Origin of the sequence: Vibrio comitans, assembly GCA_024346835.1 — a bacterium.
GTDB lineage: Bacteria > Pseudomonadota > Gammaproteobacteria > Enterobacterales > Vibrionaceae > Vibrio > Vibrio comitans.
The window spans coordinates 1787815-1845055 of sequence record AP024866.1 but is presented as its reverse complement, the minus strand read 5'-3'; the positions used below and the strand labels follow the sequence as shown (position 1 = coordinate 1845055).

56 protein-coding genes, 2 pseudogenes, 1 riboswitch and 1 other annotated feature (1 of these 60 cut by a window edge) are annotated in these 57241 nt (G+C 44.1%); of the genes and pseudogenes, 36 read left to right on the top strand and 22 right to left on the bottom strand.

Annotation, left to right across the window (positions count from 1 at the left end; genetic code table 11):
* Window positions 1–260: 260 nt before the first annotated feature.
* On the bottom strand, window positions 261–683 hold the full coding sequence (locus tag OCU46_RS08455; RefSeq protein ID WP_141268365.1) for an H-NS family histone-like protein: 423 nt from the start codon (window positions 681–683) through the stop codon (window positions 261–263).
* A 458-nt stretch (window positions 684–1141) separates the two neighbouring features.
* Window positions 1142–1326, top strand: a riboswitch (Lysine riboswitch).
* A 90-nt stretch (window positions 1327–1416) separates the two neighbouring features.
* Between OCU46_RS08455 and OCU46_RS08450 the strand changes: the two genes are divergently transcribed.
* The 9 genes from OCU46_RS08450 (at window position 1417) to hisIE (ending at window position 10609) form a co-directional block, all read left to right on the top strand.
* The gene (locus OCU46_RS08450; protein WP_141268363.1) at window positions 1417–3012 is read left to right on the top strand and encodes a Na+/H+ antiporter NhaC family protein; all 1596 of its coding nucleotides are present in this window, start codon (window positions 1417–1419) and stop codon (window positions 3010–3012) included.
* A 219-nt stretch (window positions 3013–3231) separates the two neighbouring features.
* Window positions 3232–3359: a sequence feature (His leader region), on the top strand.
* A 45-nt stretch (window positions 3360–3404) separates the two neighbouring features.
* Entirely contained in the window at window positions 3405–4301 is an 897-nt protein-coding gene (gene hisG, locus OCU46_RS08445) for an ATP phosphoribosyltransferase (RefSeq protein WP_141268361.1), read from the top strand.
* A gap of 3 nt (window positions 4302–4304) precedes the next feature.
* The gene (gene hisD, locus OCU46_RS08440; RefSeq protein ID WP_141268359.1) at window positions 4305–5600 is read left to right on the top strand and encodes a histidinol dehydrogenase; all 1296 of its coding nucleotides are present in this window, start codon (window positions 4305–4307) and stop codon (window positions 5598–5600) included.
* Between the two features lie 12 nt (window positions 5601–5612).
* Window positions 5613–6665 carry a histidinol-phosphate transaminase gene (gene hisC, locus OCU46_RS08435; protein ID WP_141268357.1) on the top strand — a complete coding sequence of 351 codons (1053 nt, stop codon included), beginning with the start codon at window positions 5613–5615 and terminating at the stop codon, window positions 6663–6665.
* A 27-nt stretch (window positions 6666–6692) separates the two neighbouring features.
* Window positions 6693–7766 carry a bifunctional histidinol-phosphatase/imidazoleglycerol-phosphate dehydratase HisB gene (gene hisB / locus OCU46_RS08430; protein ID WP_141268356.1) on the top strand — a complete coding sequence of 358 codons (1074 nt, stop codon included), beginning with the start codon at window positions 6693–6695 and terminating at the stop codon, window positions 7764–7766.
* 3 nt (window positions 7767–7769) lie between these two features.
* On the top strand, window positions 7770–8396 hold the full coding sequence (hisH, locus tag OCU46_RS08425; RefSeq protein ID WP_141268355.1) for an imidazole glycerol phosphate synthase subunit HisH: 627 nt from the start codon (window positions 7770–7772) through the stop codon (window positions 8394–8396).
* Window positions 8397–8428: 32 nt separating this feature from the next.
* The gene (gene hisA / locus OCU46_RS08420) at window positions 8429–9166 is read left to right on the top strand and encodes a 1-(5-phosphoribosyl)-5-[(5-phosphoribosylamino)methylideneamino]imidazole-4-carboxamide isomerase (RefSeq protein WP_065209741.1); all 738 of its coding nucleotides are present in this window, start codon (window positions 8429–8431) and stop codon (window positions 9164–9166) included.
* Between the two features lie 37 nt (window positions 9167–9203).
* Window positions 9204–9977 carry an imidazole glycerol phosphate synthase subunit HisF gene (gene hisF, locus OCU46_RS08415; protein WP_141268354.1) on the top strand — a complete coding sequence of 258 codons (774 nt, stop codon included), beginning with the start codon at window positions 9204–9206 and terminating at the stop codon, window positions 9975–9977.
* Window positions 9974–10609 (top strand): bifunctional phosphoribosyl-AMP cyclohydrolase/phosphoribosyl-ATP diphosphatase HisIE, encoded by a 636-nt coding sequence (gene hisIE, locus OCU46_RS08410; RefSeq protein ID WP_141268353.1) that lies wholly within the window; start codon window positions 9974–9976, stop codon window positions 10607–10609. Before hisF ends, hisIE begins: the two co-directional genes overlap by 4 nt.
* Window positions 10610–10655: 46 nt before the next feature.
* Here hisIE and OCU46_RS08405 read toward each other — a convergent pair whose 3' ends face one another.
* The 4 genes from OCU46_RS08405 to OCU46_RS08390 form a co-directional block, all read right to left on the bottom strand.
* Window positions 10656–11150, bottom strand: a complete 495-nt coding sequence (locus OCU46_RS08405) for a YchJ family protein (RefSeq protein WP_141268352.1) — start codon at window positions 11148–11150, stop codon at window positions 10656–10658.
* 52 nt (window positions 11151–11202) lie between these two features.
* Entirely contained in the window at window positions 11203–11973 is a 771-nt protein-coding gene (locus OCU46_RS08400) for an EAL and HDOD domain-containing protein (protein WP_244311325.1), read from the bottom strand.
* A 107-nt stretch (window positions 11974–12080) separates the two neighbouring features.
* Window positions 12081–12800, bottom strand: a complete 720-nt coding sequence (lpxH, locus tag OCU46_RS08395) for a UDP-2,3-diacylglucosamine diphosphatase (RefSeq protein WP_141268351.1) — start codon at window positions 12798–12800, stop codon at window positions 12081–12083.
* A gap of 63 nt (window positions 12801–12863) precedes the next feature.
* Entirely contained in the window at window positions 12864–13358 is a 495-nt protein-coding gene (locus OCU46_RS08390) for a peptidylprolyl isomerase (RefSeq protein WP_141268350.1), read from the bottom strand.
* A gap of 156 nt (window positions 13359–13514) precedes the next feature.
* Between OCU46_RS08390 and cysS the strand changes: the two genes are divergently transcribed.
* Window positions 13515–14894, top strand: coding sequence for a cysteine--tRNA ligase (gene cysS, locus OCU46_RS08385; protein ID WP_141268349.1), 1380 nt, complete (start codon window positions 13515–13517; stop codon window positions 14892–14894).
* A gap of 96 nt (window positions 14895–14990) precedes the next feature.
* On the top strand, window positions 14991–15569 hold the full coding sequence (locus OCU46_RS08380) for a thymidine kinase (protein WP_141268348.1): 579 nt from the start codon (window positions 14991–14993) through the stop codon (window positions 15567–15569).
* Window positions 15570–15677: 108 nt separating this feature from the next.
* On the opposite strand, the gene OCU46_RS08375 is transcribed toward OCU46_RS08380, so the two are convergent.
* The 4 genes from OCU46_RS08375 to cmoB all read right to left on the bottom strand — a co-directional run bounded on the left by OCU46_RS08375 (window position 15678) and on the right by cmoB (window position 20102).
* Window positions 15678–16655 carry an alpha-L-glutamate ligase-like protein gene (locus tag OCU46_RS08375; protein ID WP_141268347.1) on the bottom strand — a complete coding sequence of 326 codons (978 nt, stop codon included), beginning with the start codon at window positions 16653–16655 and terminating at the stop codon, window positions 15678–15680.
* A gap of 4 nt (window positions 16656–16659) precedes the next feature.
* On the bottom strand, window positions 16660–18165 hold the full coding sequence (locus OCU46_RS08370; RefSeq protein WP_141268346.1) for an inactive transglutaminase family protein: 1506 nt from the start codon (window positions 18163–18165) through the stop codon (window positions 16660–16662).
* Window positions 18166–18197: 32 nt separating this feature from the next.
* On the bottom strand, window positions 18198–18950 hold the full coding sequence (locus OCU46_RS08365) for an ATP-dependent zinc protease family protein (RefSeq protein ID WP_141268345.1): 753 nt from the start codon (window positions 18948–18950) through the stop codon (window positions 18198–18200).
* 177 nt (window positions 18951–19127) lie between these two features.
* The gene (gene cmoB / locus OCU46_RS08360) at window positions 19128–20102 is read right to left on the bottom strand and encodes a tRNA 5-methoxyuridine(34)/uridine 5-oxyacetic acid(34) synthase CmoB (RefSeq protein WP_141268344.1); all 975 of its coding nucleotides are present in this window, start codon (window positions 20100–20102) and stop codon (window positions 19128–19130) included.
* A gap of 337 nt (window positions 20103–20439) precedes the next feature.
* On the opposite strand from cmoB, the gene OCU46_RS08355 reads away from it, so the two are divergent.
* The gene (locus OCU46_RS08355) at window positions 20440–21345 is read left to right on the top strand and encodes a manganese-dependent inorganic pyrophosphatase (RefSeq protein WP_141268343.1); all 906 of its coding nucleotides are present in this window, start codon (window positions 20440–20442) and stop codon (window positions 21343–21345) included.
* 76 nt (window positions 21346–21421) lie between these two features.
* Here OCU46_RS08355 and OCU46_RS08350 read toward each other — a convergent pair whose 3' ends face one another.
* The 6 genes from OCU46_RS08350 to pspF form a co-directional block, all read right to left on the bottom strand.
* Window positions 21422–22210 (bottom strand): peptide ABC transporter ATP-binding protein, encoded by a 789-nt coding sequence (locus OCU46_RS08350; RefSeq protein WP_141268342.1) that lies wholly within the window; start codon window positions 22208–22210, stop codon window positions 21422–21424.
* Window positions 22207–23208, bottom strand: coding sequence for a peptide ABC transporter ATP-binding protein (locus tag OCU46_RS08345; protein WP_141268341.1), 1002 nt, complete (start codon window positions 23206–23208; stop codon window positions 22207–22209). Before OCU46_RS08345 ends, OCU46_RS08350 begins: the two co-directional genes overlap by 4 nt.
* The gene (locus OCU46_RS08340; protein ID WP_141268340.1) at window positions 23208–24095 is read right to left on the bottom strand and encodes an ABC transporter permease subunit; all 888 of its coding nucleotides are present in this window, start codon (window positions 24093–24095) and stop codon (window positions 23208–23210) included. Before OCU46_RS08340 ends, OCU46_RS08345 begins: the two co-directional genes overlap by 1 nt.
* Window positions 24082–25044, bottom strand: a complete 963-nt coding sequence (locus tag OCU46_RS08335) for an ABC transporter permease (protein ID WP_141268339.1) — start codon at window positions 25042–25044, stop codon at window positions 24082–24084. Before OCU46_RS08335 ends, OCU46_RS08340 begins: the two co-directional genes overlap by 14 nt.
* Complete coding sequence (locus OCU46_RS08330; RefSeq protein WP_141268338.1) at window positions 25044–26675, bottom strand: ABC transporter substrate-binding protein; 1632 nt, start codon at window positions 26673–26675, stop codon at window positions 25044–25046. The genes OCU46_RS08335 and OCU46_RS08330 overlap by 1 nt, the downstream gene beginning before the upstream one ends.
* Window positions 26676–26764: 89 nt before the next feature.
* Window positions 26765–27754, bottom strand: a complete 990-nt coding sequence (gene pspF / locus OCU46_RS08325) for a phage shock protein operon transcriptional activator (RefSeq protein ID WP_141268337.1) — start codon at window positions 27752–27754, stop codon at window positions 26765–26767.
* Window positions 27755–28029: 275 nt separating this feature from the next.
* Here pspF and pspA point away from each other — a divergent pair, with 275 nt between their 5' ends.
* From pspA to pspC, 3 genes are read left to right on the top strand one after another with little or no spacing between them, the layout of a single operon-like run.
* Window positions 28030–28695, top strand: coding sequence for a phage shock protein PspA (gene pspA, locus OCU46_RS08320; protein WP_141268336.1), 666 nt, complete (start codon window positions 28030–28032; stop codon window positions 28693–28695).
* Between the two features lie 9 nt (window positions 28696–28704).
* Window positions 28705–28935: an envelope stress response membrane protein PspB gene (gene pspB / locus OCU46_RS08315; RefSeq protein ID WP_141268335.1), complete on the top strand. Its 231-nt coding sequence runs from the start codon at window positions 28705–28707 to the stop codon at window positions 28933–28935.
* Window positions 28932–29315: an envelope stress response membrane protein PspC gene (gene pspC, locus OCU46_RS08310; protein WP_141268334.1), complete on the top strand. Its 384-nt coding sequence runs from the start codon at window positions 28932–28934 to the stop codon at window positions 29313–29315. Before pspB ends, pspC begins: the two co-directional genes overlap by 4 nt.
* Window positions 29316–29383: 68 nt before the next feature.
* Here the strand turns inward: pspC and OCU46_RS08305 are convergent, their stop codons facing one another.
* Window positions 29384–30049 (bottom strand): hypothetical protein, encoded by a 666-nt coding sequence (locus OCU46_RS08305; protein ID WP_141268333.1) that lies wholly within the window; start codon window positions 30047–30049, stop codon window positions 29384–29386.
* A gap of 411 nt (window positions 30050–30460) precedes the next feature.
* Here OCU46_RS08305 and OCU46_RS08300 point away from each other — a divergent pair, with 411 nt between their 5' ends.
* The 7 genes from OCU46_RS08300 to OCU46_RS08270 all read left to right on the top strand — a co-directional run bounded on the left by OCU46_RS08300 (window position 30461) and on the right by OCU46_RS08270 (window position 40401).
* Entirely contained in the window at window positions 30461–31954 is a 1494-nt protein-coding gene (locus OCU46_RS08300) for a peptide MFS transporter (RefSeq protein ID WP_141268332.1), read from the top strand.
* Between the two features lie 186 nt (window positions 31955–32140).
* The gene (locus OCU46_RS08295) at window positions 32141–32839 is read left to right on the top strand and encodes a VC0807 family protein (protein ID WP_141268331.1); all 699 of its coding nucleotides are present in this window, start codon (window positions 32141–32143) and stop codon (window positions 32837–32839) included.
* 225 nt (window positions 32840–33064) lie between these two features.
* Entirely contained in the window at window positions 33065–34099 is a 1035-nt protein-coding gene (locus tag OCU46_RS08290; RefSeq protein ID WP_141268330.1) for an efflux RND transporter periplasmic adaptor subunit, read from the top strand.
* Complete coding sequence (locus tag OCU46_RS08285; protein WP_141268329.1) at window positions 34096–35190, top strand: efflux RND transporter periplasmic adaptor subunit; 1095 nt, start codon at window positions 34096–34098, stop codon at window positions 35188–35190. Before OCU46_RS08290 ends, OCU46_RS08285 begins: the two co-directional genes overlap by 4 nt.
* Window positions 35187–38291: an efflux RND transporter permease subunit gene (locus OCU46_RS08280; protein WP_141268328.1), complete on the top strand. Its 3105-nt coding sequence runs from the start codon at window positions 35187–35189 to the stop codon at window positions 38289–38291. Before OCU46_RS08285 ends, OCU46_RS08280 begins: the two co-directional genes overlap by 4 nt.
* A 261-nt stretch (window positions 38292–38552) precedes the next feature.
* Entirely contained in the window at window positions 38553–39707 is a 1155-nt protein-coding gene (traF, locus tag OCU46_RS08275) for a conjugal transfer protein TraF (protein ID WP_141268327.1), read from the top strand.
* Window positions 39708–39840: 133 nt separating this feature from the next.
* Complete coding sequence (locus OCU46_RS08270) at window positions 39841–40401, top strand: DNA-3-methyladenine glycosylase I (protein WP_141268326.1); 561 nt, start codon at window positions 39841–39843, stop codon at window positions 40399–40401.
* 251 nt (window positions 40402–40652) lie between these two features.
* Here OCU46_RS08270 and OCU46_RS08265 read toward each other — a convergent pair whose 3' ends face one another.
* Window positions 40653–41951 (bottom strand): hypothetical protein, encoded by a 1299-nt coding sequence (locus OCU46_RS08265; RefSeq protein WP_141268325.1) that lies wholly within the window; start codon window positions 41949–41951, stop codon window positions 40653–40655.
* 384 nt (window positions 41952–42335) lie between these two features.
* Between OCU46_RS08265 and OCU46_RS08260 the strand changes: the two genes are divergently transcribed.
* The 5 genes from OCU46_RS08260 (at window position 42336) to OCU46_RS08240 (ending at window position 45370) form a co-directional block, all read left to right on the top strand.
* Window positions 42336–42560 (top strand): hypothetical protein, encoded by a 225-nt coding sequence (locus OCU46_RS08260; RefSeq protein ID WP_141268324.1) that lies wholly within the window; start codon window positions 42336–42338, stop codon window positions 42558–42560.
* 280 nt (window positions 42561–42840) lie between these two features.
* Entirely contained in the window at window positions 42841–43149 is a 309-nt protein-coding gene (locus OCU46_RS08255; protein WP_141268323.1) for a hypothetical protein, read from the top strand.
* A gap of 42 nt (window positions 43150–43191) precedes the next feature.
* Window positions 43192–43464: a hypothetical protein gene (locus tag OCU46_RS08250; protein ID WP_141268322.1), complete on the top strand. Its 273-nt coding sequence runs from the start codon at window positions 43192–43194 to the stop codon at window positions 43462–43464.
* A 20-nt stretch (window positions 43465–43484) separates the two neighbouring features.
* The gene (locus OCU46_RS08245; RefSeq protein ID WP_141268321.1) at window positions 43485–43694 is read left to right on the top strand and encodes a hypothetical protein; all 210 of its coding nucleotides are present in this window, start codon (window positions 43485–43487) and stop codon (window positions 43692–43694) included.
* 656 nt (window positions 43695–44350) lie between these two features.
* Complete coding sequence (locus OCU46_RS08240) at window positions 44351–45370, top strand: hypothetical protein (RefSeq protein ID WP_141268320.1); 1020 nt, start codon at window positions 44351–44353, stop codon at window positions 45368–45370.
* A 351-nt stretch (window positions 45371–45721) separates the two neighbouring features.
* Here OCU46_RS08240 and OCU46_RS08235 read toward each other — a convergent pair.
* Window positions 45722–45910 (bottom strand): annotated as a pseudogene (locus OCU46_RS08235) (hypothetical protein); the annotation flags it as partial.
* A gap of 27 nt (window positions 45911–45937) precedes the next feature.
* Between OCU46_RS08235 and OCU46_RS08230 the strand changes: the two are divergent.
* Window positions 45938–46819 carry an RNA-guided endonuclease InsQ/TnpB family protein gene (locus OCU46_RS08230; protein ID WP_244311324.1) on the top strand — a complete coding sequence of 294 codons (882 nt, stop codon included), beginning with the start codon at window positions 45938–45940 and terminating at the stop codon, window positions 46817–46819.
* Between the two features lie 108 nt (window positions 46820–46927).
* Here OCU46_RS08230 and OCU46_RS08225 read toward each other — a convergent pair whose 3' ends face one another.
* Window positions 46928–48319, bottom strand: coding sequence for a hypothetical protein (locus OCU46_RS08225; RefSeq protein ID WP_141268319.1), 1392 nt, complete (start codon window positions 48317–48319; stop codon window positions 46928–46930).
* Window positions 48320–48469: 150 nt separating this feature from the next.
* Between OCU46_RS08225 and OCU46_RS08220 the strand changes: the two are divergent.
* Window positions 48470–48961: pseudogene (locus OCU46_RS08220) on the top strand (HD domain-containing protein); the annotation flags it as partial.
* Window positions 48962–49296: 335 nt separating this feature from the next.
* On the opposite strand, the gene norR reads toward OCU46_RS08220, so the two are convergent.
* The gene (gene norR / locus OCU46_RS08215) at window positions 49297–50847 is read right to left on the bottom strand and encodes a nitric oxide reductase transcriptional regulator NorR (protein ID WP_141268318.1); all 1551 of its coding nucleotides are present in this window, start codon (window positions 50845–50847) and stop codon (window positions 49297–49299) included.
* 203 nt (window positions 50848–51050) lie between these two features.
* Between norR and OCU46_RS08210 the strand changes: the two genes are divergently transcribed.
* From OCU46_RS08210 to OCU46_RS08195, 4 genes are all read left to right on the top strand, one after another.
* Window positions 51051–51821 (top strand): ferredoxin--NADP reductase, encoded by a 771-nt coding sequence (locus OCU46_RS08210; RefSeq protein WP_141268317.1) that lies wholly within the window; start codon window positions 51051–51053, stop codon window positions 51819–51821.
* A 277-nt stretch (window positions 51822–52098) separates the two neighbouring features.
* The gene (norV, locus tag OCU46_RS08205; protein WP_141268316.1) at window positions 52099–53574 is read left to right on the top strand and encodes an anaerobic nitric oxide reductase flavorubredoxin; all 1476 of its coding nucleotides are present in this window, start codon (window positions 52099–52101) and stop codon (window positions 53572–53574) included.
* Window positions 53574–54713: an NADH:flavorubredoxin reductase NorW gene (norW, locus tag OCU46_RS08200; protein WP_141268315.1), complete on the top strand. Its 1140-nt coding sequence runs from the start codon at window positions 53574–53576 to the stop codon at window positions 54711–54713. The genes norV and norW overlap by 1 nt, the downstream gene beginning before the upstream one ends.
* Window positions 54714–54902: 189 nt before the next feature.
* The gene (locus tag OCU46_RS08195) at window positions 54903–55514 is read left to right on the top strand and encodes a hypothetical protein (RefSeq protein WP_141268314.1); all 612 of its coding nucleotides are present in this window, start codon (window positions 54903–54905) and stop codon (window positions 55512–55514) included.
* 119 nt (window positions 55515–55633) lie between these two features.
* On the opposite strand, the gene OCU46_RS08190 is transcribed toward OCU46_RS08195, so the two are convergent.
* Both OCU46_RS08190 and OCU46_RS08185 read right to left on the bottom strand, forming a co-directional pair.
* Window positions 55634–55873, bottom strand: coding sequence for an RNA recognition motif domain-containing protein (locus tag OCU46_RS08190; RefSeq protein WP_141268313.1), 240 nt, complete (start codon window positions 55871–55873; stop codon window positions 55634–55636).
* Window positions 55874–55935: 62 nt separating this feature from the next.
* Window positions 55936–56433: a hypothetical protein gene (locus OCU46_RS08185; RefSeq protein WP_141268312.1), complete on the bottom strand. Its 498-nt coding sequence runs from the start codon at window positions 56431–56433 to the stop codon at window positions 55936–55938.
* 145 nt (window positions 56434–56578) lie between these two features.
* Here OCU46_RS08185 and OCU46_RS08180 point away from each other — a divergent pair, with 145 nt between their 5' ends.
* The 3 genes from OCU46_RS08180 to OCU46_RS08170 form a co-directional block, all read left to right on the top strand.
* Complete coding sequence (locus OCU46_RS08180; protein ID WP_102322598.1) at window positions 56579–56797, top strand: VF530 family protein; 219 nt, start codon at window positions 56579–56581, stop codon at window positions 56795–56797.
* A gap of 68 nt (window positions 56798–56865) precedes the next feature.
* Complete coding sequence (locus tag OCU46_RS08175; RefSeq protein ID WP_141268311.1) at window positions 56866–57081, top strand: TIGR02450 family Trp-rich protein; 216 nt, start codon at window positions 56866–56868, stop codon at window positions 57079–57081.
* Window positions 57082–57127: 46 nt separating this feature from the next.
* On the top strand, window positions 57128–57241 hold the beginning of the coding sequence (locus OCU46_RS08170; RefSeq protein WP_141268310.1) for a ribosome recycling factor family protein. It continues 291 nt past the right edge of the window; 114 of the gene's 405 nt are visible here — the first part of the coding sequence; the start codon lies at window positions 57128–57130; its stop codon lies off the right edge, out of view.

The window sequence follows — 57241 nt, the reverse complement described above, 5'->3', positions numbered from 1 at the left end:
TTTTACATAAAGCTGACAATTAGTTCTGTTTTTGATTTGAAAAGCCTAGCGTTAAAATTACCGAACAGTAGAGAGTAGAACAAAAGCTTACAAAGGTGTTGGTATTGTAGTCGATATAGGTTCGCCCAATAACGTTATTTTGGTTCTTTATCTATTGTTAATTTCGGTATCTAAATTTGCATATGCTGGTTAACTAGCGGCATAAAAAAAGCCCCCAAGTTGGGAGCTTAATTCAATCTAATGCAAATCTAGTATTTAAATTATGCCTTGATTAGGAAAGAGTCTAGAGACTTACCTTCATCAAGTTGCTTTTGGATTGCAGAAGGCGTACGGCCTTGGCCTGTCCACGTTTTAGTTGCGCCGCTTTCGTTTACGTATTCGTATTTAGCAGGACGTGGAGCACGTTTAGATTTTGCTTTACCCGTTTTAGCAGAAGAATCACCAGCAACTGCTGCTACTAGATCTTCAATATCAATGCCTTCTTTAAGAAGCTGCTGAGCATATTCCGCAAGTTTCTTTTCTTTTTCTTCACGTGCTGCGCGTTCTTCAGCTTCGTTTTCACGACGCTCTTCTACAACAGTCGTTAATTTATCTAAAGCTTCTTCTAGTTGTTCTAGAGTTAGTTCACGAGAGAAAGCGCGAAGACTACGGATATTAAGAAGTGTTTTAGTGATTTCAGACATTTTATGATCCCATCAGATTTATACAGCAAACAATTGTTGCTCAAGTAAGGTGCACAGTTGTGCCACAGAATATGTCAATTATATAAGAGCTTTTCTAATAGTTAAATATAAAATAAATAAAATTCCAAAAATAATAAGAAACAAAAGAATTGAAAATAAAAGGAACTTTTATAATCTCGTAAATTATTCGCTTTAATTCAAAACAGAGTTACCTAACTTAAACATCACCTTAGAGTATTCAATCAATTCAATGCGCGGTAATACCTGTCTTGCTAACTAACTGATCTTCATAGCTAAATCTTGAAGAACAAGACTCTTAAAATAGGTGATTAATACTTGGATACTGTTTCTGAATCAAGTGCTGCCACTTTATGTTGCAATTTCGATTTATCTCAGTAGAATGCGTCGCTCCTAGATCATCTAGTAGCATATTACATTTTGTAAGTTGCCTAACTAGGGGATGAGGTAGAGGCGCAGATACTATCAGTAGCTAACAATAGAGTGATGTCGTTGTAATTGTTAGTGAAAGGAGTAACTGCCGAAATGAGTAATCCAATCAAGATTGCTTGTTGGGGTTATTTCCGAAAGGAATAACACTGCCATAGTCTATTGTGTTGTTAAACTATGGAGCGCTACTGTGGGGTAACCTGTCGCCAGATGGGTTGCTTATTCAACATCATGTCGAATACCTATCTACAGTAGATCTCTTACCAAATTTGGTATTAAGAAGATCATGAATTTAATGGATTTTGCTACATCGCCTGTTTCTTTATTGCCCCCTTTATTGGCTTTAGGGCTGGCTATTATTACTCGTCGCGTACTACTTTCTTTAGGTACCGGTATCGTCCTTGGCGGTTTCCTTTTAGCTGATTACTCCGTAACTGGAGCAGCAGGTTACATTTTTGACACCGTATATGGCGTATTTATCGAAGACGGCAGCATCAACTCATGGAACATGAGTATTGTTGGATTTCTATTGCTGCTAGGCATGATGACAGCATTGCTGACGTTGTCTGGTGGTACTCGCGCTTTTGCTGAGTGGGCTCAGGCTCGCGTAAAAAGCAAACGTGGCTCTAAGCTTCTTGCAGCTTTCTTGGGCGTGTTCATCTTTATTGATGATTACTTTAACAGTCTTGCTGTTGGTGCGGTTGCTCGTCCTGTGACAGATCGCTTCTACGTTTCAAGAGCTAAGCTTGCTTACATTCTTGATTCTACTGCCGCACCTATGTGTGTGTTAATGCCAGCATCAAGCTGGGGTGCATACATAATGACGATCATTGGTGGCATTCTTGTTAGCCACAACATGACCGAATATTCTGCGCTTGGAGCTTACGTTCGTCTTATCCCAATGAACTTCTATGCGGTATTTGCACTGCTTATGGTATTCGCTGTAGCCTGGTTTAAGATCGATGTGGGCGCGATGCGTCGTCATGAGATTGAAGCCTCTCAAGGTCGCGGTTTCGAAAAGGATGAAGAAGCTGAAGGTTCACACCTAATTGATGAAGAACTGGATATTGAGCAAAGCTCTCGCGGTTCAGTAACAGACCTAACCCTTCCTATCGTTACTTTGATTGCTGCGACAGTAGCGGCAATGATGTACACCGGTGGTTTGGCTTTGGCTGAAGATGGTATTGCGTTCAATGTGCTAGGTGCGTTTGAGAACACCGATGTGGGTACTTCTCTAATCTATGGTGGTCTAGTGGGCATCGTAGTTGCACTTGCAACGGTATTACGCCAAGGCTTGCCTGTAGTTGATATCAGCCGTGCATTGTGGATTGGTGCTAAATCTATGTTTGGTGCAATTCTAATCCTAGTATTTGCATGGTCTATTGGTAGCGTAATTGGTGATATGAAGACGGGTTCTTACCTATCATCGATGGCACAGCAAGCAAATATCAATGCAGGTTGGTTGCCAGTAATCCTATTCTTGCTAGCGGGTGTGATGGCATTCTCTACCGGTACTTCTTGGGGTACCTTCGGAATCATGCTTCCAATCGCGGGTGATATGGCTGGAGCGACGGATCTTGCTTTAATGCTTCCGATGTTGGGTGCTGTACTTGCAGGTTCAGTATTTGGTGACCACTGTTCACCTATCTCGGATACCACCATCCTGTCATCAACGGGTGCACGTTGTAATCATATCGACCACGTTGCAACTCAGTTGCCGTATGCGATTTCTGTAGCGCTTATCTCTTGTGTGGGCTTTATCACACTAGGTATGACAACCTCGGTAGCAATATCGTTTGCTGCATCAAGTGTGGCGTTTGTGGTGGTATGTTTTGTGCTTTCCACCCTGTCTCGCTCGAAGATGGCTTGCCAAAAGGCATAGCGTCTCGATTGCTAACTTAAATAGATGATTAAAAAGGAAGCGTTGCTTCCTTTTTTTGTAAAGAGCATTTTACGTTTCCGTCGCACCCTAAGTAAATTTGACCCGAAAACGTATTTTTCATAACTAAACGGTTGCAAAGTTTGATCTGCTTAGTTAGTGTGTTTGTAAGCCAATTGAATAAGCCTTTAAGAACATGCGCCGACAAGATATGAACCTACATCATCATCACCATCACCCACACTAGTCTTTCGGGCGAGTTGCGCGTATCCGGGAGACAATGCTCTCGGAGGTTGAATCAAGAATTCAGATTTAAACCCTTGGGAGCCTAGCCCCAAGGGTTTTTTCATTTTATACGATTAACAAATTTAGAATATCAGCACAGGGAATCTGCAATGCAAACACAACGTCTAAGAATTGCTATTCAAAAGAAAGGTCGACTTAGCAAAGAATGTCAGGAATTACTCAAGAAGAGTGGCGTTAAATTCAACATTATGGGAGAGCGTCTAGTCGCTCATTCGTTAAACACACCAATCGACCTTCTATTGGTACGTGATGACGATATCCCTGGCCTTATCATGGATGGTGTGGTTGATTTAGGTTTCATTGGTGAGAATGAATTAGAAGAGGTTCGTCTTGATCGCAAAGCACAAGGCCAACCAAGCACGTTCAAAACACTACGTCGTCTAGACTTTGGTGGCTGTCGTTTATCTATCGCAGTCGACAAAGAGATGGAATATGCGGGCCCTCAAGATCTTGCAGGCAAACGCATTGCAACAAGCTACCCACACTTGCTTAAGGCGTACATGGACACGCAAGGCATCGATTTTAGCACCTGTATGCTAACCGGTTCTGTAGAAGTGGCGCCTCGCGCTGGTCTAGCTGACGGTATTGCTGACTTGGTGTCGACTGGCGCTACGTTAGAAGCAAACGGCCTAAAAGAAGCCGAGGTTATCTTCCGCTCAAAAGCAACGCTTATTCAACGTGACGGCGAGTTTGAACAAGAAAAGCTCGACCTAATCGATAAACTACTTACTCGCATGCAGGGTGTACAGCAAGCGAAAGAATCAAAATACATCATGCTCCACGCCCCTCTTGACCGCTTAGAAGAAGTCACTGCGCTGCTTCCAGGTGCTGAAGACCCAACAGTACTGCCATTATCTAACGATAAGTCTAAAGCTGCTATCCACCTAGTGAGCTCAGAAAACCTGTTTTGGGAAACCATGGAGCAGTTGAAGGAGTTGGGTGCAAGCTCAATCCTATTGCTACCTATTGAGAAAATGATGGAGTAGGCAATGAGAACGGTTACTTGGCAATCATTAAGTGAAGAACAGCAAGGCGCTGTTCTTCAGCGCCCAGCCATTGCTGAGGGTGCAAACATTACGGCTGCAGTATCTGCGGTAGTAGATAGCGTAAAAAAAGACGGTGACAAGGCACTGCTGGACCTAACCGAAAAGTTTGATGGCATTCGTCCAGACAGTATTCGAGTGTCTAATGCAGACATCGACGCTGCCTCAGAGCGTCTGTCGGAAGAGATGAAGGCGGCACTTAACCAAGCGTACAAAAACATTGCAAAGTTTCACCAAGCTCAAAAGCCAGCGCCACTTAGAGTCGAAACTCAACCGGGTGTTGTGTGTGAGCAGGTAACGCGTCCAATTAATACTGTCGGTTTGTATATTCCTGGTGGCAGTGCACCATTACCATCAACGGTATTGATGCTCGGTGTACCCGCGCAAATCGCAGGCTGTAATAAGGTCGTATTGTGTTCGCCTCCGCCGATCGCAGATGAAATTCTGTATGTCGCTAAGCTGTGTAATATCGATGAAGTGTATAACCTAGGTGGCGGACAAGCGATTGCTGCTATGGCCTACGGCACTGACACGGTAGCTAAGGTTGATAAGATCTTTGGACCAGGTAACGCGTACGTAACCGAAGCTAAGCGTCAAGTAAGCAATGACTTTCGCGGTGCTGGCATTGATATGCCTGCAGGACCATCAGAAGTACTGGTGATTGCAGATGAGACTGCAGATCCTGACTTTATTGCCGCTGATTTATTGAGCCAAGCTGAACACGGCCCTGATTCTCAAGTTGTGCTAGTGACACCTTCTGTGTTGATTGCCGATCAAGTGACCGATGCGGTTCAGCGCCAGTTGCAACAACTATCTCGTAAAGATATCGCTCAACAAGCTCTAGCTTCTAGCCTAATCATCATTGCTGAATCAGTGACTCAAGCCATCGCTATCTCGAACTACTACGGTCCAGAGCACTTGATTGTTCAGACTAAGAATCCACGTGAATTAGTGCCACTTCTTGATAATGCGGGTTCTATCTTCTTAGGTGACTGGTCTCCAGAGTCTGTGGGTGACTACGCATCGGGTACTAACCATGTATTGCCAACGTATGGCTATACGCGTACTTATTCCAGTCTTGGTTTAGCCGACTTTAGTAAGCGCATGACAGTACAAGAGTTAAGTGCAGATGGTTTAAAAACACTAGCACCAACCGTTGTCACTATGGCTGAAGCGGAAGGTCTTGATGCCCACAAACGCGCCGTAACCATACGTGTAGAAAAACTGTTATCGGCTGAGTAGGAGAGATTGAACATGGAAAAGTTAGCACGTAAACAAGTCCAAGCTCTTACTCCGTATCTGTCGGCTCGCCGTATCGGCGGTTCTGGTGATGTATGGCTAAATGCCAATGAATCACCGTTTGATAATACGTATACCCTAGAGGCTTCTCGCTTAAATCGTTATAGCGAATGCCAACCTCCACAGTTGATTGAGGCTTATGCCTCATACGCTGGCGTTGCGCCACAGCAAGTTTTGACGTCGCGTGGTGCCGATGAAGGCATCGAGCTTCTTATCAGAGCGTTTTGTGAGCCGGGCGAAGATGCGATTCTTTATTGCCCGCCGACCTATGGCATGTATGCCATTAGCGCCGAGACAATTGGCGTTGAGCGTAAGACCGTACCTCTGACTGATGAGTGGCAGCTTAACCTAGAATCCATCGAGCCAAATCTTGATGCAGTCAAACTGGTTTTTGTTTGCTCCCCTAATAATCCAACCGGCAACTTAATCAATCGTGAAGATATTGTCTCGTTACTTGAGATGACGAAAGACAAAGCGATTGTAGTGATGGATGAAGCCTATATCGATTTTTGTCCAGAGGCGTCTACGGTTGATCTTCTAAGCCAATATCCAAACCTTGCCATCCTGCGTACCATGTCTAAAGCTTTTGCTCTTGCGGGTTTACGTTGCGGGTTTACCTTGGCAAATGAGGAATTAATTCAGGTACTACTTAAGGTGATTGCCCCTTATCCAGTGCCCGTGCCGGTAGCGGATATTGCTTCGGCGGCTTTGTCTAAAGAAGGGCTCGTGCGCGCGATGACGCAGATTTCAACCCTAAATGACAATCGCGCATTTTTGCAGACTGAACTGCAGGCAATACCTGATGTGACGGTATTTGCGGGTTTTGGTAATTACTTGCTAGTGCGCTTTAGCGACGGCGATGCGTTATTTAAAGCCGCTTGGGATGCAGGTATTATTTTACGTAATTCCCCAATTAAAGATTGTGTACGCATTAGCATTGGCAGTCGTGAAGAGTGTGAAAAAACACTGAATTTTATTAAGCAACAATTGGCTCAATTTGCAGCGTAGGACGCCGAATTAGAATAAGGAACAATAATGAGCAACTCCCAAAAGATTTTATTTATCGACCGTGACGGCACCTTAATTGTTGAGCCACCGGTAGATTTTCAAGTAGACCGCTTAGATAAACTAAAATTTGAACCTTTAGTGATCCCAAGCCTTTTAACTCTGCAAGATGCAGGGTATCGCCTGGTTATGGTGACTAACCAAGACGGTTTAGGCACGGATAGCTATCCTCAGGCTGACTTTGATGCGCCGCACGATTTGATGATGCACCTTTTTGAATCTCAGGGTGTGCACTTTGACGATGTCCTGATCTGTCCACACTTTGAAGAAGACAACTGCTCTTGCCGCAAGCCTAAGCTTGGTATGGTGAAAGAATACCTGCAATCAGGCAAGGTAGACTTTAAGACATCAGCAGTGATTGGCGACCGTATTACAGACCTTCAATTGGCTGAAAATATGGCGATACAAGGTATTCAATACAACCCTGAAACGCTTGGTTGGCCTGCTATCGTCAAAATGTTAACCACTAATCCTCGCGTTGCTGAGGTAGTGCGTACCACCAAAGAAACGGATATTCGTGTTGCGGTAAACCTTGATGAAGCTGGTGGCAACAAGATTGAGACTGGTCTTGGATTTTTTGACCACATGCTAGATCAAATTGCTACTCACGGCGGATTCCAGCTGAAACTCTCTGTTGATGGTGATCTGCACATTGACGATCATCACACCGTTGAAGATACCGCACTAGCGCTAGGCCAAGCGATTAAAGAGGCTTTGGGTGATAAGCGTGGTATCGGTCGCTTCGGCTTTAGCCTACCGATGGATGAGTGTTTGGCGCAGTGTAGCTTAGACCTTTCTGGCCGCGCTTACCTTAAGTTTGATGCCAAATTTAGCCGTGAAGAGGTGGGTGGATTCTCAACGGAGATGGTTGTTCACTTCTTCCGCTCTCTTGCTGATGGTATGGCGTGTACATTGCACCTGTCGTCAACAGGTGACAATGACCACCACATTATTGAGAGCTTGTTTAAAGCGTTTGGTCGCACTTTGCGTCAAGCGATCAAGGTTGAAGGTACTGAGCTACCGAGTAGCAAAGGGATGTTGTAAGAGATGAGTGTGGAAAATCAATCGCAAACCGTTGTGATCATTGATACAGGCTGTGCAAACGTCTCTTCAGTACGCTTTGCCATCGAACGCTTGGGCTTTGATGTTGCAGTCTCAAAAGATCCAGATGTTGTGCTTGGGGCAGATAAGCTGTTCTTGCCTGGAGTAGGAACAGCTAGTGAAGCTATGCAAAACCTGAAAGAGCGCAACCTTATTGAGTTGGTTAAGCAGGTAGAGAAGCCGATGCTGGGTATCTGCTTAGGCATGCAACTTCTTGGGAAACTGTCTGAAGAGAAAGGCCAAAAGGCTGACGAGATCGTACCGTGTCTCGGTCTTTGTGAAGGCGAAGTACGTAAGCTCGACAGTAAAGAATTCCCTCTGCCTCATATGGGTTGGAACACTGTCTCAGCAGCTGAAGGGCACCCTTTGTTTAAGGGGATTGAGTCTGGAGAATACTTCTACTTTGTGCACAGCTTTGCGATGCCAGTAGGGGATTACACCATTGCCAGTTGTGATTATGGCAGTCGCTTTAGTGCCGCTGTTCAAAGTGGTAACTATTATGGTGTTCAGTTTCACCCAGAGCGCTCTTCAAAGGCTGGCTCACAATTGATTAAAAACTTTTTAGAGCTGTAAGGCTTTAACTATTTCGACTTTAGGGACTAGAAGTGATTATTCCAGCATTAGATTTAATTGAAGGTCAGGTAGTCAGATTATACCAAGGTGACTACGGACAGGTAACAGAGTACAAGGTAGACCCAGCAGAGCAGTTCAACCTTTATCACCAAGCAGGTGCCAACTGGTTACACTTGGTCGATTTAACAGGTGCAAAGGATACTAGTGCACGTCAGCTTGATCTTATCGGGCGACTTCTAAAAAGTACTCCAGCCAAAATTCAAATTGGTGGCGGCGTTCGTACAGAGCAAGACGTTATTGATTTATTAGATGCAGGCGCGGAGCGTGTTGTTGTAGGGTCAACCGCCGTTAAGCAGCCTGAGCTAGTTAAAGGCTGGATGGAAAAATATGGCCCTGAGCATATTGTTCTCGCTCTCGATGTAAACATTGATAAAGAAGGTAATCGCAAGGTCGCAGTATCAGGATGGCAAGAAGATTCAGGTGTGACGATTGAAGCGCTTATTGAGGATTTTCTAACGGTTGGCTTGAAGCATGTGCTTTGTACTGACATTTCAAAAGATGGCACGCTTACTGGTTCAAACGTAGAACTGTATGTTGACCTTTGTAAGCTATATCCACAGGTGCACTTTCAGTCATCTGGTGGTATCGGAAGCCTTGCGGATATCGAAGCATTGAAGGATACCGGTGTGCGCGGTGTTATCGTGGGACGTGCCTTACTTGATGGCAAGTTTACCGCTGAACAAGCATTTGCAAGCTGGGAAACAGCCTAGTCATTGAGTTTAAGCTTTTAAAAGGATTACAGGTATTATGTTAGCGAAGCGAATAATTCCTTGTTTAGATGTCCGTGACGGACAAGTTGTAAAGGGTGTTCAGTTTAGAAACCATGAAATCATCGGAGACATTGTTCCTTTGGCTCAGCGTTATGCCGAAGAGGGCGCGGATGAATTGGTGTTCTATGATATTACCGCCTCTAGTGACGGTCGTGTAGTCGACAAGAGCTGGGTTGCTCGCGTAGCAGAGGTAATTGATATCCCATTTTGCGTAGCTGGTGGAATTAAGTCCGCAGAAGACGCGTCAAGAATTCTAGAGTTTGGTGCTGATAAGGTCTCGATTAATTCACCAGCATTGGCTAATCCAGAATTGATCACACACTTGGCAGATAAATTTGGCGTGCAGTGCATTGTGGTCGGTATTGATTCTTACTTTGATAAAGAGACAGGTAAGTATCAGGTTTACCAATTCACAGGTGATGAAGCAAGAACCAAGGCGACCCAATGGGAAACCAGAGACTGGGTACAAGAGGTTCAAAAGCGTGGCGCAGGTGAAATCGTGTTAAACATGATGAACCAAGATGGCGTTCGCAATGGCTACGATGTGACTCAGCTGAACATGGTGCGTGAAGTCTGTAAGGTACCCTTGATTGCATCAGGCGGTGCAGGCGCTATGGAGCACTTTGCCGAGGCCTTTAATAAAACCAATGTGGATGGTGCTTTAGCCGCTTCTGTATTCCACAAACAAATCATCAATATTGGTGAATTAAAACAATACCTTAAGACCCAAGCAGTAGAGGTGAGAATATGAGTTTTGCAACAGCTGAAGTAACGACATTAGCTGAACGAATTGACTGGGATAAGGTTGACGGCCTAGTGCCAGCTATTGTTCAGGATTTCATTTCTAGCCAAGTACTGATGATGGGCTACATGAACCCAGAAGCATTGCAAAAAACAGGCGAAACAGGGCAGGTTACCTTCTTCTCACGTACTAAACAGCGTTTGTGGACTAAGGGTGAAACCTCTGGCAACGTACTGCAACTTAAAAACATTGCGCTAGATTGTGACAATGACACCTTGCTGGTTAAAGTCGCTCCAATTGGCCCTACTTGTCACACTGGCACAACAACCTGTTGGGATGCAGACTCTCAAGAAGAGTCGCAAATGGTGTGGCTTCATCAGCTCGAGACTCTACTGGCCGAGCGCAAATCAGCCGATCCTGACTCTTCCTACACCGCCAGCTTATATGCCCGTGGCACCAAGCGTATTTCGCAGAAAGTGGGTGAAGAAGGCGTTGAAGTCGCGCTTGCGGCGACGTCGGGCGATAAGGCGGAATTAGTCTGTGAATCAGCAGACCTGATTTATCACTTGATTGTGTTACTTCAAGACCAAGGTTTATCGTTAAATGATGTGGTGAATAAGCTTAAAGAGCGTCATAAGTAATCGACCTCATTGAAAAGGCCATCTCATTTGAGATGGCCTTGTGCTTTTAGATGCCACAGCACTTTTTATATTTCTTTCCACTACCGCAGACACAAGGGTCATTACGGCCTATTTCCTTTTTCTTCACTGGAAGCGGGTAGTCATACATTTCACCGTCAATATAAAACCATTGATCGTCTTCTCTAACGAAACGTGATTTCTCTGTGAAACTGTATTGACGTTTATCTTCGATAAAATAGGCATTGAAGGTGACGTAGCCTTCATTGTCATCCTTGCCAGGTTCTGTGCTTACGACCTCTAGCTTTTTCCACTCACCATGCACTGACTCAGCAATAGCATCGGCTTCTGCCGCTGCGTTACAGCTTGGGTGATAGGTACGCACTACAAAGTCCACTAGTCTTAATTCATGGGCGCAATAGCGAGCGCGCATTAACTGCTCAGGTGTAAGGGCATTTTTTGGGCTTGAATGGATCGGTTGGCAACAGTCTTGATAAGCCTTTTGGCTATGACAACGGCAAAGGGAAGTGGCTGATTCGCTCATTGAAATGTCGTAATTGATAAATTTGAGCCAATTATAACACTGTTATTAGAGATTATTTATTTCGAAGAGAGGATTGCCTACCTGTAAAGGCGATAAATTGGTGCTGTGAGTTTTGTAGCACTTCATTCGCCGCTATCGTATCCGGCAACTCATAGACTGTAGACGGGCTACGGGCTTGATGATTTAGTTCTTGGTATACCTTTCGATACCAAAGTGGGTAAGACTCATTTAATACGTGCTTTTCAAACATTTCGGGCATCGCGAGATAATAACCTTGAAAGAGATCAAATCCTGCGTTGCGTGCTTGTAAGTATTGGTGCTTATGCTCAATTTTTTCGGCGATAAATCGAATATTTAGATGTTTGTGAGCTTGAATAAACCGATGTGAATCAAATAAGGAATACTGCTTTATATCAAGCTTAATAATTGAGATAAATGGAATGACGGGGTCCCATTCTGGAGATGGAATAAAGTCATCCAGTGCGATTTGGTATCCTTTTGAATGCAAATCTTTGATGGCTTCAATGAGTTCAATACTTGGTGAATCCCCCTCTAATACCTCTATAACAATATTCTCGGGAGGAAGGCATAACGGAAGGCCGTTAATTATGCAATCATGACTGAAGTTAATATATCCAGTAACATTATTAAGTAGTAATTGGGATTGGTCTAATAAAAGATCAACCATTATGGAACGAGTTGCATAATTGGCGTTGACTTTAGGATAACGATTTAAATGGCTTTGTCGATACAGCAACTCATAAGCTACTGTATTGCCATTACGGTCTGAAATCGATTGTCGAGCAATAAATGAACTGTACACAAAATATCAACTATCACAAAAATGTCACATTTGATAATAGACATAAATGATGACTTTTATATTAATTTCGATCAAAAATGCCTATTTAGTAGTATTAAAAGTGTAATTTATAGAGGTTGGTTAAATAAATTGAGGTGGTCTTTGGTGACTTCGAGGATTGATGCTTGAGTAAACCAATCTCCAAGGACAATACGCTTCATATTTCCAACGGTATCTAATTGGTGGATATTTTGGCGATGGGTGTGTCCATGAATAAGCCATTGTGCTTTATGGCGTTGCATCGCATCAATAACCGCCTGTTGATTCACATCCATAATTTCGTAGGATTTGGACTGCTTGTCATCATTGGCATTATTTTGCACTTTCTTAACTAACTTACGGCGCCAAGATAGAGGAACTCGGTTGTAAATCCACTGTAGCCATTTTAAATGCATCTTCTTGCGAAACTCTTGATATTTCACATCATCAGTACAGAGAGTATCGCCATGCATGATTAGAGTAGGAGTACCATAAAGGTCAATCAAGGTTTCATCGCCTAGCAGCTTAGCGCCACTTTTACGCTCAAATCGCTTACCCACTAAGAAATCGCGATTGCCTTGCACGAAAAAGCATGGCGTTCCAGCGTCGACAAGTGTCTTTATCTCTTGGGTTACTGTGTTGTTCAGAGGTGAGTCATCATCATCTCCAACCCAGAATTCAAATAGATCTCCTAGGATATAAACCGCATCTGCGTTTGGCGCATCTTCACGCATAAAGCGCACGAAAGCGTCGGTCATATCGTTGCGATTAGGAGTAAGGTGTAGATCAGAGATAAAGAGTGTACGCATTGGGAGAGGATTCCATTAGAGAGAATAAACCGCCTAAGGTGTGCTTAGGCGGTTTGAAAGCTATTACTCAGCGATAGTAGTGCCAGTAATAATAACTTCTTCTAGAGGAACATCTTGGTGCATACCCATGCTACCAGTGCTCACGCCTTTGATTTTGTTTACTACATCCATGCCTTCAGTCACTTTACCGAATACACAGTAACCCCAACCATTCATGTCTTCTGATTTGAAGTCCAAGAAAGTGTTGTTGTTAATGTTGATAAAGAACTGCGAGCTAGCAGAATGCGGTTCCATAGTACGCGCCATTGCGATAGTACCAACAGCGTTGCTTAGACCGTTGTTTGCTTCGTTCTTGATAGTGTCGCGAGTTGGTTTCTCACGCAAGCCAGAAGTCATACCGCCGCCTTGGATCATAAAACCATCGATAACACGGTGGAAAAGAGTGTTGTCGTAAAAACCATCTTTACAATACTGAGCGAAGTTTGCCGCTGTAACAGGTGCAGCTTCGTGGTTCAGTTCTAGAGTGATGTCACCGTGATTGGTGTGAAGGGTGATCATAAGAGCGTCCTTAACGTTTATTTAGTAGATAAATCGAATCAAATTCTAACCAAACTCTCAGCACAATCAACTGCTATCCGAGTTTTATGTTACTTAACGGGTTATGTGTTGGTATACTAACCGCATTATTGCCACCAAGAAGTAAAAGCAGAAGAAATGCTCAAGATATACAATACACTGACGCGCCAAAAAGAAGAATTCAAACCTATCACTGCCGGTAAAATAGGCATGTATGTGTGTGGGGTGACCATCTATGACTTGTGTCATATTGGACATGGCCGTACTTTTGTTTCTTTTGACGTAGTGTCTCGTTACCTTAGATATCTTGGTTATAACTTGAACTTTGTACGCAACATTACTGATATCGATGATAAAATCATCAAGCGTGCAGCAGAGAATGGCGAAAGCTGTGAGTCTCTGACAGAGCGCCTTATCGCTGAAATGCATGCTGATTTTGATGCACTTAACATGAAACGCCCAGATGTCGAACCTCGTGCAACAGAATTCATTGATGAGATTATCGAACTTGTTGAAAAGCTGATCGAACGTGGCTTTGCGTATGTTGCAAGCAACGGCGATGTGATGTTCGAAGTGAGCAAGTTTGATGAATACGGAAGACTATCTAAGCAAGATCTAGAGCAACTTCAAGCGGGTGCTCGTGTGGACATTGAAACAGCGAAACGCAGTCCACTAGACTTTGTTCTATGGAAGATGTCAAAACCAGGTGAACCAACTTGGGAATCACCATGGGGCGCAGGTCGTCCGGGTTGGCACATTGAATGTTCTGCAATGAACTCATCTATTCTAGGCAATCACTTTGATATTCACGGTGGTGGTTCAGATCTACAATTCCCTCACCACGAGAATGAGATTGCTCAGTCTTGCTGTGCCCACGGCACCCAATATGTAAATACTTGGATGCACAGCGGCATGGTAATGGTCGATCAAGAGAAAATGTCTAAGTCTTTAGGCAACTTCTTTACGATCCGCGACGTATTAGGCCATTACGACTCTGAGACGGTTCGTTACTTCCTAATGTCAGGACACTACCGTAGCCAGCTAAACTACAGCGAAGATAACCTAAACCAAGCTCGTGCTTCTCTTGAGCGTTTATACACTGCGCTTCGTGGTTTAGATGCATCTGCAACGCCTGCGGGTGGTGAAGACTACGTGTCTCGTTTTACCGCTGCAATGAATGATGATTTCAACACACCTGAAGCTTACGCTGTGCTATTTGATATGGCCCGTGAAGTGAACCGTTTGAAGGGTGCTGATCTGGAAAAAGCGAGTCAACTGGGTGCATTGATGCGCGAGTTAGCGGACGTGATTGGTATTCTTTATCAAGATCCTGAAGCCTTCTTACAAGGTGAGCAGGAAGACGATGAAGTTGCTGAGATTGAAGCATTGATTAAGCTTCGTAACGACTCTCGTGCTTCTAAAGATTGGGCAAATGCCGATCTTGCTCGTGATAAGCTAAATGAACTGGGTATTATCTTAGAAGATGGTCCTCAAGGTACCACTTGGCGTCGCAAGTAGTGCTCAACCTTTGAATAATTAGGGCTGATATTTATCGGCCCTTTTCTTTATGTAACTTATTTTTACGCAACCTAGAACGATTATAAAGGCTTAAACGTGGCTCAGATGTACTTCTACTACTCAGCGATGAACGCGGGTAAATCCACCACACTTCTACAATCCTCTTTTAATTATCAAGAAAGAGGTATGAACCCACTTATCTTTACTGCGGCACTCGATGACCGCTATGGTGAAGGGAAGGTGACTTCTCGAATTGGCCTGCAGGCTGATGCGCATCTCTTTCATAAAGAGACAGATCTGTTTAAAAAGATGAGTGAGCTTAATCAAGAAACGCAGCACCACTGTGTTTTAGTTGATGAATGCCAGTTCTTGTCGAAAGAGCAGGTGTATCAACTGACAGAAATCGTTGATAAGTTACACATCCCAGTGTTGTGCTACGGCTTGCGTACTGACTTCTTAGGCGAACTATTTGAGGGTAGCCGTCACTTGCTAGCGTGGGCTGACAAATTGGTTGAGCTAAAAACCATTTGCCACTGTGGTCGCAAAGCCAACATGGTGATCCGTACCGATGAGCATGGTAACCCTATCGCAGAAGGGGATCAGGTAGCTATTGGCGGTAACGATAAGTATGTGTCGGTGTGCCGCGTGCACTACAAAGAAGCTCTAGGACGTTGAGTTTGAAAAATAGCGCTGGGTTCTAAGAGCATAGTTTCAGTAAACCGCTGTTTACCAGATACAAAAAAGCCCTCAACTCGAGGGCTTTGTTATTTCTATCGGTAGAAACTACTTTTTAATGTTATCCAAGTGAGCTGCAAATTGCTTCGCGGCATACTCTACGCGCTCTGCAGGTCTCGGATACTCAGCGGTTTCACCAAGGTTTTCAATGTGCTGCAGTCTCGGAAGTAGACCCGTACCGTTAGCAATTTGAATCGCTAAACCAGGACGAGCGTTAAGTTCCAACACCATAGGACCTTCTTCACTATCAAGTACCATATCGGTACCCATGTAGCCAAGGCCTGTCATTTCCCAAGCACTTGATGCTAAGGTCAGCAAACGCTCCCAGTGAGGCACCTGCAGCTGCATTAGGTCTTTACCTGTATCAGGGTGGTGAGTGACGGGTAAATCGTATTGCACAGCGCGTACAGCTTTACCCGTTGCGATATCAATACCCACGCCCACCGCACCTTGGTGCAAGTTTGCTTTACCATCAGAGTTAGAGGTTGATAAACGCATCATCGCCATCACTGGGTAGCCTTTAAATACGATAATACGTACATCAGGCACACCCTCGTAGCTGTAACCCTCAAAGCAGCTGTCGAACTTAATCAAGTTTTCTACAACAGCAACGTCGTTCTTACCACCTAGTGAAAACAGACCTGCCAAAGTATTACTGATATGGCGCTCAACATCTTGCTCGTTAACGGTATCGCCAGACGGTTTAGTGTAGATACCGTCTTTGTGCGAGATGATGACCAAGATACCTTTACCACCACTACCTTGAGCTGGTTTGATACAGAATCCCGGCCATTCCTTAACCATTTTATGGATGCGTTTTACTTCAGCTTGTTGACCAATAACACCGATTAGCGCGGGTGTTGTCGCGCCGTGAAGCTCTGCGATCTTTTTGGTTTTTAGCTTGTCATCCACAAGAGGGAATTTACTACGGTCATTGTATTTACCAATGTAACTGTGGTTACGTTGGTTCATGCCCATAATCCCTTTTGAGCGAATCTTAAATGGCGAAGTAAACTGACTCAACATAGGCTTAGTCCTCCGCCAGTGGCTTGAAGCGACGTAGCTCAGTTAAGCGGTATCCAGTGTAGTTACCTAACATTAGAATCAGTGCCAAGATAATTAGCTGAACACCAATAAAGTTGAAAGTCAGGTGCTGGATGTACATGTTGGTCATAGCTAGGTAAACCAGTACCGCAGTTAATAGCGAACCACCACCTTGTAGAACCACCTCTTTTGCGCCTTCTTCTTCCCAAAGAATCGACATACGTTCGATAGTCCAAGATAGGATGATCATAGGGAAGAAGGTAATAGACAGACCTTCTACCAAGCCGATATTAAAGGCCACGATAGTGAATACAGATATAATCAAGATTACGGTGATGATAACCGCAGATATCCTGGCAACCAGCAACAGATTGAGCTTGGATAGATAACTACGAATCACCAAACCTGTACCGACAATGAGTAGGAAACCAACGATACCAGTGACTAATTGCGTTTGTACAAAGGCTACAGCAATAAGCACGGGCATGAAGGTACCAGAAGTCTTAAGACCTATGATGATTCGCAAGAACACCACGATGAGCGCGCCGATTGGAATAAGCATGATGGTTTTAAACATCGATTGCTCTTCTAGTGGCAGGCTGTGAATCGAGAAGTTCAGTAAGTCATCAGCATTGACCTTGCTTGCAGTTGCGGCGCGAGGTGTGATGTCTTGAGCGATCATAGAAAATAGCACTTGGCTGTTTCTACCACCGGTAACGTCAAGAAGTGAAACATTCGACTCATCCCAGATAAGCGTGTTTTCGCTTTGACCTTGGGTTCCTGTTTCAGCATCAAACAATAGCCAGTTTTTACCGTTCCATACCTGAACCATAGGGTTGATAGATTGACGGCGACGGCCATCTTCTAGCTGAATAACACCTACGGTTTTATTTTGGACGTTAGCATAAGAGAGTAGGGCAGAAAGCGCTTCTTGCTTAGTAAACTGGTTCAAAAGCAGAGCCGCGTTTTGGCTGTTGCTATCGTTTATCTTGCGGATGATTTCGCGTGTTAGCGTCTCATCGTTAGCGCTTCGCTTGGTAGCCTCTTCTACGATAGCTTGAGCGGCAGCTTCTTGAGGGCCATCAAAGGTTGGTGCTTCAATTTCGCCCTCAGGCGCAACTGACTCAACCTTAGCCTGTGGATCTACGAGGAATTGAGCCTTGTAGTAGATGGTTTGTGGGCCCTCGGCAAAGCGGATAGTCCATTCCGCTCGTCGACCAATATCAGAATTCACATACGCTACGCCATAACCAGGCGATGATGCAGATTCGTCAACCAGTGTGTAGCCGTTTTGAGTTCCAGGTGCTGCAAGAGAAACCGTAACCGGCTCACCTTGTGCAACAAGCTCAACGCGAGCTTCAATATCCCAAAGCTCTCGGCTTTCACCCGGTGTCCAAGGTACCCCGTAGGAGTCATGGCGCAGTATAGATAATGCGGCGCCAGCAACTATGAGCAGGGCAATAAAAATATAAAAAGGCACTCGTGAAGTCATAACAATCCTTATTATTGAGGCGACCTAATTTGTCACTGCTGTTTGTCTGTTTGAATGTATTCTTTACTCACATCTACTAGGGCGATGTCCTTGATGAACTCTCTGCCTAGTAGTACTGGGTGCGTCATGTGAGAGCGGTCAGCTAGAGTGAACTGTGCTTTTTCTCTCACGTCACCTAAGCTAATCCACAGTTCAATGACTGCGCGTCGGTGCGTTTTCGTTGTATTGGATTGACGAACCTTTGCATATCGAATTAGCGGGGCTTCAATCCATGTTGGTTCAGCATCTTCGGCTTTATCAGTGGATAAGTTAAATTTAACCCATGTATTGCCGTTTCGTTCAAATTCTTGAATATTAATTGCATTAAGTGACGATGTTGCGGCACCTGTATCAATTCTTGCTTCAAACGTTTGATTTATCTGTTCAAATTTGACTGTTTCTATAGAGCCTAAAACAATCAGATCACCATTAGACGCTAGGGTCTTAGGCTTAGGTTGCTCTTCTTCTTGTTTAGGAGCGAGCAAAACTCGAGCGTTTTGCTTAGCTAAATTATCCACTCGATTTGACATGATAGTCAGTTGACCTTCCAAGCTTGCAATATAATCATTTTGATTATCAATTGAAAGTTGTAGGTTGCTGATCTGATTAGATAAATTCTTTTCAGAAGATTGTACTGCTTGCATAGATTCCGTTCTAAACTGTCTCGTTTCTTCCTGTGTTGCTTGAGACGTAGCACACCCGGATAAAAGTACCGCTCCGGATAAGGCGACAATATGCTTGAGCATCTTAGACCTATTATTTTTTGTACTTAGCTCGATAATCCACTTCAACTAGCCGGATTCGCAATGCTAAGTGTAGAACACATATTCCATATTTTCGGTAGTTCAATAAAAAAACATTGATAATTTTCAATGTTTTAACTGATGTTCATTAAGTGAGCAAACGTACATCAGTGAATCCAATCAGCTTGGATTTTTTGCAACCAGTATTGCTCTACGAGGAGCAGGGTAGCCTTCGACTGTTTTTGTTGGGTCTTCAGGATCAAGGTACTCAGGTAGAGAGTTGTGCTTCATCCATTCTGTTGATCTTTGTTCACCAACCGAAGTTGTGTTTTCGTCGACAATTCGCACATCCACTAATCCGCATTTTTCCATCCATACCTTGAGGGCTTTTGCTGAAGGGAAAAAGTACACATTGCGCATCTGAGCATAACGATCAGCAGGCACTAGGACTGCATTTTCATCACCCTCTATAACCAAGGTCTCTAAGATCAATTCGCCACCGGGCAGAAGCTGATTTTTCAACTGTAGGATATGATCAAGAGGAGAACGTCTATGGTAGAGCACGCCCATACTGAAGACTGTATCAAAGGCTTTTAGTTCAGGTAGTTGTTCAATTCCAAGTGGAAGAAGGTGAATTCGCTGGTCATTGTTCATCAACTTACGCACAGCTTCAAACTGCACTAGGAAAAGATGTGATGGATCTATCCCTACGCACAATCTTGCACCTGCTCCCAGCATGCGCCACATGTGGTAACCATTGCCACAGCCAACATCCAGCACAGAACGGTTTTTCAAAGGGGAGATGTGCGGAAGTAAGCGATCCCATTTCCAATCTGAACGCCACTCGGTATCAATATGAATGTCGTGCAAGGTAAATGGGCCTTTGCGCCATGGGTGGAACGTTTTAAGAAGGTTTTCTAATTTTTTCTTTTCACCATCAATGAGTGGGTGAGAGTTAGAAACACTGACCTCGTACTGCAATTCGATGTTGTCTGGCGTGAGCGCAGGTATCTTATTGAGAGCTCGTAACCAGCGGTCAAAATCACCGTGTTCGGCGCTTTGCCAGTCAGCAAGCTGTTTAGGTAGGGTCTCGAGCCACGGCTGTAGGCGCGTGTCTTGAGCGATTAATTGATAAAAATTGGCAAAATTAAACATGCAATTCAACTTGTTACTGAACATTGATTTGAGCGTGCGAAACGATACACTGCATCAATAAAAATTGATAGTTTTTATCGGGTATTCGTGTCAAATCTAGGTTAAATGACGGTTGTTTGTGCCCTTGTTAACAGCCATTGAAAATTGCTTAATGCGGATGTTGAGTAAAGCCCCTAAAACACGCAAGGTTTTCACATAGCACTAACGCACTCTCAAGCTAGGCGGATAACGGTTTAACCCAAGTAGATAACTAGAAACTTGAAACTGATTGGGTATAATGTTCGCACTATAACGTCTAATAGTAGACGTAACATTGGATAACATTATAGGAACAGTGATGATTTTAGTTGTTGGTCATAAAAACCCAGATAGCGATAGTATTTGTTCAGCTCTAGCTGCTACTGAACTTCTTAAGGCTCGTGGCCTAGACGCTAAGCCAATTCGTCAAGGAGAAATTAACCGTGAGACTCAGCACATTCTTAATGTTGCGGGTCTAGAGCAACCAGAATTTCGCGATTCAGTTGCAGGTGAAAAAGTTTGGCTAGTTGACTACAGTGACCTGGCTCAAGCACCTGATGACGTGAATGAAGCAGAAATCGTTGGTATCGTTGATCACCACCGTCTGGGTGATGTGATGACAATCAACCCACTTGAAGCGTGGATCTGGCCTGTAGGTTGTACTTGTACGGTTCTTTTCAACATGTTCAAGATTGAAGGTGCAGAAATTGCTCCTGAAATCGCTAAGCTAATGATGTCAGCTATCCTGTCTGACACAGTAGGCTTCGCTTCTCCTACATGCACTCAAAAAGACAAAGATGCAGTACAAGAGCTAGCTAAAATCGCTGGTGTTGATGACGTTGATGCGTTCATCAAAGCGCTTCTGATTGCTAAAACAGACATCGAAGGCCTATCTCCAGCACAACTTGTCGAAAAAGACCTTAAAGCATACCCATTCAACGGTCGTGACGTTGTTGTTGGTCAGATTGAACTTGCAACACTTGAGCAAGTTGATGGTCAGATTGAAGCTCTTGAGCAAGACCTTGTACGTCGTTGTGACGAAGAAGGCCTAGCGTTTGCAGCGGTAATGCTAACAGACATCACTTCAGCAACAACTCGTCTACTTTACAAAGGTGAGTGGGCTGAGAAGCTAGATAAGCACGCAGACAACGGCGTTCTTATGATGGAAAACACGCTAAGCCGTAAGAAGCAAGGCTGGCCTTGGCTACAAGCTGAGCTAGTTTAATCTTCTAAGGTTAAGACAAAATAATAAGGGCAGGATGAGTAATCATCCTGCCCTTTTTCATTGCGAGGCAAAAACACTACTTAGAGTAATTTGGTGCCTTATAAAAGTGGTTATCGACCAGCTTTTGCGTAATCGCGTGCTGAGGATCAGATAATACTTTTTGAGTGTCGCCAGCTTCCACCACTTCGCCATGAGACATCACCATCACTTTATCTGAGATGTGCTTAACCATGCCAATTTGTTGAGATACGTAGATAAAAGACAGACCCATTTCATCCTGCAGTTCCAACAAAAGATTAATGATCTGCGATCTCATTGCCATATCTAAACCATTTAGCGCCTCATCAGCAATGATGATAGAGGGCTGAAGTATCAGTGCCCTTGCAATACAGACCCTTTGTTTTTGTCCTGCGGCTAGCATTTGTGGGTAGAAGTAGGCGTGCTCAGGTAATAAGCCAACACGCTTTAGCGTATCAATAACGCGTCGCCTGCGCGCCTCTGGCGGCATTGCGGTATTTCGTTTTAGCGGACCTTCTAGGATTTGACCAATTTGAATACGCGGATTTAAGGACGAATTAGGGTCTTGGAAGATCACGCGAATTAATTTACAGCGAGTGGCATAGTCTTTGTGTTCTAGCTTTTCGCCATTAACAAAGATCTCGCCTGAGCTTGGCTCAATAACTCCAGCAAGCATCTTAGCTAACGTTGATTTTCCAGAAGAGTTCTGTCCAATCAGGGCTAACGTTTGACCGGGCTCTAGAGTAAAACTGACAGGTTTAACAGCATCAAAATACTGTTTTCTAAACAGCCCGTAGCGGTTGACGAAGGTTTTACTTAGGTTCTTAACCTCTAGTAACGAGCTCATTCACTCACCTTAACCTTGGTGTTGAGAGGAAAATGACAATTGTACTTATGCCCCTTCTCTTTTTTAGAGAAAGGTGCCTTCACGCATTTGTGTTGTGCGTAGGGGCAGCGTGGTCCTAGGCGACAACCTATGGGTAAGTGTTGAAGCGGCGGAATGCTTCCCGGTAGTGACTGCAATTTTTGTTTATGCGGAAGCCAACCACTGAAGTCGGGGAGGGCTTCAAGCAATGCTTGAGTGTAGGGATGCTTTGGTGCGGCCATCAGTTTTTCTATTGGTGCCGATTCAACACTTTGACCACAATACATCACTGTAATCTTTTTAGCCCATTGAGTAATGGCGGCAAGATCATGCCCGATAAGTAAAATAGTGGTGTTATTGACCTGATTCATTCTACTCAATAATCGTAATATCTGAGTTTGAGTAATAGGGTCAAGGTCATTAGTGGGCTCATCAGCAATCAAGATCTTTGGTTTAGCCGCAATTGCCATTGCAATCATCACCTTTTGACACTCACCGTCGGTAAGTTCATAGGGATAGCTGCGCATGATGCGAGTATGTTCTTTGATGCCTACTTTGTGGAGCAGGGCAATAGAGGTTTTTTTACGCCAGCCCCAACGTTGCCACCACTTGCCTTCAAAGGTTCGAGACGGGATGGACTCTGCAAGTTGGCGACCAACTCGCTCGCTTGGATCCAAGCAAGTGGATGGCTCTTGGAAAATCATCGCTATCTCTCGCGCAATGACTTTTCTTCGCTCTTTAGGCTTGATCGCTAGTAGGTCAACATCACCAAGGCGCATTCGGTCTGCGGTGATCTTCCAGTTTTCTTTTTCCAGCCCAACAATGGCCTTTGCTAGCAGGCTTTTGCCCGAGCCTGATTCGCCTACTAATCCTCGGATTTCCCCTTCGTTGATGGTCAAACTCATGCGGTCAACCGCTTTCACCATCCCCTGAGGAGTATCAATTTCTATAGTGACGTGTCTAAAGTCTAATACAGGCATTATTCCACTCCTGCGTTAAGGGCGTCACGAACGCCTTCACCAACTAGGTTGATGGTGATTACGATATACATGATGGCAAGACCCGGCAGGACAACCGTCCACGGAGCCAGATAGATAAGTTCAACGGAATCTCCCAAGATTGCTCCCCATTCTGGGCTTGGTGCTTGTGCTCCAAGACCAAGAAAACCAAGAGCGGTAATATCTAGCAAAGCGATGGTTAAGGCGAAGGTAAATTCGGCGGCAATCGGTGCCAATACGTTTGGCAATATGGATACCGTGAGTAGGTACCATTTGTCAGCGCCATCGAGTTTGGCCGACATAATGTAGTCTTTCTCAACTTCCGCATGAATAGTTTGATAGACACTACGGATAAATCGGGGGATCAAGGCGAGACAAATAGCCATCATAATCGATGTCATACCTGTGCCTAAAAATGCCACAAAGATAAGTGCAAGTAACAGTGAAGGAATCGACATTACTGTATCTAACAGGTGGTTTAGGACGCTCGATAGCAAGCCCTTAGTCATACCTGCGAGGGCACCAATAATACAGCCGATGAAAGCTGCAATTAGGGTAATGAAAATCGCTGAGCCGATGGTAATCTGTGAACCACCCAACAGGCGAGACAAGATATCTCTACCTAGGTCGTCGGTGCCTAAGAAGTAATCGATACTGCCTTCTTTAGCCCATGATGGAGGCTGTAGCAGTACTGATGATTGTGCAAGGGGATCATGCGGTGCAATCAGAGGGGAAATCAATGTGATAAATAAGATAACACCAAGATTCCACAGGCCGAACATCGCTAAATTGTTGCTACGAAAATGTCGCCAAAAGCGTTCGCGTTGAGTTGGGATACTCTCTTCGAGGTAGACACTAGTATTTAGCATACCATTCCTTCCTTGCTAATGGGTTAATCAAAGTGCCGACAAGCTCTGACAGGATCTGAGTGGCCAGTACAAAAGTCGCAACTACCATAACTCCAGCTTGAATAGAAACGTAATCACGATTACTCACTGCATCCAGTAGCCAACGCCCAATCCCAGGCCAGTTGAAGATAGACTCGGTAATGATGGCGAAAGTCAGCATACTCGAAAGCTGCACTCCGATAAGTGGGATGATTGGTGGAATAGCGTTACGTAATACGTGTTCGAAAATGATTTCAACCTTGGAAAGGCCCTTGATTTTCGCCACCCGAATATAGTTTTTACCTATCACATCTGCCACTGAAGCGCGCATCAGCCTGATGAAGTGTGTGGTAGGTGCAAGCGCCAGTACTAACGCTGGTAATATCAGATGCATTACTACGCTGGTAAAGGCTTCTTCTCTATTAGGGCTATCACTTAGCCAAGCGTCAATCATCGCAAAGCCCGTGATCTGCGGAATGTCGTACAGCAGATTGTAGCGACCTGATATAGGTAACCACTCAAGACGCAGTGAAAACAGCATTACCAACAACAAGGCAACCCAAAACAGCGGCGCTGAGTATCCGGCCATAGAGAAGAACGAGATCAAGCGATCAGCCCATTTGTTCTGGCGCATCCCGGCAATTGTGCCTAAAGGAAGACCGATGCACAGCGCGAGAATAAAGGCAAAGAAGCACAATTCTAGCGTTGCAGTAAACACGACCTTAACTTCGTCAAAAACGGGCGTGCCTTGAGCCGTAGAACCAAAGTCCAGCTGGCTGATTTCTTGAAGATACAGTGTCCATCCCTGCCAGAAATCCGAGATAGCCCAAGGTGACGTTGGGTCTAATCGAAGGATGCTGTAACCCACTAGGGTGAGAATCATCAGGGTAATGACGAATAGATTGAAACGTCGAATGGCGTATATAAACACTATTTGCTCCTCTCAACGTTTTCAAAGCTCAGGGTATTAAATGGGCTAGCATCGAATCCTTGTAGAGACTTATGCTTAGCCTGAAATTGCATGCCATGAGCGATAGGTATAATAGGCACTTCTTCGTTCAACAGATTTTGTGCTTGGCGGTACAAATTAAAGCGATGACGCTTTTGGTTTGTTTCTTTGGCGATATCAATTAGTGCATCAAAGTCAGGGTTACACCAAGACGCAATGTTTAATCCAGCTCTGTCAGCTCCGCAGGAGAGAAGTGGGCGGAAAAAGTTATCCGGATCACTGGTGTCGGCATTCCATCCAGTTAAGATCATGTCTGCTTCTGCAACACTTTGGAAGGTTGAGCGAGATAAACGTTCATCAAGAAAGATGTTCAGTTTTACCCCAATATCGGAAAAGTTTGATTGCAGCAGCTCAGCGACTTTTCTTGGGCTTGGGTTGTACGCGGTAGGCTCTAAGGCTACCCACAAAGACAGTTCCAACCCAGTGCCATAACCGGCTTCACGAATCAGCGCTCTTGCGTAATTACGATCGTAACGTACCTGACTTGAGTCTTTTTGGTAAGCCCATGACTCTGGGGGTAATATCGAATACGCCGATGTGCCATATCCGTAGTAAACCGAGTCAATAATCGCGTCACGGTTGATGGCTAGGTTTAGCGCTTTTCGTACTCGGGCATCGTTGAGTGCAGGGTTTAGTGTGCGAAGCGCAATAAAGGCAACGTTCATACTAGGGTATGCCTGCAATACTAAATCTGGGTGTGCCTGAATGGTTGGGATCTGGCTAGAGCGAGGTGAAAACAAAACGTCACATTCACTGCGTAGCAGTTTTGCCAATGTGCCTGTACCACGGGAGGTGATGTCGAGCACAACTTGTTCCATTTTAGCCGGAGTACCCCAAAAGTCGGGATTACGGCGCAAGCGAATGTAGTCGTTGACACTAAACTGGTCTAGATAAAACGGCCCTGTCCCTACTGGACGTTGGTCAAGATATTGCTTTTGATCTTGTGCCACTAACTGATGAGCATATTCAGATGAGTGTATGCTTGAGTAGGTGGTAGAAAGATTGGTTAAAAACGTATTGTCTGGCTTAAAAAGCTCAAATTGAACGGTATGCTCATCTATTGCCTTAACCTGTTTCAAGATGCTTTTGAAGCCAATTGCCTCAAACCAGGGATAAGTACCACCACTGACATAGTGAAATGGATGGCTACTGTCGATGATTCGCTCAAATGTAAAGACGACGTCTTGTGCACTGAGTTTATGGGTTGGCGTAAACCAGTCTGTCGTTTGGAAAGAGACGTCTTGGCGCAGGTTAAATTGATACACTGTACCTGATTCATCCACAGTCCAACTTGACGCTAGCATAGGTTCTAGCTCCAAATCTTTATTGGATAAATGCACTAAGGTATTGAAGATCTGTGGACCCAAGGCTTCTGCAGCGATGTCGTTGTCGACTAATTGAGGATTAAAAGAACTGGGGGTTCCTTGTCCACAAAATATGAATCCATCTTGTTTGATTTGATCGGAGACTTCAATATCACCACAGCCGGATAGTATCAGGGTACATAGACCCACTAATCCTAGTTGAAGGGTTCTCCAGATGTTCGCCTTCATAGATTAAGGCACCATTGATTGTTTCTTTAGAATGATCTGCATAATCTAACACTTATCGCCTTTAAGCTCCATTGGGTTAATCATTGATCCTAAACCATTTTATACTTTCTCAGCATTCCTCTAAATTGGTGATAACTCAATCCTAGCAGACCTGCGGCTTTCTTTTGATTATGTTGCGCCTGATGTAGTGCTTTGTTGAGCAATTCAATATCTTGGTCATGCTGCCACTTTTTATAATCAAGAGGCAAAGACGCAATGGGCAATTCTGCGTCTTGTTCTACGGATGGTTTGTCTAATGGTTCACTGGTTAAGCTAGGTTTAGCAAAAGGGTCAAACACCAATTCTTGGATAGGCGCATTTGGTTCAGGGTTGAGATAGATGGCTCGCTCAATGACGTTTTTTAACTCCCTGACATTACCGGGCCAAGTATAGTCTAATAGCTGCTGTTGACACTGAGGGCTGAAACCATTGAACAGAGGTAGTCCTAGCTCTTGGCACATGCGCAGCGCAAAGTGCTCCGCGAGTAATGGAATATCGTCTTGTCGCTCTTTTAAGCTGGGCAGTAACACCACATCGAAAGCCAGTCGGTCTAATAGATCGGCGCGGAATTTTTGTTGTTCGGCCAGTTCTGGAAGGTCGGCATTGGTGGCGCAAATCAGCCTGACATCGGATTGTAAGATGCGGCTGCCCCCAACACGTTCATACTCTCCATATTCAATCACTCTTAACAGTTTCTCTTGCACTGACAGAGGTGTTGTTGCGAGTTCGTCCAAAAATAAGCTGCCACCTTCAGCACGCTCAAAGCGACCTTGGTGTTTACCTGTAGCACCCGAAAAGGATCCCGCCTCATGACCAAATAACTCAGAATCAACAACACCTTCACTTAATGCAGCACAATTTAGACTAATTAACGGCTTGTCCCATCGCTTAGAGAGGTAATGAAGGCGCTGAGCAATTAACTCTTTACCTGTTCCTCGTTCGCCAATAATCAATACAGGGCGTTCAATAGGTGCAAGCCTAGAGACTTTATCTAATACAGCAAGAAATGGACTAGATTGACCGATCAGTGTCTGTTGCATGATATCCCTGTTGGTAATTTTAACCGATTAGTGGTTAATAATTTACTATTCACAGTTAAAGTCAAACGTTTTACTGGTTTGAAATCGAGTGCATATCACTCATTTAGAACAAAAATAACAGTATAGAAATCTATAACCTATTGTTTGTAATGATAAATGTAGACGTCGCTTCCTCTGTATACCTTTGTATCGCAAGTTTGGCATGTAATTTGGATATTACTAGCAAGTAGGCACCAACAGGTGGCAACAAACAATACCGATACAGGAGAGACAAGATGGGTATTTTTTCTCGATTTGCTGACATAGTGAACTCAAACATTAACTCATTGTTGGATAAGGCAGAAGATCCAGAAAAAATGATCCGCCTTATTATCCAAGAAATGGAAGATACCTTAGTTGAGGTGCGCACCAGTTCTGCGAAAGCGTTGGCTGAACGAAAAGAGCTTCAGCGCAGAGTAGCGCAGGTAGAAGAGCAGGTTGAAGACTGGCAACAAAAAGCTTCTCTTGCATTAAGCCGAGGCAGAGAGGAGTTAGCTCGTGCAGCCCTTATAGAAAAGCAGCGCATTACTAAGGTGATGAAGTCATTACATACAGAGCAAACCTTGGTAGAAGAGACGATTACTAAGTTAAGCGATGAGGTCGGCAAATTAGAGGCTAAGATTAACGAAACTCGAGCTCGCCAATCTGCATTAGCAATGCGTCAAAACGCAGCTAAAAGTCGAAAGGACGTTCAGCAACATCTGCACAACAGTCGCACTAAAGACACGCTCGCTAAGTTTGAGCAATATGAACAGAAGATTGATCGATTAGAGGCGGATGCAGACAGCTATCAAGTAGGCAAAGAGCCGAGTTTAGACGATCAGTTTGCCGAACTTCAGGCCGATGATGAAATAGAACAAGAACTGCAAAAAATGAAGAACTCGATCAATAAAGACCAATAAGGGGGCGAAATGTCTACAGCATTGATAACGGTACCACTCAGTGTTTTCTTAATCTTTGTTGCCCCGTTATGGTTGATTCTGCATTACAGAAGTAAGCGTAAACTAGGGCAGGGGCTGTCAGGAGATGAAAGGGATCAACTTCAACAGCTTTCATCGAAAGCGGTGCAAATGAAACAACGTATAGAAACACTAGAGAAGATCTTGGATGCGGAGTCACCAAATTGGAGGTCTAATCAATGAGAGGCTTATATCGAGACACGCACAATGGCAAGCTCACTGGTGTGTGCGCGGGTATTGCGGCGCGCTTCGGCATAGAAGTCTGGGTAGTGCGGATCTTGTTTGTGTCGGCAGCGCTGCTAGGTGGCGGGTTTCTTATGGTGTTGGCGTATTTCGCAGCAAGTTTGATGCTTGAAAAGCAATCGCCACAAATCTTTCAAACTAGGCAGCAGCAGTTTGACCATCAAATGAAGCAAAAGCCGTGGCAGTCAGGTAAGGCACCTAAAGAGTTACTGACCGTGATGGAGCAAGATTTTGAAGAAATGGAAACGAGTCTTCGAAAGATGGAGGCGTATGTGACCTCAGACACCAGAAAAACCAATGCCGCGTTTAGAAATTTGTAGTCTTTAATACATAAAAAATAAAAACGCCAATCAAATGATTGGCGTTTTTCATTAAGGCTTAAAAGTGATTACTTTTTCGCTAAAGAGAATGCATCAACGCGGATTTCACTTGCTTTACCGATGTCGCCAGTAATTGCAGAAGCATCATCTACTTTCAACTTAGCAAAGATAGTTGCTGAAGTGTTACCACCAGAGTTGAACTCAACCGCGACTTGACGGAAAGAGCTGCGGTCTGCTTTAGGTGCGTTGTCCATGCTTGCTACGTGGAACTCTTGCTCAGCTAGTTCTTGACCAGCGGCATCGGTAGCGCCAATAACGACAGACGTTGGTGATGCAGCGCCTTTCTTATCTTCTACGTATAGAGATAGTACGTAATCTGTGTTTGGAGCTAGACCATTAACTTGTTGGCTTAGACCTGGCATTGCAGAAAAGTCATCTGATTCGCTGATAAAGCGAATACGTACTGAGCCTTCATCTTCAAACGCTGATACCTTTGAGCTGCCTACGTCGCCAAGACCATTATTCTTGTCAGCGTGTTTTTTCCAAACATCGCTTTTACCGCTGTTCGCACGAAACTCAACGATATGTGGATCTGCTACTAGGTTATCACCTGTACCTGCCGCTACTACCGCGTTTGACGCTGGAGCTGCCATTTCAGTTTTTGCACTATCGCTTGGTGCTGCACAACCTGCTAGTAAACCCGCAATAGCCAGACCTAGATACATTTTTTTCATAATCTTTTTTCCCACGTTTTATTGGTGTATTCCTTTATTAGAATGACAAAAGGATACAATACTATTGTATTATTTAACGTGATTGATAAGACAGTTTTGTACGCTTTGGTTAACAGAATGTTGATCAGTAACTCATTTTCAAATTGCTGTTTTATCCGACCATTAGATTGAGTTGATAACAGATAATTTTCCCGCCAAAAAACTCATTCCACCCGTTTCATATCCTTGATGGACCTTGTCCTCTAACCGCGAGTATTTATAACTAGCTTCCGCGATTACAATTCTTCCACTCCTTAATATGCATGGGGTTGTATGGCCTATGGAGCCCATGATGCTCTACAAATTCGTTGAGCCCTCAAGCATTTCTTACCTCACCTTAGAACTAAAATCCCTAACCACGAGAAACAGATCATGTGGAATAAACTAAACAAATCGATGATGCTTTGTCAGATGCTCTTCGGACTCTCTTTTTATGGCGTGCTTGTCAGTCTGACTCGATTCTTCCTTGAAGACCTTAACTACAGTGAAGCCGATACTATGATGGTGGTTGGTGCATTTGCGGCGATAGGCCCGTTGTTTGCCATTGCTGGTGGTTTTATTGCTGACAAGCTACTCGGAGCTTATCGCTCTTTAACTATTAGTTACCTGGCATTTGTCGCCGGCTACTTGCTGCTAGTTTTTGGCGCGACCAGTCTGCACGTACCAACCGCCATGGCGGGTATTGCCCTTGCAAGTTATGGCCGAGGGCTGATGTCTCCGTCATACCCAAGCCTTTACAAGCGAACCTTTGCCTCACACCAAGATTTCGAGAAAGGCTTTCCTATCAATTACTCAGTAAACAATATTGGCGCATTCTTAGGTCAGTATTTATTCCCTATGGTTGTGCTTTATATCGGCTTTAGTGGCGGTTTTACCGTGTCTGCTATTATGGCTGCGGTTGCACTATTTGTATTATTAGTACTGCACAAAAGCTTCAAGCCTATGGGTAAGCCGATCGACCAAGCCGCCGTATCTGTCACTAATTGGCTGATCTTTGCAGTTGCCTCTGTCGCTATGATCGCATTGGTGTTCTTTATGTTCTCAAACATGGATGTGGGACAAAACATCGTTTATGCCATTGGTGTGCTGGCTATTGTCTACTTCATATTCTTAATGTTTAAGGTAGAGCGCTCCGAGAGCTTGAAGATGGGTACCATCCTGATCGTGACCTTCCTGACAACTTGTTTCTTTGTTTACTACGGTCAAATGATGACCTCAATGAACATCGTTGCGATGAACACCCTCAAGGGAAGCTTATTTGGTTTTATTCCATTGGAGCCCGAAGCCGCAATGGCCATGAACCCTCTATGGTGCATGGTAGGTGGACCGATTGTTGCTTTTGCATTCCACACATTGGAGAAGAAAGGGATAAATCTATCGACCTCTACCAAGATTGCCATTGCCTTCGTTTTAACGACGATCGCGTTCGGCATTTTGACCTATTTCATCTCAACAGTAGGGCCTGATGTCGCAATTCGACCTGAGGTATTCTTGGCGGTACATTTTTTCCAAGCGATAGCAGAGGTTGTAGTGGGGTCGATGGTGGTAGCGTTTATCCTATCTGTTGCCCCTCATCATATTGAAAACTTCTCGGTGAGCTTGTTCTCTGTGGCTATCGCATTAAGCGGCATTGTTGGCGCTGCTCTCTCTACCAATATCGCGTTGGAAAAAGGCCAGGTGCTAACCCAAGAAATTGCCCATAACGTCTACGGTGAATACTTCCAACTGCTGACCATCATGGCGGTGGTGATGATTGGTGTTGCCTTGCTGTGTTCTAAGTTGATTCAGATATTACTGCACAAGGCTGAGCAGTGTGAGCAAGCCTCGAGCGGTGATACTCAATCAGAGGTTGCACATTCAGTATAAAACAATCGAATAATGGCGCGGGTTGAAGGTAACTCTTTTAACTCGCGTCTTAATTGAATTCCTAATAGGTGTTATTTTGAACACTGGTGTCATGATTGCTAAACTTTAAAGACTTTACATTTAGAGCTACGCAAGGAACAATCCCTCTCCAATAAAGAGAAATGTAGCGTGTAACACTGGAAGACTATGAGTACCACCAATAGCAAAAAATCTAATCCTCTATTCGAGATACTGTTTAACGTATTTATCCCGTCATTCATCTTGATGAAGTTTAGTGGGGATGAGCATCTGGGCACTGTGCTGTCACTTATCGTAGCTTTGTCGTTTCCTGTTGCTTATGGCGGCCTAGAACTTATTCGTAATAAGAAGTTCAATTTCATAGCAGCCTTGGGTTTTGTGAGTGTTCTTTTGACCGGTGGTATCGGCTTACTTGAGTTAGACACTCGCTGGTTGGCAATGAAAGAGGCATTAATTCCTGGCCTTATTGGTATTGCTGTATTGGTTTCAACCTTTACCCGCCACCCGTTGATGCAAAAGCTCATATTCAATAAAACGGTGTTGAACTTGTCTTTGATTGAAGAGCGCTTGAAAGAGAGCGGCAATGAAAAGGCGTTTGATCGCTGCTTGATGAATTCAAATTACTTGTTTGCTAGCACATTCGCGTTCTCATCAGTCATGAACTATGCGCTGGCAACTTACATCGTAACTAGCCCTGCTGGTACGGCAGCGTTTAACGAAGAACTAGGTAAAATGACGCTATATAGTTACCCAGTGATTGCTATCCCTAGCATGTTAATGATGTTGGGCATCTTCTATTATGTTTGGCGCCAAATCCGCAGCATGACATCGCTAGATACAGAGCAGATATTCCATCAAGCCAAGTAAGTTCGCCTTAAATCATCAATGATTGTAAACGCACCGCAGATCCTGTGGTGCGTTTTTTATTGCACGTCATAATTTCTGTATATGCCTAGTATTGAATAACGTCTGGGCGCTTTTTAAACGTATTGTGAAATTTTTTAGTAAAACACTAAAAACAACCCATTAAATTGGCTTTAACATCTTGAAACATCTATGATTGTTGGTACTAACATAGAATAAGGAAATACTATGCGCACCAACTGGATTGTTGTGCTTTTTACCGCTTTAGGCTTAGCCGGTTGCGGTGATAAGCAAGATGCTGTTTCAGAGCCAGAATCTCGCCCAGCTAAACTTCTCACCGTATCCGTTGGAGACAAAAGCTTTGAACGTGTGTTCCCAGCATCTTCTGCGGCAGGTGATCGTGCAGTCCTTGCTTTCAGAGTTCCAGGTGAGCTCATCGAATTACCCGCTACCGCTGGATTGCCGGTGAAAAAAGGGGATGTATTAGCGATATTAGAAGACAGCGAATATAAACTGCAACGCTCTCAAGCGAAGGCGAATTTTAACTTGGCTCAAGTGCAGTTTGATCGCATGAAAAAACTCATTAAGGATAAGGTAGTTTCTGAGCAAGAGTACGATCAAGCTAGGGCGCTTCACAAGTCAGCTCGAGCAGATTACGACCAAGCGCTAGCCAATTACAGCTATACCAAGCTTGCGGCCCCATTCGATGGCACGATTTCTTTGGTTAACATAGACAATTTTGAATATGTAGCAGCCAAGCAGGGTGTCATGAACATCCAGTCCAACGACCTACTTAAGGTTATCTTTCCTCTGCCAGACTCTATGCTCAATCGTTTCAGAGGTTACGACGCCGTAGAGTCTTACATGATATTTGATTCCTTTCCTGAGCAGCAATTTCCTTTAACCTTTCAAGAGATAGATACGGAATCAGATAACTCCACAGGTAGTTACAAGGTCACAATGATTATGGAGCGTCCTAGTGATTTAGGCATACTGCCGGGTATGTCTGGGAATATTCACGTGTTGTTACCGCGCACCGAACCAACAAAACTACCAGAGACCTCAATGTTCTCTTGTGGCAGTGAGCAGTGTGTTTGGAGGGTCACAGAAGATTCTATGGTCGAACAAGTCTCTATCTCCCTTAGTAGCACAGGGCAAGTGGTTTCTGGGTTAGTCGATGGGGATCAAATTGTAATTTCTGGCGTGCAAGAGCTTCAATCAGGGATGAAGATCAGAGAGTGGATTAAGGAGCGAGGCTTATGAGTTTAGCAATGAAGTGGCTCTCTAAAGGCTCACTAGTATTGGGATTATCTGTGGTATTGGTAGGTTGTGAAAGACCTGTAGTGGAGCCTGCAGCCCATATTTCAAAAGTGGAGGTTCTTCAGTTAGGTGAGCCAGAAGTAACGGATCGCATTTTCTTCCCTGCCGTAGCACAAGCGGCACTGCGTTCTCATTTGAGTTTCAGAGTGTCTGGAGAAATTACTGAACTCCCTGTCAAAGAAGGTGACCGAGTTAAGAAAGGCGACGTGTTAGCTCAATTAGACACGCGAGACTTCCAGATTGCGGTGGATAATGCACGAGCGAGCTATAACGCGATAAATAGTCAGTATAAGCGCTCTGGTCCATTGGTCAAAAAAGGTCTATTGGCACAGTCACAATATGATGAACTAGCAGCGCAGCGCAATATCGCCTTGGTCGACTTGCAGATGGCTAAATTGCATTTCGAGTTTACGACTCTTAAAGCACCGACAGATGGCATTATTTCCCGTGTAAACGTTGATCGTTTTGAGAACATTCAAGTTGGCCAGCAAATCGTCAACATACACAGCACCGATACGGTTGAAGTCTTGATTCAGATACCGGATCGCCTGTTTGTCCATCAACCTTCAAAGAGGGACCTTCGTAAAGTTAACGCTAAGGTAAAGGTCGAAAGTGGCAACATTTATGAGGCAACCATTAAAGAATTTACCACTGAGCCGGATCCTGCAACGGGCACTTACAATGTGACCTTAACGATGCCAATGCCAGAGGAAGAAATTATTCTTGATGGTATGGCTTTAGAAGTTACAGCAAGAAGCAGTGAAGCAGGGCTCAACGTTAGCGTGGGCTCTTATATTCCGTTTAATGCAGTGGTCAACATGGACGGAGATCTTCTCGACAGGACTGAAACTTATGTGTGGGTGTTAGAAGGCAATAAAGTGCGTAAGCAGCTGGTTCAGTTAGGAAAACTTCAAAACAGAGCCGTGCAGATTATCAGTGGCTTGCAAGGGGCGGAAACTATCGTGGTCAAAGGAATGTCTCAACTGCGAGATGGAGCAGAAGTGGAAGTAATTAAGAAGGAGGCTGTTCAATGAGCCAGGATAAACTCGAGCAGCAAGACGATGAGAGCACAAAAGGAATTGCAGCCTACTTCATAAAGAATAAAGTGATCAGCTGGATGATTTCCTTGATCTTCTTTATCGGTGGTACGGCTTCATTCTTTGAGTTAGGACGACTTGAAGACCCTGCTTTCACCATTAAAGACGCCATGGTAGTGACGAGTTACCCTGGTGCAACCCCTCAAGAAGTCGAAGAGGAAGTGACTTATCCTATAGAGAAAGCCATTCAGCAATTAACCTATGTGGATGAGGTCAATTCCATTTCAAGCCGGGGCTTATCGCAGATCACTGTGACCATGAAAAATAGATATGGGCCAGACGATCTTCCGCAGATTTGGGATGAATTACGTCGTAAAGTGACGGATCTCGATGGCACTCTCCCTCCCGGTGTGAATACTCCAGCGGTTATCGATGATTTTGGTGACGTGTTTGGGGTGCTGCTTGCCGTTACAGGCGAAGGCTATTCATATAAAGAGTTGCTTGATTACGTCGATTATTTACGTCGTGAGCTTGAGTTGGTAGACGGCATCAGCAAGGTGGCTGTGTCCGGTGATCAGCAAGAGCAAGTGTTTATCGAAATGTCGATGAAGCGACTTAACACGCTAGGTATCGCTCCGGAAGCGGTGGCAAATCTTCTTAATACCCAAAACATAGTCACCCCAGCAGGTGCGGTGAGAATTGGTGATGAGTATATTCGAATCCACCCGACTGGAGAGTTTCAGGATGTTGATCAACTCGGCGATCTTATCATTACTGATGTAGCCAAAGGCAGTTCGAGTCAAATCTATTTACGTGATGTTGCTGAGATCAAGCGTGGCTATGTTGACGTCCCAAGTAACCTAATTAACTTCAATGGTAATTTTGCCCTAAATATGGGGATCTCTTTCAACGCGGGTGTAAACGTGGTGAAAGTAGGGGCGCTACTCGATAAACGCTTAGCAGAGCTGAAATACCAACAGCCGATTGGCATTAGCATTTCTGAAATCTACAGCCAACCTAAGGAAGTAGACAAGTCAGTAAGTGGCTTCGTGGTCAGTCTTGGTCAAGCGGTCGGTATCGTTATCGTAGTATTGCTGTTCTTCATGGGGCTTCGTTCAGGGCTATTGATTGGTCTGATCCTGCTGGTCACCGTATTAGGCACTTTTGTGTTTATGAAGTACTTTGCCATCGACTTACAGCGTATTTCTCTAGGTGCTTTGGTTATTGCACTGGGGATGCTGGTGGATAATGCCATAGTGGTGGTGGAAGGCATATTAGTGGGGACCCAGCGAGGGCGGACTCGCTTACAAGCGGCAACCGATATCGTGACACAAACCAAATGGCCATTGTTGGGTGCAACTGTGATTGCGGTAACCGCCTTTGCTCCGATTGGTTTGTCAGAAGATTCCACTGGTGAGTATTGTCGTACGCTGTTTTCTGTATTGCTTATCTCATTAATGCTGTCTTGGTTTACTGCAATATCACTAACCCCTTTCTTTGCAGAGCTGTTCTTTAAAGGGCAGAAGTTCGATCAAGGCGCGGGTGATGATCCATACAATGGATTTGTTTTTGTCATGTACAAAAAGTTCCTAGAGTTTTGTATGCGAAACGCTTGGATAACTGTAGCGACTCTTGTCGTTGCGCTAGGTGCAAGCATCTATGGATTCACCTTTATTAAGCAAGCCTTCTTCCCATCCTCTACGACACCTATGTTCTTGTCAGATATTTGGTTACCAGAGGGGAGCGATATTCGGGTAACTAACACCAAGATGAAGGCCATTGAAACCTGGTTGCTTGAGCAGGAAGGTGTAGAAAGCGTAACGACGACGGCTGGTAAGGGTTTAGAGCGCTTTATGCTGACCTACACGCCAGAGAAAAGTTATGCGGCTTATGGTGAGATAGTGACGCGCGTAGAAAGCTACGAAGTATTGCACGATGTGATGAATAAATATCGGGAGCATGTAGCGAATAACTACCCTGAAATCGACTATAAGTTGAAGCAAATTGAATTAGGCCCTGGTGGTGGTGCCAAGATAGAAGCTCGTATCATAGGTTCTGACCCAACAATATTGCGAACGGTCGCAGGCCAAGTAGTGGATATTCTAAACGCCGATCCGGGTGCTACTGGCGTTCGCCACGATTGGCGCGAACGTACCAAGGTGATTGAGCCTCAGTTTAATGAAAGTCAGGCTCGTCGCTACGGTATCAGTAAGAACGATATGGACCAGTTCCTGCAAATGTCGTTTTCAGGTTTGACGGTTGGTGTGTATCGAGATGGTACAACACTAATGCCTATTGTGACCCGATTGACAGAAGCGGAACGAGTTGATTTTAGAAACATTGAAGGGATGCAAATTTGGAGTCCAGTGCTGAGTGATTACATTCCTTTGCAACAGATTACGTTAGGTAATGAAGTACGTTGGGAAGATCCGTTGATTGTTCGTAAGAACAGAAAGCGTATGCTAACCGTGTTTGCTGACCCTGATATCTTGGGTGAAGAAACAGCTGCTACTTTACAGGCGCGTATTCAATCTAAGATTGAAGCCATCGAGCTTCCACCAGGCTACAGCTTGGAGTGGGGGGGCGAGTATGAATCTTCAGGTGATGCAAAAGCGTCATTGTTCTCCAGCATGCCAATGGGTTACCTGTTCATGTTCTTGATTACTGTGTTCTTGTTTAACTCAGTTAAAGAACCTCTGATTGTTTGGCTGACAGTACCTTTGGCCTTGATTGGTGTAACCACAGGCTTGTTGCTGCTCAATACGCCATTTGGCTTTATGGCATTGTTAGGCTTCTTGAGTTTGTCTGGGATGCTACTGAAAAACGGTATTGTACTGATTGATCAGATTGAACTTGAGATCAAATCAGGTAAAGAAGCGTACACCGCGGTAGTTGAGGCAGCACTGAGTCGCGTGAGACCAGTATGTATGGCGGCTATCACAACCATTTTGGGTATGATTCCACTATTGCCAGATATCTTCTTTAAGCCTATGGCGGTAACTATCATGTTTGGTTTGGGTTTTGCGACAGTATTAACCCTGATTGTGGTACCTGTGTTGTACAAAATGTTCCACAGAATTGAAGTGAAACAGGCGTAGGTTAAACGCAGAAATTAAAATTCGCTAAAAAGTATGAAGACTACGCGAAGGCGTAGTCTTTTTTTTGTTCCTCACGCATTAACACCCTTCAAATAGTATTTTTATCAAACTATTTTCATGCTTTGGATGGTACTTTAATCGTTCATAACTCACCTTGTGTAACCAAATGTAATCTTTTAAGTCTTTGAGTTAATTGTACTTTTAATGAAACACTAGATATTTAGAATGGCGTATCGTTAAGTGATATCACAAGGATATGTCATGTATTCATTTAAAAAGACTGCTGTTCTTTTAAGCCTTCCTCTCTCTTTAGCTTCATTTCATTCATACGCTCACAGTGATGCTCGTGGTATCGCTATGGCGGGCACAGGGGTTGCAGCAGCTAACTTCGTCAGTGCGAGTTTTTACAACCCGGCTTTGGCGGCATCAGGGGAGTCTAAGCACAGCTTCGGTATGATTTTACCAGCAGTGACGGCCGGAGTTCATGATGGCGAAGGCATGCTAGATAAGCTTGATGTCTACTTTGATGCCGAAGATGATTGGCTGGATAACCCAACTAGCGGTGAGGCGCAAGAAGCGTGGAAAGCAGCGCTTCGAGATCTCACCAATGGTGATATAACAGCGAACGCCTCAGCAGGTATGGTATTTGCGGTTCCAAATAGCTTCATCAATACCAATTTCTTTGTTGCTACACACGCAACCGCATTGGCGACGATGGATATTGATGATCGAGATTTTGATAATACTAGCCCTGATGATGAGATTCGATCGACAGTTACAGGTCTCATTGGCGGTACGCTGGATATCGGCTTCACGTTTGCTCAAAACTATGAGGTATACGACAGAAACCTCAGCGTAGGTTTTTCACCCAAAGTTCAACAAATCTACACCACTTATTTTCAAGAACGATTAAACGAAGATGAGCTAGACGACGCTGACTTCTTTGACGACCTTGAAGAAAAAACAGCGTTTAACCTTGATATTGGTGCAAGCTATGAGGTTATCGATCATTTAAACGTAGCCTTTGTTGCGAAGAACATTCTCTCGCACAGCTTGGAAACCAACGTCCAGATGGGACAAACGGCAACCTATGTTGTTGAGCCTGAATATAAGCTAGGCAGTGCTTACTCTACGAATTGGTATACGCTAACTGCTGATATCGACCTGAACTCAACACGTTATTTTGAAGAGCAAAGCTACAAAACTCAATTTACTCGAATTGGTGGAGAAGTCGATCTTTGGAAGTGGGCTCAGTTTAGAGCAGGCTACATGCATAGCATGACCGATTATGCTGAAAACATGGTTACCGCAGGTTTTGGATTTAGACCATTTGGCGTGTTTGGCTTTGATTTGGCCGCTCAATATGGTGATGATGACAACTATGTGGTTTCCGCTCAATTAACCATGATCATCTAACATCAACTTCACTTTAACACGGTACTTTTCTATCAATTGATGATGGGTTTGCTATTCTGACTATCACGTATGCAGATAGAAGAGTGCTGTGTTCACAGCAGTGAACACATCCGTGAACACTGAAGGAATAAAGATGAAGCGATGCAACTGGCTTGATGTTAGCAAACCAGATTATGTGGAATATCATGATAAAGAATGGGGCGTACCCGTTCATGACGACAAGGTATTCTTTGAGTTCCTAATCCTTGAGTCAGCGCAAGCCGGCCTAAGTTGGTACACCATTCTCAAACGCCGAGAAGGCTATCGCCGTGCCTTTGCGAACTTTGACCCAGTTGCTGTCGCGAAGTTTGATGCGGACAGAGTAGAAGAGTTGATGCAAGATGCGTCTATTATCCGCAACCGAGCAAAGATAGAAGCCGCGATTAACAATGCCAAACTGTTTTTGCAGATCCAATATGAGTACGGCAGCTTTGATTCCTTCATCTGGGCCTATGTTGATAACCAACCAATCGACAACAGAGCAACAGGTGATTACCCAGTGGCAACGACAGAACTCTCTGATCGCCTTGCTAAAAATCTTAAGAAACTCGGCTTTAAATTTCTAGGCAGCACAACCTTGTATGCATTTCTGCAAGCGACAGGATTAGTTAACGATCATGATTTGGATTGTGTTTGCAGAGCTAAAAAAGATTGAGGGCACCAAGCTGTTGTGATTTTCTGCGGTAAACATTGAGGAGCTGAAAATGAGCTCCTTTGTTTAAATATTCGTTAGCTAGGGGTTAACGTAATCGTTTCTTATTGGGTCAGAAGGCGTTTTCTGTAACTCACTTTTGCCCCATTCTGCGTTACACTTGACAGAAGTGCCTGGTACTTCAGGATGGTAATACGCTAAACTTTCTAATCCGAATGTACCTACAAATCTCAGTCCTTACCAAAGCGAGTCTATCATTCCTTTATCAAATTATTTTCAAAGGCATCGTAGATTTGACCTACAAGCTTTATCAGCTGCGTCGTATCATGGATTTGTGTATCAAGCTTATCCAAATCGCCCTTGGGCACTGTCAACCTAATTACATAACCAATCGCCATGTTTATAACAGTACGATTAGATTCAAGAATTTTCGTCTTCCACTGACACTGCTTTTCCCAATCGTAGGATAAATGCTGATCTAATAATTCTTCAATATCAGACCAAGAGTCTCTCGTGTAACGACCAGTCTTGTTTTTGAAGATTTCATGTGTGTACAGGTTCTTTTTCATCTTTTTGTCGTCAAACCATAGACCGCTTACGTAACCTTGCCCCGAGAATTTAACGTGATATCCAATAGATAGAGGGTAAGATTGACTATTTAACACTAGCTCAGTACTGAACTCTGGGTCTTTGTAAAAGATGTGCCAACCCTGCGTCTTAGTATTTCCAGGATAGATTGAGGCTACTAAGTCACCTGTTTCTGGACAAACCTCATAGAGCACCTCATCTGCCCACTCCTTAGAAAAGTTTGTTCCAAGTCGGTCATTGTAGGTTAAGAGCTTTAGACTATCCCTAGCGGATTCAAATTCCTCGACAGCTATACGAATACGTCGATATATCGCGTTACAACTCTTAGGCGCTAGGGAAGCAATTGGCGTTGCTGGAAGCCACTCTGGGTTATGATCTCGTACCAATTGAATGAAGTCAGCTAAGAAACGGTTTTTGTTGCCACTCATTTTCTCAAAGCTTGATACTCTCACTGCAATTGTCATCAGTTTTTTCCAATTTAGATCCCTGTCTGTGACCATATCATGGCATTTGACCAGAGATAAGTTGGAATTGCGGAGGATGTTGAAGATTTGGTTGTATAGCTGAGCACTACAGTCTATACCGTCTCTTTTAGCTTCAATTACTATACAAACATCGTTAATAGTAAGTACCAAATCACATATCGGATCATATTCATCTACTCGTGTTTGCCCCCAGAAGTTAACCATTTCAACTTCACTTAAACTAACGGCATAGATGTGCTTGTAGTCCTTAATGCTTTCAGCATTTTTTTGAATCGAGACCTCAAGGATGGGTGGCCTATTGATGTCTTGAAAAAGCTTGTTGTAACGGACATCGCCATCAAAAACAGATTTGAGCACTTCATGAAGGAACAAAGCATCTTCTTGGAGACAGATTGCCAGAGCGCGAGTCAGGTCATTTTCTAATTGGTAGGTACGCTCTGTTTTTGCGTAGGTTCTAAAAAGGTTGAGGTGTTTGTTCATTTCGCTGACGGTTCTTATGGTTTTAAGCAAGAATGGTGCTTTGCACTCAATTCATGCAGAATGATATACGAATAATATCATCTTAAGCGACGTCGTTCAGGTTGCCGCTCAAAAAATGCTTAATCAAGCAGAGACAAGGCAAAGCAGTTTATGCCCCATTTCGTGTTTACAACGCTACCGTTACTTATCCGTTAAGAGCCGGTTTGGATAATATTTTCTAATCTAAATGTGGCTGAAGTCTACAGGCCTTGCTTCGTGCTCTCACCATTGCTCTCGCTTTCGCTAAAAGGTGAACTATTTGCGCAAACCTATTCATCTTTTATCTGAGTCAGGCCTATATCATCGACGCATAAGCCCAAACACATAAACACATACGCGATAAGCATGAAAATAGCGATAAGAGCGCTTGAGGCTCGAGTTAACAGAGCACTAAACAAAGAGGGCCTTGAGCTTAGAAAGTCTCACCCACAATCTCGCTGGATTGTTGAGAATGGCCGGTATTACGTCGTTGATCAGTTTCGCAACGCGATCGAGGCGCACCACGTTGATATTGAGGCGATGGCCCGAGATCTTGGCAAGCTGGCAAATGGCGACGAGGTGGTTTATTGATGAAAATGTTGATCACCACCATGATGCTGATGGCCAGTCTTGGGGCTCAGGCTAATGAGTAACGTTATACGCACCACCAGCCCAAAGAATGAAGCCGAGGCCAAGCACATCATGAGCATCGCCCTCAAGGCTTCCAGTCACCCGCAGTATTCAAACCCAGCCATTGCCCGCACTTACCGCGCAAAGCTCGTGAATACCCAATATTCTGAGTGTATGGCTCAGCACAACACAACCTATAACCCCGCCCACTGATAAACGGGCGAAATTGAGAAACTTAAACATGAAACTAAGAGCATTATGCACAGCGCTGACCGTGGCTACTCTTGCCGGTTGCGGTGGTGGTGGCGATGATTCAAAACCACAAAACGAAAGCAACCCAGAGCAAGCCAAGGCAAAGGTTGAACAAAAAAAGACGGGATCTCATTTTTTCCCTGATTCGGTTCAAGTGGTTCGATTAACGAATATCGAAGATATGAACGATTACCAAGATATCACGCTCGACGGTGGTCATATGTACCTCTTGAATGATGAGGGCTCTTTCGATGTTGAATTTGGTGCGGTTCATAAGTGCGGAGACGAGGATTTTTGAATAACGCGGGACGGTACCTACGAGTCAATTTTAAGTTACCCAGTGACCTACGACGATAAATATTACGGTTGCATGGTGATTGCTATCGGATCGGATAAGTATGTTGATGTTTTCCCATATGAGGAGCAAGTGCCACCAGCGACAACAACGACGGCTTTCTTTTTCGATCATGGCACGCTTTCCACGGTGGTTGATATCGATTCCGCCGCGCTTTCGGCTTTCACATCATCAAACCCATATGAAGGCTTTAATTATGCTGATTGGGGTGACTATTTCTACAACTTCGATTTGGCCACTCTCAACACAATCCCATAGCAAAACTAAGGAGCGCGATAATGGAGCAAATTTTTACCTCATTCGGCATCGTTGGCTCAATCGTTGGCCTAATTTACGGCGTCATTTGCTTAGCTTTGCCCTTTTTGGTTTGGGGCATTTACCGCCAAAGCGTCGAGACCAATAAGTTACTCAAGCAACTGGCTGGCCAGCAACCGACTAAGCTGGTCTCACAAAAGCACCGCAATTTTTTTGACCCTGAGCTTGGTTAAGTCTCAAAAGTAGATTTTTAAAGCCCAGCCAAATGCTGGGTTTCTGGTATCTGTTATACTCTCAGACAAGATGCTTCTCAAACCGCATACCGTCAATCTGAAAATGTGCTGTACGCATATCATTGCCCTACGCCCAGTTCCGCTATTGGATATCGGGACAATGAACACTCATCTAAACAGAAACTCTCGAAAACCATTGGCAATAACATAACACTGAAAACAAGTTGAACCTGGTCTCCCTCGCGCAGGTAGGCGGAATGAAGGGAGGCTTATTGGCTCATTGATAATTGCATTCATTTCTTCAGCCTCTTAATGCTCAATAGGAAGGTACACACAATTGAGATTTCAAGATATTTTTTCTAACCCTCCTGTAGTTATTTAGAGTTATTCCTCTGTATGATTTTTGTCCAGATACGTGTTGGCGGGGCTAGCGCTAACTCGTATTTGTCCAAAACCGTCACAGCTAGGGAAATTGTAACTCAGAAATGCCCCAAGTTTCGCCATTCCTTTAATAACTTTTCAGCTAGCAACGTAGTTATCTGAAGTCAGTTTGCTATTGGTGTTGTTTCGTAATCGGTAAATCAGTTTACAAATGCAGTCAACGTATGGTGAGGCTGTACACTGTAGCGCTACAATAGGCTCAATATGGATTAGGAATGAAAAATATAGCTATTATTTTAGTGTTGTCTTCCCTGATGACTGCTTGTGGTGGTAGTGACTCTTCGTCTGGAGGAATCCCGTCAACGTCAGCAATTCCTGATAACTCTGAGAGCGTTTCTAAGCCAGAGATTGATGTAACTCCGATGGTTGAGTTAACGCCTGCAACACAGACTACTTCGATGGTTGAGTTAACGCCTGCAACGCAGACTACTCCGATGGTTAAGTTAACGCCTGCAACGCAGACTACTCCGATGGTTGAGTTAACGCCTGCAACGCAGACTACTCCGATGATTAAGTTAACCCCTGCAACGCAAACTACTCCGATGGTTGATTTGACTCCTGCAACGGTCACAAGCATTGCTGACCATTACACTGGTCGATTTGAGGATCAAGATGAAGGTGTTTCAGTAGAGCTTGATTTGAATTGGGTGGCCGACCAAGGTATTACATATACCTTTACTGCACTTGATGATAACTCACTGGAAAAAGTATGGAGTTTTACAACGTCGTTCAATAGTAAATCACAAAATGGTTATCAAGTTTCGGGTGTTTCGGCCGACCTTGGTGGCTCAGGGGTACGAATGTCTAGTGGTGGTTTGCAGGTAGGAAATAGAATTTACGGTGCGAGTTCGTGGAGTGTGCCTGCCAGTGCGAGTCTCTACTATTACGAAAATAGAGCGCCGTATTATGCAGACAATAGAGGTGCTGTGTGGATGTACTCTCGAAATGGGTCACTTAACGACTCATGCTCTGCTTCGGCATCCGTGCAGCTATATGCATCTAACACTGCTTATCTTCCAACACGAAGAATGAACACCTCTGCGTTGCTAAAGACGCTGGATTCTGGTGTTTGCCAAATTAGCCTTAACTATGCTCTTCAAGTAGGCACTTCGGATAGAAGGGGTACCTATAAGGTGAACATTTCTGATCATAAGGTGATTTCAGTAGAGCAATGGGCTACGAAAAATCCGAGTCGTGATGAGCCTGAATTTACTTATTTACCAGTAGTTCAGTGAATTTGCTAGTGCAAGTAACTCGAAGCAACGAGTAATTAGTGGGAAGCCGCATATTTCACAGGCAGTGAAAAAAGTTTAAATAATATGAACATCAAGCTAATCAGCCTAATGGTAATTCTAGCAGCACCGCCATTAACCGGCTGTGTGTCTAAGCCTCAAACCGACTACTCGGCACTGACCGATACACAGCTTTGTTAGGTAGGCGCTGGGGCTAGTAATCGGATACAAAGAGCCAACAGATTATTCTGGCGTATTGACGGTACTGGCTCTAACTCTAACTCGCCTTTGCCCCGAAGTTCGTTAGACTATTTGCTTAGTTCTACTATTCACTCCAAATATGCCCTAAGTTTTCTAATGGCTAGAGTTCAGTTTAGTGAACACGAATCGTCTGCAAAAACTATGGATTTGCCTTGTGGTTTGTAACAAAGATTTATTTAGTGGGCTTACAGTACCTGCGAAGTGTTCACCAATTACATGCGTATAGATTTGTGTCGTTGCTACATCTGAGTGGCCTAGCAATTCTTAAACAGTACGGATGTCTTGCTGCACAATGATAGCTACCGCTCTGTGAACAACAACAACTGTATTCGAGTTGAGAAAGACAAAATAACCCTACCAAAGATTGGTCCTGTACCCATAGTTTTGCATCGTAAATTAGTGAGCAGTATTAAAACCGCGACGGTACAATTTCGTCATGGGAATTGGGAGGTGAGCCTCACCCAAGAAGTAGAGTGTGATGAAGCAAAGAAACTGCTTCATAGCATCGCTGGCTACGACATAAACTCGAAACAAACGGTAGTAGAATCGAACGGCGTTACTGTCGATAATCCTAAGTATTTAAAAGCAGAGAAGGAAAAACTTACCCGATTACAGCGACAAGTTTCTAGAAAAAAGAAAGGTTCAGCTCGCTGGAAAAAAGCTAAATCCCGCCTAAATCAACTTCACGGTTCAATCGCCAGAAAACGAATGGACTTTGCACACAAAACCGCACGACGGATAGCCAACGCAAGCGATATAGTGGTGTTTGAAGATTTGAATGTGGCTGGTATGCAGAAATTTAACGGGAAAATGGTGGCCGATAATATCATGGGACTAATCTCAGATTTAACCAAATATAAGGTTGAGTTAAGAGGTGGTGTTCACCATGAAATTGGGCGGTTTGAGCGCACAACGGGTGTTTGCTCAAGTTGCGGTCAGCAACATAAATTGACGTTAAAAGAAAGAAGCTTCACCTGCACTTCTTGCGGTCTATTGAGTGATTGCGACTACTCATCAGCGATAGCTGTTGAAAGGCGTGATGAACTGGACTTAATGGCGAATGGAACTGTCGTCAGGGTGGCAAATACACTCAACACTAAGCAGAAATTAGGCGTTAAAACGAAAGTCTTTGCATTAGCGAAGTTGCCTTCGGGATCTGAGGAAATAGATAAGGCGGCCTGGCCGCCTTAGAAGCTCAGTGATCAGCTATGCTGTCACTGAGTAGTTCACTGGGCGAAGGTTTGCGGTGAAAGCCCGACAGTAGTTCGGGCTTTCACTTTAACTGTTGTCGCTTTTCTCTTATTTGATGATGCGCGTTATGGATTCAATGCTATTTTTTTCGCTTGGTTCCTCCATGACAACCCCATCAATATTAGAAAGGAAAGCCAGTTTTCCATCAGCTATATTGCCGCCACCGGCTAAAACGTAAGCCTTAACACCACCAGCAATAGGGTCTAAATAGATAGTGTCAGGTCCATCTAAGTTAATCACGCCGTTGAGTAGGTCGTCGTGTTGACTTATGGATAAATCGTCATTCAGAATGGCTAGTTTCTGGAGGTTCTGAGGACCAGCAACAGGCCCATTACTATAAGTAACCCAAAAGACACTTTCGCCATTTAGATCTGACTCTACAACACTGCTGAAATACTTAGTGCCATTCACCAATGTTGTTTCGCCAGTGTGCGGGTTGAGCGTGTAGATGCCTCGCTTTAGACTACCATCACCAACGTCCACGGTTCTAAGCATGAACAGGTCATTCTTGCCTGCGTAAATTGTGTCAAATCCTTGGATATAAACCGGTTCGTCATTTTCACTTGTTCGGTTTAAGTTTGTGATAGTGGTATGGCCTTTAAGCTCGTATGTTATCGCAAAATCATCAACTTGGTATGAGCCTTGAGCGCTGGGTTTTGTGGTTCTATAGTAGTCCAGTGCTCCGTTGGAGTAGATAGCCGTGGTTTCGTAGTGTCCACTGCCATCTGTAATTGTTTCGTCATAAACAGGGCCATTTCCGGCAATTAAAACCTTGTTGCCATCGGTTACATAGGTGTAATAGCCGGGTAATGGGGAGGATACAGATTCATCAACCGTGAAATTAATCTCAGCAACCTCAATTGCTTGGTCGCTGTATCCATCGTATTCCATTAGTGAAACTTTGCCTGCTGTTTCGTTCTTACTTACGAACCGCAGAATGCCATCAGTGCCTAGAGATAGCCCTTGCGTCGTGATCATTACGGAGGGACCGTAATCACCAGCTAGACACTGGAAGTTTCCACCATTTCCATTGTGCATTGGGATTTTCATAATCGAGCAACTTGTTACCACATTAATGTCACTACTACCATCAGTGGCTAGGCTAAAGAGATTGAATGCACCCTTGAGGTATAAGTTATCTTGGTTGGCATAGGCTTCACCGATCACGCACTGGGTCAAGTTTACTGTATGGTGGAAATCAAAAACATTGTTGATGCGCGGCTGCTCTCCGTACTCTTGCTCGCTGACCTGAGCGAAGAAATCTGCGCATGTCACAGGACTGCCTAGTCGGCCATTTCCAGATAGATTCTGTTGCATAAACCGTAGGGCATCTTTTGTGCTTACGGTAGCGGAGCCGGTCGTAGGTTGACTGTCTTTGTCTGAATCACCACCACATCCAATTAGGAGTGCAGCGCTTACTAGTAGAGCTGGTTTTTTCATTATATTTCTTTTAATTCCTTGTTTGTGTTGCTTAGTCTACAACGATTGGGTTATCGATATGAGGCGTTCGTTGGTATGTATTGTAAGTGCTTGTGTAGTATTCTCGTGCATCCTAGGGCTTGCCTAGGGTGCACATAGCGAACTGCTCGTACTTCAAATGGTAGGCATGAGAGTACGGCAGAACACACGTGGCGATTATGTGTGATGGTAATGATGTTCTCTGAGCAATACCCGCACATAGATATGTTAAAGTTGATAAAAATGTGCGTTATCCACGATTTAGGGGAAGCAATTAGCGGTGATATTGCGGCTATTGACCAAGTAGCAGGTTCGGATAAAGGGGAGCAGGAAAGGCTGGATTTGATTACTTTGATTAACCCTCTGCCTGAAAGCTTGCAACAGGATGTTCTAACGCTTTGGGATGATTATGAAAATGCTTCATCAAAAGAAGCAAAATTAGCTAAGGCTTTCGATAAAATCGAAACCTTGCTGCAACATACTCAAGGGAAAAATCCAGATAATTATGACTTTAATCTGTCTTATGGCAGAAAATACACTGACAGTGATGAACTCACAGCTTCAGTACGGGCAATTATAGACAAAGATACTAAAGCCTTAGCTTCAGGTAATAATACACGTTAAATACTGAGGCTTGGTCGTTTATAAAGAGCACTTAACAAACGCTTTAAGCCGGATTCCCAACGCAGCGCGGTTTTGGTTCACATTTTGGCTTTAGTGTTTATGGCACAATGGTTTAAGTTTGGTGTTGCGTTGCTCACCACTTAAGCGGGCGTTACTTTCCCATACATCACCTAATTCGTTATTTCCTAATTTAGTAATATAACTGACAAGGTTTTGTCCATTTATGAGTTAGGACTTCAAATTGCAGTTATAAAGAACAAGCTTTTTGTTTCAGAAAAGTTGCTCCAAAAGAGTGAGATGTTCGGGTTATAGAGGCGTATATATCTATGTCCCTATCACTTCAATCCCAAGCGCTTCATCAATCGATGTAAGTTCCCCGGATTAAGTCCCAACTGTTTCGCTGTGGCGCTGAGCTTTTTGTCGTTGTTTAAGTAAGCGGATTGTATAAGCTCGATTTGAAATTGCTCAGTCGCTTCCTTTAACCCGAGGTCTTGCCAGTGTTCGATAGACTGGTTTGCGATAGATGAAGTGGGATTGACGGCTTTATTTGTGTCAGGTATTTCAGTATGAGCAAACTGAAAGTGACTTGGTTTTAATACAAGATGCGTGGCGTTGCTTTGTGCTTTGGCGATAACACTGGCTCGGTTTATGGCATGTTCAAGCTCTCGTACGTTGCCTTCCCAAGGGTTGTTTTGTAGTAGGGTGAGGACTTCTGCATCCAGTGTGATACTAGATAGATTGAGCTTGTGCTGGCACTGCTCTGCAAAAAATCCGGCCAATAGAATAACGTCTTTACCTCGCTCTCGAAGTGGCGGAACAAATAAGGGGAACACGCTTAGCCTGTGGTAGAGATCGGATCGAAAATGCCCTTTCTTAACCTCTTCGTGCATTACTCGGTTTGTTGCGGCAATAATGCGAACATCCACCTTGATATTGCTATCATCACCTACGCGCTGTATGTCGCCGTATTGCAGTGCTCGCAGTAGCTTAGCTTGCAAAGCTAACGACAGTTCGCCGACTTCATCAAGAAACAGCGTGCCGTGATTGGCCAATTCAAACTTACCTTTTCGATCGCTTATCGCACCAGTGAAAGCGCCCTTGATGTGCCCAAAAAGCTCACTTTCGGCTACCGACTCGGGTAGTGCGGCACAATTGAGGTATACAAAGGCTTTACCTTTACGGTCAGATTGAGAGTAGATTGCGTGTGCGACGAGCTCTTTACCGACTCCCGTTTCTCCCATGATCAATACGGATAGATCCGTATGGGCGACCGCTGAAATGTGAGATTTAAGCTCGGTAATTCCTTGAGATTGGCCTATAAAATCCAATTGATTGTAATTGGTGCGTTTAGTATTTGATGTGCTCGATACGCCCACATTTTTCTCAAGCTTTGCCACCAATAGAGCGGTATGCAAACTATTGGCTGCTAGTGCGCTGATCAGCCTAAAATCGTCATCGGCAAAACCATCAAACAATGTTGGGTCAAAGGCATCAATGGTCACAGCGCCAATCAGACGATCTTCTTGAAATAAAGGAAGCCCAATACAAGAGTGAACCTCGAGTTTTTGCTCATGATTGGGGATCAACGCATCGTAAGGGTCGGGCAAATCACTGTCAGAAGGAAAGCGAACAATATCTCCAGCTCTGGCAATGGCTTCAAGGCGAGGGTGTTGCTCGATATTAAAGCGGCGACCTAACACATCTTCGCTCAGTCCGTTGATAGCAAGAGGAATGAAATTTTGCTGTTGGAATAGTAGTAGCGCAGTCGCGTCGCAATGCAGCATGTTTCGAATTGTGGTGAGTAGTCGTTGAAAACGATCTTGTTCGGAGATACCCGATGTAATGTCTCGAGCGACCTGTATCCACTCGCCCTTATACTTTTTCATAAACTGCTCACTATCAATTCATACTTTTGTCAGTGTAACAAAGCTTTGTCATAAAGATATGAAATCTGACATTGTCGTAATGATAATACTCCTTCGTCCTATTCTATAAGGAACTGAATTATAATAAATTACTGCTAATGGCATGCCCATTGCATTTAATTGAACTAGATTAAATGTAATGACAAATAAAGAGGTTGAGCGATATGACTCCACATGTTGGGTTTGTTTGTGGTTTAGTGATTTCTAGGGTTGATTGGACTGACATTTTGTTTTCAATAAGAGTAAAGGTGCCAGGTATTTCATTTACCGCGGGCCAGTTTACTAAGTTGGGTTTGTACAATTCTGAAGGTGACTTTCTGCGTAAGGCATATTCAATAGTGAACTCCCCAGAGGATTATCACGCAACGGGGGAGTTGGAGTTTTTAATTATTTCTGATCCTGATGGCGCATTATCACCCAATCTTCATACCTTGCATCCAGATGATGAAGTCATGGTAGGAGAGCAGTGCGCTGGGTTTATGACCCTAGATGAAATCCCAGACAACGCCACAGAGCTGTGGATGATGGGAACGGGAACAGGTATTGGTCCTTACTTATCCATTTTGCAATCAGACGCTTTCCCAGAGCACTATACCGATATCATTTTGGTGCATGCGGTGCGCTTTAAACAAGATCTCGTGTATAGCGATTTGATTGAGACCTTTCAGGAAAAATTCGGCAGCAGGTTTAAATACGTTCCGATTGTGTCTAGAGAAGATGTACCAGGCAGTCTTTCTGGCCGAGTGCCACAACTGATAGAAAAGAGAGTACTAGAGTCTCATACTGGTGTGCGCCTTGATATGGAGAAAACATTCGTTTATCTGTGTGGTAACCCTGCCATGGTTCGCGAGAGTGGGCTGACTCTGACCCAAAGAGGCTATCACAAACATCTGAGGCGAAAGCCCGGTCATTATAGCTCTGAGAATTATTGGTAAGATTTATCCCCCCCCCAAAAAAAAAAGCGTCTTTTGCCAACAACGCAGTATCCCGAACTACTTTCTGGATACTGCGTTTTTAGTTGTAAGGCACGTTATTTTCATTTTTATCATAAAGACAAAGTTGTCTATATGATTATGAATTGGCGTTGTCATATTCACAATATCAATGAGTCAAATTGTCTGATTTCCTTTTAAAACAGTCAGTTAAAAAGTTGGCACGCCAGATGCAATGCAAAAGGTAATTCTTATTTGCACAAGCAGTAAAGGCAATACAATGACGATTCATGTTAAAAACAATATTCACTGGGTAGGACAACGCGATTGGGAAGTTCAAGACTTCCATGGTACTGAATTTAAAATGACCAAGGGTACAAGCTACAACAGTTACCTTCTCCGCGAAGAGAAGACGGTACTGATTGATACCGTTGACCATAGATTTAGCCACCAGTTCTTACAAAATCTAGAAATGGAAATCGACCTTAAGAGTATCGATTGCATTGTCGTAAACCACGCCGAAGAAGATCACTCAGGCGCTTTAGCGGCTCTGCTTGAGCGTATTCCCAACACACCAATCTATTGTACTGAAGCCGCCATTGACTCAATTGTGGGTCATCACCATCATCCAGAATGGAACTTTAAGACAGTTAAAACCGGTGACAGCTTAGATGTTGGTAACGGTAAGCAATTAGTGTTTGTTGAAGCGCCTATGCTGCATTGGCCAGATAGCATGATGACGTATTTGACCGGCGATGCTGTGCTGTTTAGTAACGATGCCTTTGGTCAGCACTATTGTGATGAGCACTTGTTCAATGATGAAGTCGACCAAACCGAATTAATGGATCAGTGCCTTCGTTATTACTCAAATATCCTGACGCCATTTAGCAACCTAGTAACGGCAAAAATCAAAGAAGTACTCAGCTTCAACTTGCCTGTAGATATGATTGCCACTTCACACGGTATTGTATGGCGTGATAACCCTGCACAAATCATTGAGAAGTATTTAGAGTGGGCTGACGATTATCAAGAAGACCGCATCACTATTTTCTATGACTCTATGTCGAACAATACTCGAATGATGGCAGATGCTATTGCTCAAGGTATCCACGATGTTGATCCTGCTGTAGCGGTTAAAGTATTCAACGTATCGCGTCAGGATAAGAATGAGATCCTTGCCAATGTATTCCGCTCTAAAGGTGTGCTCGTAGGCTCTTCAACTATGAACAATGTGATGATGCCTAAAGTCGCGGGTATGCTAGAAGAAATCACAGGGCTGCGCTTCAAACAGAAAAAAGCAGGTGCCTTTGGCAGTTACGGTTGGAACGGTGGTGCGGTAGACCGAATTCACTCTCGTTTAACAGATGCTGGCTTTGAAACCGTAGCGGGCTTAAAAACGAAATGGCGCCCTGATGGTAAGGCGATGAGGATCTGCCGTGCTCACGGTCAGCAGATCGCGAAACAATGGGCTTTGCATGAATTGAATGTACAGCCGATGCAAGTTGTGGAAGCAGAGCCGGCTCCGGCACTGTCGGTTGCTGTTCCTGAAAAACAAAAACCACAAGCTCATGGGGCAGGCTGTGATTGCATGATCTGTACCGTGTGCAACTGGGTATACGACCCAGAAATAGGAGAACCTAACCAAGGTGTTGAACCTGGTACTGCATGGGGTGATGTGCCTGATTACTTCTTATGTCCAGAATGTAATCTTGGTAAAGATGTATTTGCAGTGCACACTCGTTGCGAGGTGGCGTAATGAATCCAGTCACAATTATTGGTAGCGGCTTTGCCGCTTACCAACTGGTTAAAACCTTGCGCAGAATGGATCAGCAGGTGCCTATTCGCGTTATCACCGCTGACAAAGGCCATGATTACAATAAGCCGGATCTCAGCCACGTAGTATCAAGACAGCAAACCTCAGAGCAGCTGATATCTACAGTGGCAGAGACATTTACTAGAGAGCAAAATATAGAGTTGTTTGCTGAGCATTGGGTTGAAGAGATCGATTCAGAGCAGAAAGCTGTGTTCGCCAATGGTCAGCGATTTGACTATTCGAATCTGGTTTTGGCAACGGGTGCTACGCCTTTTGTTCCGCCTATAGAAGGCTTGAGAGAGAGCGATCCTATTACGCTCAATAGCCTCCAAGAGTTTGATATGTTCTCTGAGCGTCTTACCAAGGCTAATTCCATCTTGGTTATTGGTGGTGGCTTGATTGGTGTTGAGATCAGTATGGATCTTGCTTTGGCAAACAAGCAGATAACCCTTATTGAGGCAGGTGAGCGCCTTATGGCAAACCAACTGCCTGAATTGATCGCGTTAAAATTAGAGCAATCTATGCGTAAGCTCAACGTTGATGCTCGCTCAAGTACCGCGGTCACAAAGGTGAGCCAATCTGAAAACGGCTATAACCTAGTGCTTGGCAATGGTGAGCTGCTAACTGTTGATGAAGTATTGGTTTGTGCCGGCTTAGTTCCTAACGTTGCTCTGGCAAAACAAACTGGCCTTGCTACAAACCGTGGCATTTGTGTTGATGAATCGATGCAGACATCAGAGAGCAATATTTATGCCTTAGGCGATTGTGCGGAGCTTGATGGTCAGGTGAGAGCTTATCTTCAACCCACCGTTGTGAGTGCGTCGGCATTGGCGAAGACCTTGCTGGGCGAGCCTACCTCTGTGGTATTGCCGAAAATGATGGTGAAGGTCAAAACACCTAAGTATCCTATCCAGATCGCAGGTATTACCTCGGATAATCAAGTAAATCGATGGAACTTAGACATTCAGGCTGATGGTATAGTCGCTAAAGCCTACAACGAACAAGAGGTAATGGTTGGTTTTGTTGCGACACAAGACAAAACTAAGCAAGCCTTTCCTCTGTTAAGAGAGTTATCCGCTTAAGGTTTCGAAATTAAAACGCCTACATCTAGTCATGTAGGCGTTTTTTACTAGTATTCGTTTATATGCGAGTTAGTAAATTCAGCCAATCGGGCTAGTAATTGTACGAGCAGGCACCATGAAGTTCATTGAGTACTATTAATCCATCAACCAAGCAGCGCAATGTTGGCGCTGCCAAAAAAGGATTTACTCATGACTGCTCAGACGATGAATCATCAAATCTCAAGTTCAGAAAACGCGGCTTATGCCGAGCTTGATTTTACCAATGATGTACGCGCTCAAGTGACAGTTGGAGGTGGTACTGTATTGGTTGGATTCTTTACTATGGCATGCCCGTTAATGACTCAGACTTTGTTCTCTCAGTTGTTATCAGCGGCGTTTACAGGTTTTGCGACAGTGCTAGTAGTGATGCTTTGTTTGAGTGGCAATTCAGTTTCGCAGATTGCTGGTGCAGTCGGCTTCAAGCGTCATGCAACCCTGATTATTTCTCTGTTCTTAGCTTCTTTTTCTTTGACTCTCTATCCTGAGGTAGCATTATTTCTGGCGGCCGCTACAGTCATCGTTTATTTCTTGTTGGATGAGGTTACAGCTCTGTTGCTGGCATTGCGTTCAGGCAATTTAAAAGCAATGGCTTTGCCAGGTGCGGATCTACTGGTTACTCTGATTTGTGTGGCGATGCTGGTAAGTGGGTTGTCAATACACGGGGTGTTTGTTGTAAGTGCTGTGCTAGGACTGAAGGTAGTGTTGCTAGGCAGTTCGATGGTGCTAGCACTGTCAGAGCCTAAGTCAAAAGCTCATTACTAGTAAATGGTTGAGCCTTAAATGATTTGCTCTTAAACAAGCAGACAATAAATAGCAGTATAGAAACAACGAAGCCAGCTGAATCAATCGCTGGCTTCCGGTGTTTTTCAAGATAGTATCTGCTAGTTCTTAGCTAGTTTTACTCGTATCTTGCTTTTTTGCACATCAGCTTGATCTAATGCTGAGATGGCAGCTTTCGCTTCACTTGTGTTTGGCATTTCAACAAAAGCAAAGCCTTTAGATAGGCCTGTCTCTTGGTCTAGCACTAGGTTACATACCGTAACGTCACCGTGCTCAGAGAAAAGAACACGAATCTCATGTTCAGTCATTTTGCGTGAAAGGTTGCGAACTAAAAGTTTCATCTTTGACCTTGATAGATAAATTCGGGGCCAATTGTCTCAGTTTAGGCGCCCAATACCAAGCATTAAAATCCACCTGCCCATGTGTCATAGTCATCAATCGTTTGCTTTTCTTCTTTTGTAAGAGGGGCAGGGTAATAAGGCAGAGCTAGTAGTTTTTCAGAGGGGAGCAGTTCCCACTCGGATGTGATTCTGTGGCGATGCAATTCTTCATCCATACGCACGTACATGTAATAGCCATCAGCGTGAGTATTGGCATAGCTGGCTATGGTTGCGATTTCGCCTGAAGGCATCTTAACTTTGCGGCCAAGAGGGTAGAGTTGATGTAAGGCAAAACTCACAGTGGCATCTTGTAAGACCCCTTGCTTAAACCTTTCTAAACCTATAGCGGTTGAGGTAGAACGGTGAGTCCAGCCTGTCAGGTACAATCCCGTCAGTGAGTCTTTGAACGGTTTGCCCTTACGAATACCTTCATTAGAGATGAATTGCACGATCAGCACATCACCTTGCTGTTCAAGGATTTCCAGAAATTGCTCGCCGGTTTTATCTGCTAGGAGTCTCATATTTTTAGCTCAAATAGAGTAAGTAGAATGGTCAGTGCTGCGAATTGGTCACAAAAACCAAATAATGCGCGAATTTGTTTGCATCATCTTTGATTTAGAGTCACATTGAGCACAATTTTTGTCAATTCATAAGTAGAAGTAAGTTATGACTCAACAGCAACCCAACAATCCTTTACACGGTCTTTCTTTAGAGAAGATCTTAACGCGTTTGGTGGAGCATTATGGTTGGAGCGGTCTGCATGCTGAAGTGAGAGTGAACTGTTTTAGCAATGATCCTTCTATTAAATCATCATTGAAGTTCTTACGAAAAACTCAGTGGGCAAGAGATAAAGTTGAAGCGCTTTATATCAGCACCTTCAGTTAGAGAAGTCAGTTAGCACAAATTGATGATTGTTCTCGTACAAAGGAAAGTGTCTACAGCGAGGTACAACAATGAATCAAATTAACCCCAAAAAGTTGCTACGAAGTAAATGGACAGCGGTAAACTGTCAAAATAAAGAGAAGCACTTTATTGTCACAGAAGTAGAGCTCGATGAAGAGGGAATGGTCGAGCTCTGCATTATTGAACCTATTGTCACCAAGCGAACCCGCTCTATTGATTGGATGGTATTGAAAGATCCAAAACAGTGGCTGCATGGATGGAAGTAGTTAGTGCACATCAATTACCAATATAGTTACAATGTAACTTAGTGAAATGAAAATAGACCAAAGCATCACTGTCGCGTTGCCTTCTTTAATCCATAGAGTAGGTAAAGAAACCGTACAATCGGTAAAGCAGCTTGCGCTCAAACATGAGTGTGAGTTAAAG

Excerpts from the sequence above, each read along its gene's own strand:
- OCU46_RS08225 (WP_141268319.1), bottom strand. The coding sequence starts at position 48,319 with ATGAAAAAACCAGCTCTACTAGTAAGCGCTGCACTCCTAATTGGATGT.
- hisG (WP_141268361.1), top strand. The coding sequence starts at position 3,405 with ATGCAAACACAACGTCTAAGAATTGCTATTCAAAAGAAAGGTCGACTT.
- OCU46_RS08190 (WP_141268313.1), bottom strand. The coding sequence starts at position 55,873 with ATGAAACTTTTAGTTCGCAACCTTTCACGCAAAATGACTGAACATGAG.
- pspB (WP_141268335.1), top strand. The coding sequence starts at position 28,705 with ATGTCTACAGCATTGATAACGGTACCACTCAGTGTTTTCTTAATCTTT.
- OCU46_RS08245 (WP_141268321.1), top strand. The coding sequence starts at position 43,485 with ATGGAGCAAATTTTTACCTCATTCGGCATCGTTGGCTCAATCGTTGGC.
- OCU46_RS08405 (WP_141268352.1), bottom strand. The coding sequence starts at position 11,150 with ATGAGCGAATCAGCCACTTCCCTTTGCCGTTGTCATAGCCAAAAGGCT.
- OCU46_RS08290 (WP_141268330.1), top strand. The coding sequence starts at position 33,065 with ATGCGCACCAACTGGATTGTTGTGCTTTTTACCGCTTTAGGCTTAGCC.
- hisIE (WP_141268353.1), top strand. The coding sequence starts at position 9,974 with ATGAGTTTTGCAACAGCTGAAGTAACGACATTAGCTGAACGAATTGAC.
- OCU46_RS08265 (WP_141268325.1), bottom strand. The coding sequence starts at position 41,951 with ATGAACAAACACCTCAACCTTTTTAGAACCTACGCAAAAACAGAGCGT.
- OCU46_RS08240 (WP_141268320.1), top strand. The coding sequence starts at position 44,351 with ATGAAAAATATAGCTATTATTTTAGTGTTGTCTTCCCTGATGACTGCT.
- OCU46_RS08345 (WP_141268341.1), bottom strand. The coding sequence starts at position 23,208 with ATGCCTGTATTAGACTTTAGACACGTCACTATAGAAATTGATACTCCT.
- norV (WP_141268316.1), top strand. The coding sequence starts at position 52,099 with ATGACGATTCATGTTAAAAACAATATTCACTGGGTAGGACAACGCGAT.
- OCU46_RS08185 (WP_141268312.1), bottom strand. The coding sequence starts at position 56,433 with ATGAGACTCCTAGCAGATAAAACCGGCGAGCAATTTCTGGAAATCCTT.
- hisB (WP_141268356.1), top strand. The coding sequence starts at position 6,693 with ATGAGCAACTCCCAAAAGATTTTATTTATCGACCGTGACGGCACCTTA.
- pspA (WP_141268336.1), top strand. The coding sequence starts at position 28,030 with ATGGGTATTTTTTCTCGATTTGCTGACATAGTGAACTCAAACATTAAC.
- OCU46_RS08350 (WP_141268342.1), bottom strand. The coding sequence starts at position 22,210 with ATGAGCTCGTTACTAGAGGTTAAGAACCTAAGTAAAACCTTCGTCAAC.
- OCU46_RS08255 (WP_141268323.1), top strand. The coding sequence starts at position 42,841 with ATGAAACTAAGAGCATTATGCACAGCGCTGACCGTGGCTACTCTTGCC.
- OCU46_RS08375 (WP_141268347.1), bottom strand. The coding sequence starts at position 16,655 with ATGTTGAGTCAGTTTACTTCGCCATTTAAGATTCGCTCAAAAGGGATT.
- hisH (WP_141268355.1), top strand. The coding sequence starts at position 7,770 with ATGAGTGTGGAAAATCAATCGCAAACCGTTGTGATCATTGATACAGGC.
- OCU46_RS08260 (WP_141268324.1), top strand. The coding sequence starts at position 42,336 with ATGAAAATAGCGATAAGAGCGCTTGAGGCTCGAGTTAACAGAGCACTA.
- pspF (WP_141268337.1), bottom strand. The coding sequence starts at position 27,754 with ATGCAACAGACACTGATCGGTCAATCTAGTCCATTTCTTGCTGTATTA.
- norW (WP_141268315.1), top strand. The coding sequence starts at position 53,574 with ATGAATCCAGTCACAATTATTGGTAGCGGCTTTGCCGCTTACCAACTG.
- hisD (WP_141268359.1), top strand. The coding sequence starts at position 4,305 with ATGAGAACGGTTACTTGGCAATCATTAAGTGAAGAACAGCAAGGCGCT.
- OCU46_RS08305 (WP_141268333.1), bottom strand. The coding sequence starts at position 30,049 with ATGAAAAAAATGTATCTAGGTCTGGCTATTGCGGGTTTACTAGCAGGT.
- OCU46_RS08370 (WP_141268346.1), bottom strand. The coding sequence starts at position 18,165 with ATGACTTCACGAGTGCCTTTTTATATTTTTATTGCCCTGCTCATAGTT.
- pspC (WP_141268334.1), top strand. The coding sequence starts at position 28,932 with ATGAGAGGCTTATATCGAGACACGCACAATGGCAAGCTCACTGGTGTG.
- OCU46_RS08365 (WP_141268345.1), bottom strand. The coding sequence starts at position 18,950 with ATGCTCAAGCATATTGTCGCCTTATCCGGAGCGGTACTTTTATCCGGG.
- traF (WP_141268327.1), top strand. The coding sequence starts at position 38,553 with ATGTATTCATTTAAAAAGACTGCTGTTCTTTTAAGCCTTCCTCTCTCT.
- OCU46_RS08175 (WP_141268311.1), top strand. The coding sequence starts at position 56,866 with ATGAATCAAATTAACCCCAAAAAGTTGCTACGAAGTAAATGGACAGCG.
- OCU46_RS08455 (WP_141268365.1), bottom strand. The coding sequence starts at position 683 with ATGTCTGAAATCACTAAAACACTTCTTAATATCCGTAGTCTTCGCGCT.
- OCU46_RS08340 (WP_141268340.1), bottom strand. The coding sequence starts at position 24,095 with ATGCTAAATACTAGTGTCTACCTCGAAGAGAGTATCCCAACTCAACGC.
- OCU46_RS08390 (WP_141268350.1), bottom strand. The coding sequence starts at position 13,358 with ATGATCACCCTTCACACCAATCACGGTGACATCACTCTAGAACTGAAC.
- OCU46_RS08180 (WP_102322598.1), top strand. The coding sequence starts at position 56,579 with ATGACTCAACAGCAACCCAACAATCCTTTACACGGTCTTTCTTTAGAG.
- OCU46_RS08210 (WP_141268317.1), top strand. The coding sequence starts at position 51,051 with ATGACTCCACATGTTGGGTTTGTTTGTGGTTTAGTGATTTCTAGGGTT.
- OCU46_RS08285 (WP_141268329.1), top strand. The coding sequence starts at position 34,096 with ATGAGTTTAGCAATGAAGTGGCTCTCTAAAGGCTCACTAGTATTGGGA.
- OCU46_RS08355 (WP_141268343.1), top strand. The coding sequence starts at position 20,440 with ATGATTTTAGTTGTTGGTCATAAAAACCCAGATAGCGATAGTATTTGT.
- norR (WP_141268318.1), bottom strand. The coding sequence starts at position 50,847 with ATGAAAAAGTATAAGGGCGAGTGGATACAGGTCGCTCGAGACATTACA.
- OCU46_RS08295 (WP_141268331.1), top strand. The coding sequence starts at position 32,141 with ATGAGTACCACCAATAGCAAAAAATCTAATCCTCTATTCGAGATACTG.
- cmoB (WP_141268344.1), bottom strand. The coding sequence starts at position 20,102 with ATGTTTAATTTTGCCAATTTTTATCAATTAATCGCTCAAGACACGCGC.
- OCU46_RS08300 (WP_141268332.1), top strand. The coding sequence starts at position 30,461 with ATGTGGAATAAACTAAACAAATCGATGATGCTTTGTCAGATGCTCTTC.
- OCU46_RS08330 (WP_141268338.1), bottom strand. The coding sequence starts at position 26,675 with ATGAAGGCGAACATCTGGAGAACCCTTCAACTAGGATTAGTGGGTCTA.
- cysS (WP_141268349.1), top strand. The coding sequence starts at position 13,515 with ATGCTCAAGATATACAATACACTGACGCGCCAAAAAGAAGAATTCAAA.
- OCU46_RS08450 (WP_141268363.1), top strand. The coding sequence starts at position 1,417 with ATGAATTTAATGGATTTTGCTACATCGCCTGTTTCTTTATTGCCCCCT.
- OCU46_RS08270 (WP_141268326.1), top strand. The coding sequence starts at position 39,841 with ATGAAGCGATGCAACTGGCTTGATGTTAGCAAACCAGATTATGTGGAA.
- OCU46_RS08280 (WP_141268328.1), top strand. The coding sequence starts at position 35,187 with ATGAGCCAGGATAAACTCGAGCAGCAAGACGATGAGAGCACAAAAGGA.
- OCU46_RS08195 (WP_141268314.1), top strand. The coding sequence starts at position 54,903 with ATGACTGCTCAGACGATGAATCATCAAATCTCAAGTTCAGAAAACGCG.
- hisF (WP_141268354.1), top strand. The coding sequence starts at position 9,204 with ATGTTAGCGAAGCGAATAATTCCTTGTTTAGATGTCCGTGACGGACAA.
- lpxH (WP_141268351.1), bottom strand. The coding sequence starts at position 12,800 with ATGCGTACACTCTTTATCTCTGATCTACACCTTACTCCTAATCGCAAC.
- hisC (WP_141268357.1), top strand. The coding sequence starts at position 5,613 with ATGGAAAAGTTAGCACGTAAACAAGTCCAAGCTCTTACTCCGTATCTG.